General features: G+C 72.2%; 40 protein-coding genes and 2 pseudogenes (1 of these 42 only partly in view). 17 read left to right on the top strand and 25 right to left on the bottom strand.

Annotation, left to right across the window (positions count from 1 at the left end; translation table 11 throughout):
* Positions 1-49 precede the first annotated feature (49 nt).
* A complete protein-coding gene (locus AB0B50_RS01235) occupies positions 50-2,470 on the top strand; it encodes a penicillin acylase family protein (RefSeq protein WP_362323687.1) in 2,421 nt (806 codons plus the stop codon).
* A 137-nt stretch (positions 2,471-2,607) separates the two neighbouring features.
* Here the strand turns inward: AB0B50_RS01235 and AB0B50_RS01230 are convergent, their stop codons facing one another.
* Positions 2,608-4,179 carry an acyl-CoA synthetase gene (locus AB0B50_RS01230; protein ID WP_362323684.1) on the bottom strand — a complete coding sequence of 524 codons (1,572 nt, stop codon included), beginning with the start codon at positions 4,177-4,179 and terminating at the stop codon, positions 2,608-2,610.
* Positions 4,176-5,288, bottom strand: coding sequence for a nitronate monooxygenase family protein (locus AB0B50_RS01225; protein ID WP_362323681.1), 1,113 nt, complete (start codon positions 5,286-5,288; stop codon positions 4,176-4,178). Before AB0B50_RS01225 ends, AB0B50_RS01230 begins: the two co-directional genes overlap by 4 nt.
* Before the next feature lie 159 nt (positions 5,289-5,447).
* On the opposite strand from AB0B50_RS01225, the gene AB0B50_RS01220 reads away from it, so the two are divergent.
* Positions 5,448-6,674, top strand: coding sequence for an FAD-dependent oxidoreductase (locus tag AB0B50_RS01220; RefSeq protein WP_362323678.1), 1,227 nt, complete (start codon positions 5,448-5,450; stop codon positions 6,672-6,674).
* On the opposite strand, the gene AB0B50_RS01215 is transcribed toward AB0B50_RS01220, so the two are convergent.
* The 6 genes from AB0B50_RS01215 to AB0B50_RS01190 form a co-directional block, all read right to left on the bottom strand.
* The gene (locus AB0B50_RS01215) at positions 6,617-7,879 is read right to left on the bottom strand and encodes an MFS transporter (protein WP_362323675.1); all 1,263 of its coding nucleotides are present in this window, start codon (positions 7,877-7,879) and stop codon (positions 6,617-6,619) included. The two genes, AB0B50_RS01220 and AB0B50_RS01215, sit on opposite strands and share 58 nt — an antisense overlap.
* A complete protein-coding gene (locus AB0B50_RS01210) occupies positions 7,876-8,934 on the bottom strand; it encodes a MerR family transcriptional regulator (RefSeq protein WP_362323672.1) in 1,059 nt (352 codons plus the stop codon). Before AB0B50_RS01210 ends, AB0B50_RS01215 begins: the two co-directional genes overlap by 4 nt.
* A 75-nt stretch (positions 8,935-9,009) precedes the next feature.
* The gene (locus AB0B50_RS01205; protein ID WP_362323669.1) at positions 9,010-10,329 is read right to left on the bottom strand and encodes a hypothetical protein; all 1,320 of its coding nucleotides are present in this window, start codon (positions 10,327-10,329) and stop codon (positions 9,010-9,012) included.
* Between the two features lie 192 nt (positions 10,330-10,521).
* Positions 10,522-11,196, bottom strand: coding sequence for a TetR/AcrR family transcriptional regulator (locus AB0B50_RS01200; protein ID WP_362323667.1), 675 nt, complete (start codon positions 11,194-11,196; stop codon positions 10,522-10,524).
* A gap of 60 nt (positions 11,197-11,256) precedes the next feature.
* On the bottom strand, positions 11,257-12,807 hold the full coding sequence (locus tag AB0B50_RS01195) for an NAD(P)/FAD-dependent oxidoreductase (protein ID WP_362323664.1): 1,551 nt from the start codon (positions 12,805-12,807) through the stop codon (positions 11,257-11,259).
* Positions 12,808-12,841: 34 nt separating this feature from the next.
* A complete protein-coding gene (locus AB0B50_RS01190) occupies positions 12,842-13,465 on the bottom strand; it encodes an XRE family transcriptional regulator (RefSeq protein ID WP_362323661.1) in 624 nt (207 codons plus the stop codon).
* A 98-nt stretch (positions 13,466-13,563) separates the two neighbouring features.
* Here AB0B50_RS01190 and AB0B50_RS01185 point away from each other — a divergent pair.
* Positions 13,564-14,190 (top strand): annotated as a pseudogene (locus AB0B50_RS01185) (class I SAM-dependent methyltransferase).
* Between the two features lie 39 nt (positions 14,191-14,229).
* Positions 14,230-14,733 (top strand): DinB family protein, encoded by a 504-nt coding sequence (locus AB0B50_RS01180; RefSeq protein WP_362323658.1) that lies wholly within the window; start codon positions 14,230-14,232, stop codon positions 14,731-14,733.
* A gap of 44 nt (positions 14,734-14,777) precedes the next feature.
* Here AB0B50_RS01180 and AB0B50_RS01175 read toward each other — a convergent pair whose 3' ends face one another.
* Positions 14,778-17,024 carry a serine/threonine-protein kinase gene (locus AB0B50_RS01175; RefSeq protein WP_362323655.1) on the bottom strand — a complete coding sequence of 749 codons (2,247 nt, stop codon included), beginning with the start codon at positions 17,022-17,024 and terminating at the stop codon, positions 14,778-14,780.
* A complete protein-coding gene (locus AB0B50_RS01170; RefSeq protein WP_362323652.1) occupies positions 17,006-17,950 on the bottom strand; it encodes an oxygenase MpaB family protein in 945 nt (314 codons plus the stop codon). The genes AB0B50_RS01175 and AB0B50_RS01170 overlap by 19 nt, the downstream gene beginning before the upstream one ends.
* Before the next feature lie 284 nt (positions 17,951-18,234).
* On the opposite strand from AB0B50_RS01170, the gene AB0B50_RS01165 reads away from it, so the two are divergent.
* Entirely contained in the window at positions 18,235-20,634 is a 2,400-nt protein-coding gene (locus AB0B50_RS01165; protein WP_362323649.1) for an excinuclease ABC subunit UvrA, read from the top strand.
* Here AB0B50_RS01165 and AB0B50_RS01160 read toward each other — a convergent pair.
* Complete coding sequence (locus tag AB0B50_RS01160) at positions 20,597-21,517, bottom strand: EamA family transporter (protein ID WP_362323646.1); 921 nt, start codon at positions 21,515-21,517, stop codon at positions 20,597-20,599. The two genes, AB0B50_RS01165 and AB0B50_RS01160, sit on opposite strands and share 38 nt — an antisense overlap.
* Before the next feature lie 68 nt (positions 21,518-21,585).
* Between AB0B50_RS01160 and AB0B50_RS01155 the strand changes: the two genes are divergently transcribed.
* The 4 genes and pseudogenes from AB0B50_RS01155 to AB0B50_RS01140 form a co-directional block, all read left to right on the top strand.
* Positions 21,586-22,443 carry a LysR family transcriptional regulator gene (locus AB0B50_RS01155; protein ID WP_362323643.1) on the top strand — a complete coding sequence of 286 codons (858 nt, stop codon included), beginning with the start codon at positions 21,586-21,588 and terminating at the stop codon, positions 22,441-22,443.
* 249 nt (positions 22,444-22,692) lie between these two features.
* Positions 22,693-23,451 (top strand): flavodoxin family protein, encoded by a 759-nt coding sequence (locus AB0B50_RS01150; protein WP_362323640.1) that lies wholly within the window; start codon positions 22,693-22,695, stop codon positions 23,449-23,451.
* Between the two features lie 149 nt (positions 23,452-23,600).
* The gene (locus AB0B50_RS01145) at positions 23,601-24,467 is read left to right on the top strand and encodes an aldo/keto reductase (RefSeq protein WP_362323637.1); all 867 of its coding nucleotides are present in this window, start codon (positions 23,601-23,603) and stop codon (positions 24,465-24,467) included.
* Positions 24,468-24,471: 4 nt separating this feature from the next.
* Positions 24,472-24,597: pseudogene (locus tag AB0B50_RS01140) on the top strand (LLM class flavin-dependent oxidoreductase); the annotation flags it as partial.
* A 442-nt stretch (positions 24,598-25,039) separates the two neighbouring features.
* On the opposite strand, the gene AB0B50_RS01135 reads toward AB0B50_RS01140, so the two are convergent.
* The 9 genes from AB0B50_RS01135 to AB0B50_RS01095 are packed head-to-tail and all read right to left on the bottom strand — an operon-like array spanning position 25,040 to position 43,357.
* Complete coding sequence (locus AB0B50_RS01135) at positions 25,040-26,368, bottom strand: MFS transporter (protein WP_362323634.1); 1,329 nt, start codon at positions 26,366-26,368, stop codon at positions 25,040-25,042.
* Positions 26,365-29,442: a condensation domain-containing protein gene (locus AB0B50_RS01130; RefSeq protein WP_362323631.1), complete on the bottom strand. Its 3,078-nt coding sequence runs from the start codon at positions 29,440-29,442 to the stop codon at positions 26,365-26,367. The genes AB0B50_RS01135 and AB0B50_RS01130 overlap by 4 nt, the downstream gene beginning before the upstream one ends.
* Positions 29,439-30,596: a MupA/Atu3671 family FMN-dependent luciferase-like monooxygenase gene (locus AB0B50_RS01125; protein ID WP_362323628.1), complete on the bottom strand. Its 1,158-nt coding sequence runs from the start codon at positions 30,594-30,596 to the stop codon at positions 29,439-29,441. The genes AB0B50_RS01130 and AB0B50_RS01125 overlap by 4 nt, the downstream gene beginning before the upstream one ends.
* A complete protein-coding gene (locus AB0B50_RS01120; protein WP_362323625.1) occupies positions 30,593-33,682 on the bottom strand; it encodes a beta-ketoacyl synthase N-terminal-like domain-containing protein in 3,090 nt (1,029 codons plus the stop codon). Before AB0B50_RS01120 ends, AB0B50_RS01125 begins: the two co-directional genes overlap by 4 nt.
* Positions 33,683-33,693: 11 nt before the next feature.
* Entirely contained in the window at positions 33,694-37,191 is a 3,498-nt protein-coding gene (locus tag AB0B50_RS01115; protein WP_362323622.1) for an amino acid adenylation domain-containing protein, read from the bottom strand.
* Positions 37,188-40,409 (bottom strand): amino acid adenylation domain-containing protein, encoded by a 3,222-nt coding sequence (locus AB0B50_RS01110; protein ID WP_362323619.1) that lies wholly within the window; start codon positions 40,407-40,409, stop codon positions 37,188-37,190. The genes AB0B50_RS01115 and AB0B50_RS01110 overlap by 4 nt, the downstream gene beginning before the upstream one ends.
* Positions 40,406-41,557: a hypothetical protein gene (locus AB0B50_RS01105; protein ID WP_362323616.1), complete on the bottom strand. Its 1,152-nt coding sequence runs from the start codon at positions 41,555-41,557 to the stop codon at positions 40,406-40,408. The genes AB0B50_RS01110 and AB0B50_RS01105 overlap by 4 nt, the downstream gene beginning before the upstream one ends.
* Positions 41,554-42,249 (bottom strand): HAD-IA family hydrolase, encoded by a 696-nt coding sequence (locus AB0B50_RS01100; protein WP_362323613.1) that lies wholly within the window; start codon positions 42,247-42,249, stop codon positions 41,554-41,556. The genes AB0B50_RS01105 and AB0B50_RS01100 overlap by 4 nt, the downstream gene beginning before the upstream one ends.
* Positions 42,242-43,357: an ATP-grasp domain-containing protein gene (locus AB0B50_RS01095; protein ID WP_362323610.1), complete on the bottom strand. Its 1,116-nt coding sequence runs from the start codon at positions 43,355-43,357 to the stop codon at positions 42,242-42,244. The genes AB0B50_RS01100 and AB0B50_RS01095 overlap by 8 nt, the downstream gene beginning before the upstream one ends.
* Before the next feature lie 413 nt (positions 43,358-43,770).
* Between AB0B50_RS01095 and AB0B50_RS01090 the strand changes: the two genes are divergently transcribed.
* Genes AB0B50_RS01090 through AB0B50_RS01080 form a run of 3 tightly spaced genes read left to right on the top strand, consistent with a single transcriptional unit; the run spans position 43,771 to position 46,359 of the window.
* A complete protein-coding gene (locus AB0B50_RS01090) occupies positions 43,771-44,022 on the top strand; it encodes a phosphopantetheine-binding protein (protein ID WP_362323607.1) in 252 nt (83 codons plus the stop codon).
* A gap of 5 nt (positions 44,023-44,027) precedes the next feature.
* A complete protein-coding gene (locus tag AB0B50_RS01085; protein WP_362323604.1) occupies positions 44,028-44,756 on the top strand; it encodes an alpha/beta fold hydrolase in 729 nt (242 codons plus the stop codon).
* A 34-nt stretch (positions 44,757-44,790) separates the two neighbouring features.
* The gene (locus AB0B50_RS01080; RefSeq protein ID WP_362323601.1) at positions 44,791-46,359 is read left to right on the top strand and encodes an amino acid adenylation domain-containing protein; all 1,569 of its coding nucleotides are present in this window, start codon (positions 44,791-44,793) and stop codon (positions 46,357-46,359) included.
* Here AB0B50_RS01080 and AB0B50_RS01075 read toward each other — a convergent pair.
* The gene (locus AB0B50_RS01075; protein WP_362323598.1) at positions 46,356-47,534 is read right to left on the bottom strand and encodes an acyl-CoA dehydrogenase family protein; all 1,179 of its coding nucleotides are present in this window, start codon (positions 47,532-47,534) and stop codon (positions 46,356-46,358) included. The genes AB0B50_RS01080 and AB0B50_RS01075 overlap by 4 nt on opposite strands.
* A 295-nt stretch (positions 47,535-47,829) precedes the next feature.
* On the opposite strand from AB0B50_RS01075, the gene AB0B50_RS01070 reads away from it, so the two are divergent.
* Together AB0B50_RS01070 and AB0B50_RS01065 are read left to right on the top strand one after the other, a co-directional pair.
* The gene (locus tag AB0B50_RS01070; protein ID WP_362323595.1) at positions 47,830-48,822 is read left to right on the top strand and encodes a DJ-1/PfpI family protein; all 993 of its coding nucleotides are present in this window, start codon (positions 47,830-47,832) and stop codon (positions 48,820-48,822) included.
* A gap of 179 nt (positions 48,823-49,001) precedes the next feature.
* Positions 49,002-49,625: an isochorismatase family protein gene (locus AB0B50_RS01065; protein ID WP_362323592.1), complete on the top strand. Its 624-nt coding sequence runs from the start codon at positions 49,002-49,004 to the stop codon at positions 49,623-49,625.
* Between the two features lie 66 nt (positions 49,626-49,691).
* Here the strand turns inward: AB0B50_RS01065 and AB0B50_RS01060 are convergent, their stop codons facing one another.
* Positions 49,692-50,072 (bottom strand): ferredoxin, encoded by a 381-nt coding sequence (locus AB0B50_RS01060; protein ID WP_362323589.1) that lies wholly within the window; start codon positions 50,070-50,072, stop codon positions 49,692-49,694.
* A 186-nt stretch (positions 50,073-50,258) separates the two neighbouring features.
* Between AB0B50_RS01060 and AB0B50_RS01055 the strand changes: the two genes are divergently transcribed.
* Complete coding sequence (locus tag AB0B50_RS01055; RefSeq protein ID WP_362323587.1) at positions 50,259-50,948, top strand: YoaK family protein; 690 nt, start codon at positions 50,259-50,261, stop codon at positions 50,946-50,948.
* A gap of 335 nt (positions 50,949-51,283) precedes the next feature.
* Positions 51,284-52,252 carry a hypothetical protein gene (locus tag AB0B50_RS01050; RefSeq protein WP_362323584.1) on the top strand — a complete coding sequence of 323 codons (969 nt, stop codon included), beginning with the start codon at positions 51,284-51,286 and terminating at the stop codon, positions 52,250-52,252.
* Between the two features lie 98 nt (positions 52,253-52,350).
* Here AB0B50_RS01050 and AB0B50_RS01045 read toward each other — a convergent pair whose 3' ends face one another.
* Together AB0B50_RS01045 and AB0B50_RS01040 are read right to left on the bottom strand one after the other, a co-directional pair.
* Positions 52,351-54,924 (bottom strand): hypothetical protein, encoded by a 2,574-nt coding sequence (locus AB0B50_RS01045; RefSeq protein ID WP_362323581.1) that lies wholly within the window; start codon positions 54,922-54,924, stop codon positions 52,351-52,353.
* A 539-nt stretch (positions 54,925-55,463) separates the two neighbouring features.
* Entirely contained in the window at positions 55,464-56,027 is a 564-nt protein-coding gene (locus tag AB0B50_RS01040) for a hypothetical protein (RefSeq protein WP_362323578.1), read from the bottom strand.
* 215 nt (positions 56,028-56,242) lie between these two features.
* Between AB0B50_RS01040 and AB0B50_RS01035 the strand changes: the two genes are divergently transcribed.
* A complete protein-coding gene (locus AB0B50_RS01035) occupies positions 56,243-56,395 on the top strand; it encodes a hypothetical protein (protein ID WP_362323576.1) in 153 nt (50 codons plus the stop codon).
* An 86-nt stretch (positions 56,396-56,481) separates the two neighbouring features.
* Here the strand turns inward: AB0B50_RS01035 and AB0B50_RS01030 are convergent, their stop codons facing one another.
* Positions 56,482-57,671, bottom strand: the 3' portion of a protein-coding gene (locus tag AB0B50_RS01030; RefSeq protein ID WP_362323574.1) for a PepSY domain-containing protein. 298 nt of this gene lie beyond the right edge of the window; only the last 1,190 of its 1,488 coding nucleotides appear in the window; its start codon lies off the right edge, out of view; the stop codon is at positions 56,482-56,484.

The raw sequence follows: 57,671 nt of genomic DNA, 5'->3' as shown, positions 1-57,671 counted from the left end.
CGCTTGGTACGCTCAACCGCTCCTTCCCGAACTCCAGTTGGGAGGCACGATGCGCATCGGCACAAGACGCACGGCGGCCGTGGGAATCGCCCTGTTGACCGCGGTGGCCCTGCTCCCGTCGTCCGGCGCGGGCGCCGCGTCCAAGGACGCCCGCGAGGACGCCCGCCCCTCGGGCGGCGGCCTGCACGCCACCATCCGCTACACCGAGTACGGCATTCCGCACATCCTCGCCAAGGACTACGAGAACCTCGGCTTCGGCACCGGCTGGGCGCAGGCCGCCGACCAGGTGTGCACCCTCGCCGACGGATATGTGACCGTACGCGGCGAGCGTTCCCGCCACTTCGGGCCGACCGCCTCTCCCGGCTCCGCGCTGTCCTCGGCGTCCACGAACCTCAGCAGCGACCTGTACTTCCGCGGCGTGCGCGAGGCCCGCACCGTGGAGAAGCTCCTCGACCGGCCCGCCCCGGCAGGCCCGAGCCGCCGCTCCAAGGAGCTCATGCGGGGCTTCGCCGCGGGCTACAACGCCTGGCTGAAGCAGAACCGCGTCACCGACCCGGCCTGCGCCAAGGCCGACTGGGTCCGCCCGATCACCGCCCTCGACGTGGCCCGGCAGGGCTTCGCCGTGCAGGTGCTCGGCGGGCAGGGGCGCGGCATCGACGGCATCACGGCGGCCACGCCGCCGGGAGCCACCGGCAGCGACCGCACGCCCGATCCGCGGCGCACCGCGAGGGCCGCCCGCGAGATGTTCTCCACGCAGGACGCGGACATGGGCTCCAACGCCGTCGCGTTCAGTGGAAGCACCACCGCGAACGGCAAGGGGCTGCTGCTGGGCAACCCCCACTACCCCTGGCAGGGCGGCCGCCGCTTCTGGCAGTCGCAGCAGACCATTCCCGGTGAACTGAACGTCTCCGGCGGCTCGTTGCTCGGCACGAGCGTGGTCAACATCGGCTTCAACGGCGACGTGGCGTGGAGCCACACCGTCGCGACCGGCGTCCCCCTGAACCTGCACCAGCTCACCCTCGACCCGGCCGACCCGACGGCCTATCTCGTCGACGGCAAGGCGCACAGGATGACCAAGCGCACCGTCACGGTGCCGGTCAAGGACGGCCCGCCGGTGACCCGCACCCAGTGGTGGACCCGCTACGGGCCCGTCGTCACCGGCCTCGGCCCCCAGCTCCCGCTCCCCTGGTCGTCCACCACGGCCTACGCGCTGGGCGACCCCAACGCCGTGAACCTGCGCGGCGCCGACACCGACCTCGGCTTCGGCAAGGCCCGCTCCACCGCGGGCATCCTCAAGTCGCTGCGCGACACGCAGGGGCTGCCCTGGGTCAACACCGTCGCCGCCGACCGGCACGGCCACTCGCTGCTCAGCCAGTCGCAGGTGCTCCCTCGGATCACCGACGACCTCGCGGAGCGCTGCAGCACGGCGCTCGGCAAGGTCACCTACCCGGCCTCGGGTGTCGCGGTCCTCGACGGCTCGCGGGGCGACTGCGCGCTCGGCTCCGACAAGGACGCGGTGCAGCCCGGCATCTTCGGCCCGTCACGGATGCCGACCCTCAAGGACGCCCCGTACGCGGAGAACTCCAACGACAGTGCCTGGCTGACCAACGCCGACCGGCCCATCACCGGGTACGAGCGGATCTTCGGCACGATCGGCACGCAGCGCTCGATGCGCACGCGCGGCGGCATCGAGGACGTGGCGGCGATGGCCGACCGGGGCGAGCTGACGGTGAAGGACCTGCAGCGGCAGCAGTTCGCCAACCGCGTGCCCGCGGCGGACCTCGCCGCCGACGACACCGCGAAGGCCTGCGCGGCACTGCCGGGCGGGACGGCAACGGGCAGCGACGGCAAGGCCGTTGACGTGAGCAAGGCGTGCACCGTCCTGGCGCGCTGGGACCACGCGATGGACACCGACAGCCGCGGCGCGCTGCTCTTCGACCGCTTCTGGCGCAAGCTGACGGCGGCCGTGCCGAACGCGCAGCTGTGGAAGGTCCCGTTCTCGGCGGCCGACCCGGTGCGCACCCCGAACACCCTCAACACCGCGCTGCCCGGCTTCGGAACGGCACTGGCCGACGCGGTCACCGAGCTCACCTCGGCGGGCATCGCCCTGGACGCGCCGCTGGGCGAGAACCAGTACGTCGTACGGGGCGGCAAGCGCATCCCGGTCTCCGGCGGCACGGAGTCCCTCGGCGTCTGGAACAAGGTCGAGGCCACCTGGGACGCGAAGGCCGGCTACACCGAGGTCGTGCACGGCACGAGCCACGTCCAGGCGGTCGGCTGGACCGACGGGCGCTGCCCCGAGGCCCGCACGCTCATCGCGTACTCCCAGTCGTCGAACCCCAACTCGCCGCACTACAGCGACCAGACGAAGCTGTACGCGAAGGAGCGCTGGGTGAGGTCGCGTTTCTGCGAGAAGGACATCCTCGGTGATCCCGCGCTGAAGGTGGTGCGGGCGCGCGAGCGCCGCTGACACCGGAACGCACGAGGACCGCGAGGACCGCAGGACTGCAGGACTGCAGGACTGCGAGGGCCACGCAGGCCACGAAGGCCACGAGGACGAGGCCGGGCCCCACTACGGGGCCCGGCCTCGCGCCGTCTCGCAGGGCGTCACATCGCGCGCTCGCGCCCCTCCCAATACGGTTCGCGCAACCGCCGCTTGTACAGCTTGCCGTTGGGGTCGCGGGGCATCGTCTCGATGAAGTCGACGCTCTTGGGGCGCTTGTAGGCGGCGAGCCGACTCTCGCAGTGGGCGAGGATCTCGGCGGCGAGGGCGGCGTCGGCGATCCGTCCTTCGGCGACCTCGACGACGGCCTTGACCTCCTCGCCCCAGTCGTCGTGCGGGATCCCGAAGGCGGCGGCGTCGGCGACCGCGGGGTGGGTGAGCAGCGCCGACTCGATCTCGGCGGGGTAGATGTTGACCCCGCCGGAGATGATCATGTCGATCTTGCGGTCGCGCAGGAAGAGATAGCCGTCCTCGTCGAGCAGTCCGAGGTCACCGACGGTGAAGAAGTCGCCGATGCGGTTCTTCTTCGTCTTCGTCTCGTCCTTGTGGTACGAGAATCCGCCGGTGGACATCTTCATGTAGACGGTGCCGAGTCCGCCCGGCGGCAGGCGGTTGCCGTCGTCGTCGAAGACCGCCAATTCGCTGATGGGCCAAGCCTTTCCGACCGTTCCCGGCTTCTTCAGCCAGTCCTGTGCGGTGGCGAAGGCGCCGCCGCCCTCGCTGGCCGCGTAGTACTCCTCGACGCACTCGCCCCACCAGTCGATCATGGCGCGCTTCACATGGTCGGGGCAGGGCGCGGCGCCGTGGATGGCGTGCCGCATCGAGGACACGTCGTACGCGGCCCGCCTGGCCTCGGGCAGCGCGAGCAGGCGGTGGAACTGGGTCGGCACCATGTGCGTGTGGGTGCACTCGTGCGCGTCGATGAGGCGGAGCATCTCCTCGGGCGTCCACTTGTCCATCAGGACCAACGGGTGACCGATGTGCAGGGCGGCGCCCGCGAACTGGAGGACGGCCGTGTGGTAGAGCGGCGAGCAGACCAGGTGGACGTTGCCGTCGAAGGGCCTGATCCCGAAGATGCCGAGGAAGCCGCCGAGGTAGGACTCCTCGGGCAGCTTGCCGGAGAGGGGTCGGCGGATGCCGCGCGGGCGGCCCGTGGTGCCCGAGGTGTAGTTCATGACCCAGCCGAGGGTGCGGTCGGCGGGGGCGGACTCGGGCTGTCCGTCGAGGAGTTGGGCGTAGGGACGGAAGCCGCGGACATCTCCGACGGCGTACCGATGGCTCACCGGGAGGTCGGCCTCGTCGGCCGCCGCGACGGCCGCGTCCGCGAACCGCTCGTGCGCGATCAGGACCTTGGCGCCGGAGTCGGCGACGATCCAGGCGATCTCGGGGCCGACGAGGTGGTGGTTGACCGGGACGAGGTAGAACCCGGCCTGGGACGCGGCGAGATACGCGGTGAAGAACTCCACGCCGTTGGGCAGCACGACGGCGAAGGCGTCGCCTCGCTGGAGGCCCGCGGCCCGCAGCCCGTGCACCAACTGGTTGACGGCGCCGTGCAGTCGACCCGCCGTCCACTCCTCGCCGTCGGGCGCGACGAGGACGGTGCGGCCCGGGTCGGCCGCGGCCTGGGCCCAGAAGCCGTTGGGAGGTGTGCTCGCGGACGCGCTGGATGTGCTCACGACTGACTTCCCCTTCCCGCGATGCGGTTGACTCGGTCGACGGCCCGCTCGAAGCCGCGGGTCAGATCGTCGAAGACGGCCTGGACGCTGCGTTCGCTGTTCATCCGGCCGACGATCTGCCCGACGGGGGTGCCGAGCAGGTCCTGCACCTCGTACTTCTGGATGCGTGAGACGGCCTCGGCGACCAGGAGCCCCTGCAGCGGCATCGGCAGCGGTCCCGGACCCTGCGGGTCGTCCCACGCGTCGGTCCACTGCGTACGCAACTGGCGTGCGGGCTTGCCGGTCAGGGCGCGGGAGCGGACCGTGTCGCCGGACCCCGCGGCAAGGAGTTTCCGGGTGAGGGCGGGCGAGTGCAGATCGGCCTCCGTGGTGGTGAGCCACAGGGAGCCGAGCCAGACGCCCTGTGCGCCGAGCGCGAGCGCGGCCGCGATCTGCTCGCCGCTGCCGATGCCCCCGGCGGCGAGGACCGGCAGCGGCGCGACCGCCTCGACCGCCTCGGGGGTGAGCACCATGGAGGCGATCTCGCCGGTGTGACCGCCCGCCTCGTAGCCCTGCGCGACGACGATGTCGATGCCCGCGTCCGCGTGCTTGCGGGCGTGCCGGGCGCTGCCCGCGAGGGCGGCGACGAGGACGTCGTTGTCGTGGGCGCGCTGGATCACGTCGGCCGGGGGTGAACCGAGTGCGTTGGCAAGGAGTTTGATCGGGTAGTCGAAGGCGACGTCGAGCTGGTTGCGGGCGACCTGCTCCATCCAGCCGGTGATGCGCCAGCCGGACGCCTCGCCCTCGGCGAGTTCGGGCACGCCGTGCTTGGCGAGGGTGTCTCTGACGAACTGCCGGTGCCCCTCGGGGATCATCGCCTCGACGTCGGCCTCGCTCACTCCCTCGACCTTCTTGGCCGGCATGACGACGTCGAGGCCGTAGGGCCTGCCCTCGACGTGCTCCTGCATCCAGTCGAGGTCCCTGGCCAGTTCGTCGGGCGCCGTGTAGCGGACCGCGCCGAGCACCCCGAACCCGCCCGCCCTGCTGATGGCGGCGGCCACCGCGGGGAAGGGCGTGAAGCCGAAGATGGCGTGCTCGACGCCCAGTTTCTTGCTCAACTCCGTCTGCATGGGCGCAGGATGCCGCAGCGCCCTGTCCGAGGGAAGAGATTTTCTGATGCAGCGTCAGTTATTTGCCGTCTAACCGCACGGTCAGCAATCTGACCGGTCGGTTAGTGTGGCGCGAGTGATCCCGCACGGGGTGCGGTTCGACCGACGGAGGACACCGACATGGAACACACGACGTGCTGCGTGGTGGGCGGCGGACCGGCCGGCATGATGCTCGGCCTGCTCCTCGCGAGAGCGGGGATCGAGGTGACCGTCCTGGAGAAGCACGGCGACTTCCTGCGCGACTTCCGCGGCGACACGGTGCATCCGTCGACCCTGCGCCTGCTCGACGAACTGGGCCTCGGCGAACGCTTCGCGCGCCTGCCCGCCCGCAAACTGCGGGACATGCGCATGCACATCGAGGACACCGTCGTGGTCGCGGGCGACCTGCGGCACATCCCGGGCCGGCACAAGTACATCGCGATGGTGCCGCAGTGGGACTTCCTCGACCTCCTCGCGGGCGCGGCAGCCGAGGAGCCGTCGTTCACGCTGCGGCTGCGGACGGCCGCGACGGACGTACGCAGGGACGACGCGGGCCGGACAACCGGCGTCCGCTACAGGGACGAGACCGGCAGGCCCGGCGAACTCTCCGCGGACCTGACCGTGGCCTGCGACGGCAGGAACTCGGTTGTCCGCGCGGCGGCGGGCCTCACCCCCACCACGTTCGACGTGCCCATCGACGTCTGGCAGGTCCGCGTGCCCGCGCCCCGCGACGGGCTCAAGAGCGGCCGCGTCTTCATGAGTATCCGTGACGGCCAGATCGCCGCCACCATGGACCGCGGCGACTACTACCAGACCTCCTACCTCATCAAGAAGGGCACGGACGCCGAACTGCGGTCCCACGGCATCGACTGGTTCCGCGACCGGCTCGGCGCGCTGCTCGACTGGGACCGCACGGCGATGCGGGAGATCCGCTCCTGGGACGACGTGAAACTCCTGGAGGTCACCATGGACCGCCTGCCCCGCTGGTACACCGAAGGCCTCCTCTGCATCGGCGACGCCGCGCACACCATGTCGCCGGTCGGCGGCGTCGGCGTCAACCTCGCGGTGCAGGACGCGGTCGCGGCGGCCCGCGTCCTCGCGGCACCACTGCGCAGAGGCAGCGTCGACGTACGCGACCTGGAACGCGTCCAGAAGCGCCGCCACCTCCCGACAACGGTCACGCAGCGCCAGCAGCAGGGGGAACACGAAACGCTCCTGCGCCCGGCCCTGGAAGGAACCCTCAAGGCCGACCGCCTCCCCCTCCCCCTACGCATGCTCCGCACGGTCCCGGCGCTGCGGACGGTGACGGGCTACTTGGGCGGCGTGGGCATCCGCCCGGAACACGCACCGGAGTTCGCGCGACGCTGAGCTCCGACGCGGTTCGGTGGCGGCGAGCGCCAGCCCGTGACCGACGCCAGAACGGCGACCATCGGCACCAGCAGGAGCGCCGTCCTGCTCCCCTCGGTGGCGGCGACCTGCGTGAACACCACTGCGCCCAGGGCCGCGCCGGCCGTGTCGAGCCCCGACAGCCACGACATCGTCTCGGTGCCCCCGCCGGGAGGCGCCAGGTCTCCGGCGAGCGTTCGCACGGCGCCGAACGTGCAGCCGATCGCCAGCCCGGCCACCGGACAGACCAGGAGAACCACCGTCGGCGAGAACAGAGTGGCCATCGCCAGCGCACCCGCTCCCGCCACGAAGGCGCAGAGCAAGACGGACACCTTGGGCCCGCGGGACAGCAGGGCGGGGGCCGCTCCCAGGGCGAGGCTGCCAAGGACGCTGCCGATGGACAGTGCCGCCAGGTACAGGCCGGTGTACGCCGTCGCGCCGTACTCCTTGGCATGGATCGGCAAGAGGACGTCGACGGCGGCCACAGCCGTGACGAACAGGAGGTGGGTGGCCAACAGTCGGCGCAGGGGCGCGGAGGCCAGCGGGCCCAGCCGGTGCCCCGAGGAGGCGTGCCCCGAACCGGGCCGTGTCGAAGTCGATCCGCCGAGCAACGCGACCACCCCCGTGGTCAGCACGGCGATCACGGCGAGCGGGGCGGCGGCGGACAAGGACAGACTGAGCCAACTGGCAAGCACCGGGCCGGTGATGAGGGCGGTTCCGGTCATGGCCGAGTCCAGGGCCATCGCGGTGGCCAGTGTCCGGCTGTCCGTCAGGGGGAGCCAGACCATGCGCATCATGACCGCGACCGGAGGGGTGGTGGCCCCCAGCGCGGCGGCGAGGGCCAGGACCACCGGGATGGGTCCACCCTCGTACACCGCCATGACCAGCAGTGCGATGGACGCGAGGTGTCCCACGAGACAGCAGAGCAGGACGGTGCGCGGGACGTGCCGGTCGATGAGCCGCCCGCGCAGCGGTGCGGTCACGCCCTGGCCGAGCGCCAGGGCACTCACGGCCAGGCCTGCGGTGCCGTATGCGCCGTCGCGGCCGACCAGGAGCAGCAGGCTCAGGGCCAGCATACCGAACGGGAGTTTCGATGCCATGCCGAGCGCCGCGATGCGCCAGAAGCCGGGGAGCTCCATCAAGTCCCGGTAGCCCGCGAGTAGTCGGTGCCGTGCTGCTCCGCTCATGCCGCGCCAGGGGCGCGCAGGGCCCGTACTGCCCAGTCCAGGGACGGGGTCAGGCTCTGTGGGGGCGGCCAGCCGTTGATGGTTGCCAGGAGGCTCAGGTAGCGGTCTCTGCGGGGGTCGTTCATCGTGGTCAGGTGGGTAGCCAGGTGGTGGCGGAGTCGGGCGTCGTCGGGGCGGTCGACCATGCGGGCGTAGTGCGCGGCCAGTGCCGCGGCGATCGGGGCCGCCAGCGGAGAGGTGGGCTCCATGCCCTCGCTCAGGGCCGGTTCGGCCAGGGAGCGGACGGCATCGGCGAGGACGCAGGGCAGGCCCATGGTGTCGTCGGGGGCGCGGTCTGCCGCCAGTTGCCGGGCCATGCCGTGCAGGCTCGTGCGGAAGTCGGGGTCCGCGAGCAGTCCCGCCAGCTCCACCCATGCCTCGATCTGCTCCACGTCGGGATGGTCGGGCAGCTCCGGTGTCATCGAGCGGATCACCGCGGGGAAGGCCGGATGGGTGTCCAGGCCCGCGAAGACCGTGGCGAGGAAGTCGTCCGTCAGACGGCGGCGCTCGTCCTCGGAGAGTGCGGCCAGCCGGTGCAGGAGGTCCAACTCCTCAGGCGTGGAACCTCGCTCGGCCACCACGGTCAGGACCGCACGGCGCACGCGCAGGGCGTGGATCTGGACGTCCAGCGCCTCGGCGTGCGCCGCGGCCACGTCGGGGAGCGCGACCTCCCTGTCCACGACCCTGCGGATCGTGGGCAGGTCGAGGCCCAGTTCCCGCAGGGTCCGCACGAGGTCGAGGCGGGCGGCGGCCTCGTGGCCGTACCGCCGGTAGCCCGCCGGGCTGCGGTCCGTCGGGGCCACGATCCCGGAGTCCGAGTAGAACCGGATGGTCTTGACCGTAAGGCCGGTCCGGCGGGCCAGCTCGCCGATCGAGTAGAGGGGGCGACCTGAGAGGCGGTCTTCGTGGGGGGCGCCCTCGCGTATGTCTCTTTCGGGTATGTCTCTCCCGCGTACGTCTCTTTCGCGTACGTCTCTTTCGCGTACGTCTCTTTCGCGTGTTTCGCCTTCGCTCATGCGCTCCACTCTCACGTCTCCCCTTACTGGAGACTCAAGCCCTCCCCCGCAGAAGGCTCGAGCCCCCTCCGCGGGTCAGGCGAAACGGGAGCTGCGCACCGGGCCCGACGACGTCACTCGGTCGCGGTCGCCGCGGAGCCAGCAACCGCGCACGGCCGCGGCGAACTCGGCCAGCCGCTCGACCGGGTCGGCGGGTGTCTGACCGTCGCCCTGATCCGGCGTCGGGTCGGCCGCCAGGATCTCGGCGGCGAGCTCCGCCTCCGGACGGTCGTCGGCGGGGTCCTCCCGCACCTGGCCGTCCTCGCCGGCCCGCAACCGGGCCGCCCACGGCGCCACCGCCGACTGGTGCAGCAGGGCCACGCTGTCCGCGGTGATCGCTGGGGTCTCGGTCCATTGGCTCGCGTGCTCGTGCAGAACCTGTCCCGGCACACGCTCCACCAGCCGCCCGAGGACCTCACGCCCCTCGTCCGTCTCCGCGGCCTCGTTCAGGTCGTACGCGATCACGACCGTGTCCTCGCGTCCGGGCGCGAACGGCTCGGCGGGCACGCCCAGCACGTCCGCCGCCGCGAGGCCGAGGATCCGGCTGTCGCGGTCGGGCAGCAACGACACCGAACGGGGCCGCACCCCGGTGGCGTCGAGAACCGTCTTCAGCCGCAACAGGCCCTGCAGGCACTGGTCGTAGGAGTCCTGCAGCCACGCGTAACGCCCGTTCATGCCCGCGTCGAAGCCGAACGGGGACAGCGTGCCGAGCACGGTGCCGCCCAGCGCGAACTGCCAGCCCCGCAGGTCCGTCCCGTCCAGCGGGCTCACGCCCCCGGCGGCCTCGGCCCGCTCCAGCATGCGCCGCTGCCGGTCCCGCGCGGGGAGCCACTGCGCGTCCTGGGGGTCGGGCAGCAGCGCGTGCTGGCGGCGCGCCAGGGGCAAGTCGCCCGCCATGAGGGCGTTGAAGACCAGGAGGTAGCGGTCGGGCCAGTCCTCGAAGTCACTCTCGTGCCGCGCGAGCAGCTCGACGGCGTCGCCGTGGCGCTCTTCGTCCTCGTACGCCGACACAAGCTCACGCATCACACCGAGCGTCCCCGGGTTGTGCTCAAGAACCTCGCGCAGGGCGGGTACCGCGAGGAAGGAGAGGCCGCGCTCGATGCAGGCGTAGCCGAAGTCGTAGAGCGCACGGGCCTGTTCGGGGTGTGCGGACAGCGTGGTGGAGGCCTGCCGGAGATCGTCGAAGCCGATCGCCTCGGCCGCCCGTGCGACCACGCGGGCCACCTCGGCCGTCGGCTGGTTCTCCCCGCCGGCCCTGAGCTGCCGCACGGCACCGGGTATGTCCCCCGCGTCCAGGAACTCCCAGGCCTTCAGGAGTTCGGGGGACTTCGGCGGGCGGTTCTTGCGCGAAAACATGCTGAAGATCATCACCGATGGAGGCGGGGCCCTCAACTGGGTTCTTGTGCCTCGCAGCCGGGTTTCACAACGTCGGTCATCGCCGGGTTTCACACGGTCGGTCATCGCCGGGTCCTCGCGGTCGGTCATCGCCGGGTCCTCGCGGTCCTCGGCCGACCTTCTCGCGGTCCTCGGCCAGCCTCCTCGCGCCCCTCAGTTGGCCTTCTCACGCCTCTCACCAGGCGTGTCCCGCTTCTCGATCGCGTACAGCGTGAACCTCTCCAGCTCGTCCGCCGCCGCGTCCAGGTCCAGCTCAGGGTGGGCGAGCCACTGCCCGATCACCCCGTCGATCGCGCCGCCGACCGCGAGGGCGATCGTCGGCGGGTCGAACTCACGGAACCGCCCCGCCCGTTGACCGGCGGCGAGGAGATCGGCGAGGGCACTCCAGCGGCCTGCCGTGTCGTGGCCACCGGGGTTCTTCAGGCGCGTGCCCTCCGCGTCGTCGAGGAGCATCTCGGTGATCACGCGCACGTGACGGCGGTTGTCCCGCTGGTAGCCGACCATCGCGTGGACGTAGGCGACGACCGCCGCGCGCGGGTCGGCCTCGGCGGCCACCTTCTCGTTCACGTACGAGGTGAACTGCTCCAGGACGTGCGACAGCGTGGCCCGGGTCAGGTTGTCCTTGGAGGAGAAGTGGTAGAGGACCGCCGCCTTGGACAGGCCCGCCTGCTCGGCGATGGCCGCGAGGGACGTCGCCGGATAGCCCTTGGTGGCGATCATGTCGATCGTGCACTCGACGAGCTGGCTGCGGCGGGCCTGCTCGGTGAAGGTCGGCGTGCCGCTCCCCCGGCGGGAGGCACGGGGAGTTCCAGGAGCGCGGGAAGCCATCGTGGTGCCCCTCCTCTCGTGACGCGCGCCGGTGATCGACATCCGACCGTACACCAGCGGCTACGCCCCCAGAGCGGCCATGGCCGCGTTGTGCCCCGGGATGCCGCTGACCCCGCCGCCGCGCACGGCACCCGCCCCGCACAGCAGGACGTTCGCGTGCCGGGTCTCCACGCCCCAACGCCCGGTGTCCTCCTGCTCGTAGGGGAAGGCGAGGTCGCGGTGGAAGATGTTGCCGCCGGGCAGCCGCAGGTCCCGCTCCAGGTCGAGCGGGGTCTTCGCCTCGATGCAGGGGCGCCCCTCGGCGTCGAGGGCCAGGCAGTCGGTGATCGGCTCGGCGAGGTGCGCGTCGAGCTGGGCGAGGGTGGACTTCAGGAGTTCGGCGCGCGCGGCGTCGTTGTCCCGGGCGAACAGCCGCGCCGGGGTGTGCAGTCCGAAGAGGGTGAGCGTCTGGTAGCCGCGCTCGACGAGGTCGGGGGCGAGGATCGTCGGGTCGGTGAGCGAGTGGCAGTAGATCTCGGAGGGCGGTGCGGAGGGCAGCGACCCCGCGGCGGCCTGGGCGTACGCGGTCGCCAACTCCTCGTACCCCTCGGCGATGTGGAAGGTCCCGGCGAAGGCCTCGCGCGGGTCGACGGAGGTGTCCCGCAGCCTCGGCAACCGCTTGAGCAGCATGTTGACCTTCAGTTGGGCGCCTTCGGCGGGCGGGGGCGGCGCGTCGCCGAGGAGCGCGGCGAGGGCCTGCGGCGACGCGTTGACCAGGACGTGGTCCGCGGCGACGGTGTGCTCGCCGTCCCGCGACGTGTACGTCACCTCGGCGCGCCGCCCGTCGGTGGCGATCCGCGTGGCCTCGCATCCGGTGCGCAGGGTGGCGCCCGCCGCCCGCGCGGCCTCGGCGATGGCTCCGGTGAGGGCGCCCATGCCGCCGACGGGCACGTTCCAGTCGCCGGTGCCGCCGCCGATGACGTGGTAGAGGAAGCAGCGGTTCTGCCGCAGGGACGGGTCGTTGGCGTCGGCGAACGTGCCGATGAGGGCGTCGGTCAGGACGACGCCGCGCACCAGGTCGTCCTCGAAGCGCTCCTCGACGGCGGCGCCGATCGGCTCCTCGAAGAGGGCGCGCCAGGCGGTGTCGTCGTCGACCCGGGCGCGCAGTTCGGTGCGGGTGGGCAGGGGTTCGGTCAGGGTGGGGAAGACGCGGCGCGCGACCTGTCCCGTCATGGCGTAGAAGGCGCGCCAGGCTTCGTGGGCTCGGTGGTCGCCGGTGAGCCGGGCGAAGGCCTGCCGGGTGCGGGCCTCGCCGCCGCCGACGAGCAGGCCGGTGGGGCGGCCGTCGCGCTCGGTGGGGGTGTAGGAGGAGACGGTGCGGGTGCGCACCCTGAAGTCCAGGTCGAGATCCCGGACGATCTTCTTGGGGAGGAGGCTGACCAGGTACGAGTAGCGGGACAGCCGCGCGTCGACCCCGGGGAAGGGCCGGGAGGAGACGGCGGCGCCGCCGGTGCCGGGGAGCCGCTCGAGGAGCAGCACGGACCGTCCGGCGCGGCTGAGATAGGCGGCGGCGACAAGACCGTTGTGACCACCGCCGACGATGACGGCGTCGTACGCATCACGATCAGGCATGCCTCTTCCTAGCACGGATCAGGCATGCCGCTTCCTAGCGCGAGGGCCCGGAGTCGGGAGGCTTCGGGCTCGACGCCCGCTCGGGGTCGGTGCGCACGTGCGCGCGCAGCCCCTGCAGGCCGAACAGGATGAGCAGTTCGACCGCGCCGCCGTCGGCGCTGCCCAGCCAGTGCGGCAGGGACGTGTCGAACTCGGCCGCCTGACCGGGCGGCAGTACCAGGTCGCGGTCGCCGGTCACGAGCCGCAGGCGGCCGGCGAGCACGTACAGCCACTCGAAGCCCTCGTGGGTCTGCGGGGTCGGTTCGAGCGGCTTCGGCCGGGCAGGAATGAGCATCTTGAAGGCGTGCACACCGCCGGGCCGCCGGGACAGCGGCACGAAGGTCATGCCGTGCCGATGGACGGGCTTGAGGTGGATCCGGGGGTCGCCGGTGCGCGGGGCGCCGACGAGGTCGTCCAGCGGGACGTCGTAGATGCGGGCCAGCGGCAGCAGCAGCTCCAGGCTCGGGCGGCGCAGTCCGCTCTCAAGGCGGGACAGGGTGCTCTCCGAGACCCCGGTCGTCGCCGCCAGGTCGGCCAGGGTGATGCCGCGGTCCCGGCGCAGGGCGCGGAGCCGCGGGCCCACCGCGTCGAGTACGTCGTCGTCCGTCGTGGGGTCCATGAGGCCCATCTTGCAGTTACCGCAAGATTCCGTGCCAGGGGGTGGGGTGCCTGGCAAGACTCGGCGCCATCGACACACCATCGACGCAAGGAGTCTTGATGAGCAGCACCGACGCGGTCGCGTTCTGAGACGACGTCTACGCGGGACGCCCGGCAGCCGACAGCCCCCGGCCGAACGCCCGCCTCACCGAGACGGTGACCGGCCTCGCGCCCGGCGACGCGCTGGACCTCGGCTGCGGCGAAGGCGGCGACGCGCTGTGGCTCGCCGGACAGGGATGGCGGGTCACCGCCACCGACATCTCGGGCGTGGCGGTCGAGCGGCTCACCGGTCTTGCCCGCGCGCACGGCCTGGGCGAGCGGATCACCGCCGTGCGGCACGACCTGCACGCGTCCTTCCCGTCCGGCGGTTACGACCTGATCAGCGCCCACTACTTGCACACCCCCCGGGACCTCGACCGGTCGGCGGTCCTGCGCTCGGCCGCGCACGCGCTGCGTCCGGGCGGGCGGCTGCTGGTCGTCGACCACGGCTCGGCCGCGCCGTGGTCGTGGAACCAGGACCCCGGGACCCGCTGCCCGAGCCCGCAGGAGGTCGCCGCCGGCATCGGCCTCGACCCGGCGGCATGGACGGTCGAGCGGGCCGACACACCCCGCCGGACGGCAACGGGGCCGGACGGGAGCACCGCCGAGGTCACCGACCACGTCCTCCTCGTCCGCCGCACCGCCTGACACCGCAGCCGGCGTCCCGACGAAGGAAGGCGATCACCGATGCCCACGTCCACGAACCCTGCCCGCCGCCGCGACACCCCACCGCCCCGCACCGGAAGCAGCGAGATCGAGGTCCTGCGCGGCTTCCTCGACTACCTCAGGGACTCGATCGCCGCGAAGGTCGACGGCGCCCCCGAGCCGCGGGTCCGCACGGCCGCGGTGCCCTCGGGCACGAATCTGCTGGGCCTGCTCGGCCACCTGACCTGCGTCGAGCGGTCGATGTTCCTCGGCGACACCGTCACCGACTGGCAGGGGACGTTCCGGGCGGCGTCGACGGACGGCGTGGCCGATGTCGTGGCCCGCTACCGCGAGGCGGTCGAGCGCGCGAACGACGTCCTCGACGGGTGCGCCGACCTCGGCGCACCGGTCCCTCGACCGCGTCCCGGGCGCCGCCCCGCGCCCAGCGTCCGCTGGGCGCTGACCCACATGATCGAGGAGACGGGGCGGCACGCGGGCCACGCGGACATCCTCCGCGAACTGATCGACGGCTCGGCCGGCCGCTGAACCGGCTCCCCCGGAGCCGCTGAACCACCGGATCCCGCAGTGCTTCAGTGCCCCCCGGTCGCCCGCCGCTGCCGCAGCGCCGCGACCCGGCGGTACAGCTCGACCGCCTCCGTGCCGCGGCCCAGCTGTTCCAGGCAGTGCGCTTCGTCGTTGCGGCTGGCCAGGGCGTCGGGGTGGTCGGCGCCGAGGACCTGTTCGCGGGCCGCGGCGACCCTGCGGTACTCGGTGAGGGCGTCGGCCCAGCGGCCGAGCCAGCCGAGGCCGACGGCGACCTCGCGGCGGCTGACCAGCGTGTCGGGGTGGTCGGGGCCGAGCACGCGCTCGCGGATGGCGCACACGTCCCGCGCCTCCGCGAGGGCCTCCTCCCAGCGGCCCTGCCGCCCGAGGTTCACGCCGAGGCCGTGCCGGGCGCGCAGCGTCTCGGGATCGCCGGGGCCGTTCACGCGGGTGCGGTCGTCGATCAGGTCGCGGTACAGCTCCAGGGCCTCCCCGCTGCGGCCGAGCCTGCCGAGGCTGATGCCGACCTCGTAGCGCGCCGCGAGGGTGTCGGGGTGGTCGGCGCCCAGCGCCCGCACCCGGGCATCGGCGACTTCGCGGTAGGTCTGCAGGGCCTCGGGCCAGCGACCCAACTGCCCGAGCGCGTAAGCGACTTCGTACCGCGTGACGAGTGTGTCGGGGTGCATGGCGCCGAGGACACGCGCGCGGGCCGCCGCCACCTCCTCCGCCAGCCGGTAGGAGTCCTCCAGACGGCCGAGGCGGCTCAGGTTGTAGGCGAGGTTGTGGCGGCAGCGCAGCGTGTCCGGGTGGTCGGGGCCTGCGGTGCGCTCACGCACGGCGAGCACCGAGGTGTACGTCTGGTGGGCCTCGAAGTGCCGCCCGAGCTGGCCGAGCACGTACGCCATCTCCTGGCGGGCGGCCAGCGTCTCGGGGTGCTCGGGGCCGAGCGTGCGCTCGCGGCCCTGGGCGACGCGGCCGTACTCGCGCAGGGCGTCGGCGGCGCGGCCCGTGCGGCTGAGCGTGAAGCCGACCTCGTACCGGCTGGCGAGCGTGTCGGGGTGGTCGGGGCCAAGGGCGTGCTCGCGCTCGGCGGCGACCGCGCGGTGCACCTCGCCCGCCTCGGCCCACCGCCCGAGCCGCCCCAGGCTCAGCCCCGCGTTGTGCCTGCTGGTCAGGGTGGCGACCACTTCCGGTGGCGGGGTCGGCCGGTCCGCCCGGCGGGGCGCGGCGGCGCGGCGCGCGTCGGCGCGCGGGATCCACTCGCCGGTCAGGCCCGCCGCGGCGTCCGGCGGCGTCGCGCGGAGCACGGAGGCGCCGCTGGCCTTGTGTCCGGTGGTCATGCCGCGGGTCCAGGAGGGCAGACGCGGTTCGTGGGACGGCAGTGGCTCGGGGCCGCGCAGGGGGCGCACGGGCGGTGTGGCGACGGTCGGCACGTACGTGGACGAGGTGCGGCCCATGGCGATGCGGCGGCCCAACTCCCGTGCGTCGTGCGGCCGGTCGCCGGGTTCCTTGGCGAGCAGGTCGAGGACGATCCGGTCGAAGTACGCGGGCAGTTCACCGCGGTGCCTGCGCGGCGGCTCCGGCGGGGTGTCGCGGTGCCCGACGAGGACGGCCCAGGCGTCCTCCAGGTCGAACGGCGGGGCGCCGGTGGCGATTTCGTAGAGCACGCACCCGAAGGAGTACAGGTCGCTGCGCTGGTCGACGGGGTCGCCGCTGATCTGCTCGGGCGACATGTAGTGCGGGGTGCCCATCGCGATGCCCGTGCCGGTCAGGCGGGAGGTGAAGCCGATGTCGGCGCCGAGCCGGGCTATGCCGAAGTCGCAGATCTTCACCGTCCCGTCGGCCAGGCGCATGATGTTCGCGGGCTTCAAGTCCCGGTGCACGATGCCCTGTTCATGGGTGTAGGCGAGGGCGGCGGCGACCTGGTCGGCGATCTCGACGACGTCGGCGACGGACAGGGGGTGCTGCTTGTTGTCCTCCAGGAGCTGGCTGAGATTGCGCCCTTCGAGGAGCTCCATCACCAGGTACAGGACGCCCTCGTACTCGCCGAAGTCGTGGACGACGGTGACGCCGCGGTGCTGGAGGGCCGCGGCGACGCGCGCCTCGCGCCGGAAGCGTTCGCGCAGCACGCGTGTGAAGGACTGGTCGTGCTGGGGCCCCATCGGCTTGAGGCACTTGACGGCGACCTGGCGGCCGAGCGACTCGTCACGCGCCCGCCACACCTCGCCCATACCGCCGCGCCCGATCAGATCCAGGAGTCGGTAGCGGCTCTGGATCAGCCTGGTGTCCGCCATCTCGTGCTGTCGCCCCCGTTGTTTCGCTGCGCCCTCCCCGGCCCGTCCAGTATGGCGTCCCGTCTGTCGAGTTTGTACGGTGCCGGGCGGCTGCCCGGGCCGAGGCGGGCCATGGCGCGCAGGATGTGCTTGGGCGGAAGTTGCCAGCGCACACGTGCGGGGATGCGGCGCAGGACGGTGCCGGTGAGGACCAGGCGGCGCGTGACGGTGGCGGGCGGCGGGGCGGCCCTGCCGTACAGCTCGTGGGCGTACGGCGGCAGGGAGGCGTACGCGAGATCGGCCGCACGCCGCCACAGCAGGGCGCGCGCCGGGACGAGCAGGGGGTGCGTCGGGGGACGTCGCAGGAAGTCGTCGACGGCACGGGCGTCGGCCCCCGCGGCGAGCTCGGGCCGCACCTTCTCGAAGTACGCGGCGAGTTCGGCGGTCGACGCGGGGACGTCGACGGGGTCGAGGCCGACCAGGCGGGCGCTCCGGCGGTGCTCGGCGACGTACCGGTCGGCCAGGGCCTCGGTGAAAGGGAGTCCCGAGCGGCGGGCGATGTGCAGGTACGAATCTATTTCCGCGCAATGCACCCACAGGAGCAGCTCGGGTTCGTCCACGCCGTAGCGCTCGCCGGTCTGCGGGTCGGTGGCCTCGAGCATCGTATGGATCTTGCGTACGCGGGCGCCCGCCTTCTCGGCGGCCTCGGTGGTGCCGTACGTCGTGGTGCCGACGAAGTTGGCCGTACGCATCAGACGGCCCCAGGCGTCCTTGCGGAAATCGGAATTCTCCATGACGCCGCGGACCGCGCGGGGGTGCAGGGCCTGGAGGTAGAGGGCGCGGATCCCGGCCACCCACATCATGGGGTCGGAGTGGGCCTGCCAGGTCACCGATGCGGGTCCGAAGAGACCGGGGTCGGCCTCGGGCGCGGGCGCGTGCTCGGGCATGGTGCGACCACCTCCTGACGTCCTGAGGGCCAAGTGTGACCAGGTTTCCCCGCGGGCACCAGGCACTGTCGCGGCCCTTCGGCGGGCGATCGAGCAGGGTGTCGAGCAGGGCCCGGTCCGGATTCGATCAGGATTCGAGAAGCGCTCGCACCCGGGTCGCCTCTAGCGTGACTGCACGGTCGTTCTCCGGCCGGAGATACTGATCGAGGCCGGTCGGATCGAGCCAGGCGACACCGACGGAGCCCGCGCGAGCGGCCCGTCCGACAGATGGAGACGCGATAAGCATGGCCAAAAAGACGCACGCGCAGTCGCCTGCGCCGCACGCCGCCGACAGCCACGACCTGATCCGCGTGCACGGCGCCCGCGAGAACAACCTCAAGGACGTCAGCATCGAGATCCCCAAGCGCCGTCTGACGGTGTTCACGGGCGTCTCGGGGTCCGGCAAGAGCTCCCTGGTGTTCGACACGATCGCCGCGGAGTCCAAGCGGCTGATCAACGAGACGTACAGCACCTTCGTGCAGGGCTTCATGCCGAACATGGCACGTCCCGAGGTCGACGTGCTCGACGGCCTGACGACCGCGATCACCGTCGACCAGCAGCGGATGGGCGGCGACCCCCGCTCCACGGTCGGCACCGCCACCGACGCCAACGCGATGCTGCGGATCCTGTTCAGCCGGATCGGCAAGCCCTACATCGGCCCGCCCAGCGCGTACTCCTTCAACACCGCCACGGTCCGGGCGAGCGGCGGCATCACCGTCGAGCGCGGCGCCGCGAAGACGAAGACCGTCAAGGCGACCTTCAATCGCGTGGGCGGCATGTGCACGCGCTGCGAGGGCCGCGGCAACGTCTCCGACATCGACCTCACCGAGCTCTACGACGACTCCAAGTCGATCTCCGAGGGCGCCTTCACGATCCCCGGCTGGAAGTCGGACAACGTGTGGACCGTCGGGCTCTACGCCGAGTCGGGCTTCCTGGACCCGAACAAGCCGATCCGCAGGTTCACGAAGAAGGAGATGCAGGACTTCCTCTACCGCGAACCGACCAAGGTGAAGGTCAACGGCGTCAACCTCACCTACGAAGGCCTGATCCCCAAGATCCAGAAGTCGTTCCTGTCCAAGGACAAGGAGGCGATGCAGCCGCACATCCGGGCCTTCGTGGAGCGGGCGGTCACCTTCACCACCTGTCCCGAGTGCGACGGCACCCGGCTGAGCGAGGGCGCGCGGTCCTCGAAGATCAAGCGGAAGAGCATCGCCGACGCCTGCTCGATGGAGATCAGGGACCTGGCGGAGTGGGTCCGCGGCATCGAGGATCCTTCGGTGGCGCCGCTGCTCACCGCGCTCCAGCAGACCCTCGACTCGTTCGTGGAGATCGGGCTCGGCTATCTCTCGCTGAACCGGGCCTCCGGCACGCTGTCCGGCGGTGAGGCGCAGCGCGTCAAGATGATCCGCCACCTCGGCTCCTCGCTCACCGACGTCACGTACGTCTTCGACGAGCCCACGTCGGGCCTGCACCCGCACGACATCCAGCGCATGAACGACCTGCTCCTCCAGCTGCGGGACAAGGGCAACACGGTGCTCGTCGTGGAGCACAAGCCCGAGGTCATCGCCATCGCCGACCACGTCGTCGACCTCGGCCCCGGCGCCGGTACGGCGGGCGGCACCGTCTGCTTCGAAGGCACCGTCGAGGGGCTCCAGGCAAGCGACTCGGTCACCGGGCGCCACCTGGACGACCGGGCCGCCGTCAAGGACGAGGTGCGCGAGCCCACCGGCGCCCTGGAGATCCGCGGCGCCACGGCCAACAACCTGCGCGACGTCGACGTCGACATCCCGCTCGGCGTGCTCACCGTCATCACGGGCGTCGCGGGCTCCGGCAAGAGCTCGCTCGTGCACGGCTCGATGCCCAAGCAGGCCGGGGCCGAGGGCGTCGTCTCCATCGACCAGAGCCCGATCCGCGGCTCGCGGCGCAGCAACCCCGCGACGTACACCGGGCTGCTCGACCCGATCCGCAAGGCGTTCGCGAAGGCCAACGGCGTCAAGCCCGCGCTGTTCAGCGCCAACTCCGAGGGCGCCTGCCCCACCTGCAACGGCGCCGGCGTCATCTACAGCGACCTGGTGATCATGGCCGGCGAGGCCACCACCTGCGAGGACTGCGAGGGCAAGCGGTTCGACGCATCCGTACTCGAGTACCACCTCGGCGGCCGCGACATCAGCGAGGTGCTCGCGATGTCGGTGACCGAGGCCGAGGAGTTCTTCGGCGGCGGCGAGGCGCAGACGCCGGCCGCCCACAAGATCCTCCAGCGGCTCGTCGACGTCGGGCTCGGCTACCTCACCATCGGCCAGCCGCTGACCACGCTCTCCGGCGGCGAGCGGCAGCGGCTCAAGCTGGCCACCCACATGGCGGAGAAGGGCGGCGTCTACATCCTCGACGAGCCCACCACCGGCCTCCACCTCGCCGATGTCGAGCAGCTGCTCGGCCTGCTCGACCGGCTCGTGGACTCCGGCAAGTCCGTCATCGTCGTCGAGCACCACCAGGCGGTCATGGCGCACGCCGACTGGATCATCGACCTCGGTCCCGGCGCGGGACACGACGGCGGCAAGATCGTCTTCGAGGGCACGCCCGCCGACCTGGTCGCCGCCCGCTCCACCCTCACGGGCGAGCACCTCGCCGCGTACGTCGGGGCCTGACCCCCTCGCCGACGGCGGGCCGGCCCGTGGCCGTACCCGCCGCGACGGCGTTGGCGGTGACGACGACGGTGATGGCGAGCCATGACGCCGCGTCGAGCCGCTGGTCGAGGACCACCAGGCCGACCAGTGCGGCGAACACCGGATTGACGCTCATGAAGATCCCGAAGTGCGCGGCGGGGATCTTCCGCAGCGCCAGCAGATCGGCGAGGAACGGCACGGCGGAGGACAGCACTCCGGCGGCGAACGCGCACAACAGGGCGTCGGCGGTGGGCCGTTGCGCACACAGCACGGCGATGCCCACGGGAACGTAGAGAAGCCCGGAGACGGCCGCCGCCGCTGCCGAGCCCTGTACGCCGGGCAGCCGCTCGCCCACGGTGCGGTTCAGCAGGATGTAGCAGGCCCAGCAGAGGGCGGCGAGCAGCGCGAGACCGATGCCGAGGTAGTCGGTGCTCGGTCCCGGGCGGGTCAGGACGACCACCGCCCCGGCGGCGGCGAGCGCGCAGAGCAGGTCGGTGCGGCGGCGCGAACCGGCCAGGGCCACGGTGAGCGGGCCGAGGAACTCCAGCGTGACGGCGAGTCCGAGCCCGATCCGGTCGATCGCCGTGTACAGGGACAGGTTCATCGTCGCGAACACCACGGCGAGGGCGAGGACCGGCCGCCACTGCGCCCCGGTGAACGTCCGAAGGCGCGGCCTGCCCGCGCCCGTCAGGACGAGCGCGGCCACCCACTGGCGCACCGCCACCACCCCCACGGGGCCAAGGACGGGGAAGGCGAGCGCGGCCACGGACGCCCCGACCTGATTGGACAGGCCGCTGCCCAGCATCAGCGCCGTCCCCGAACGGCGGCCCGAACTCACCGGCTCCACACGCATGTCGACTGCCATGGCACGAGACTCCGCGCCCCGGCCGCATGCGCAAAATGCATCCGACGCCCCACCTATACGCTCAGCGCATGGATGGACGAGCGGAGCTGGAACTCCGACACCTGCGCTGCCTGATCGCGATCGTCGAGTACGGCAGTTTCACCGACGCCGCGATCGAACTGGGCGTCTCCCAGGCCTCGGTCTCCCGCACGCTGCTCGCCCTCGAACAGGCCCTCGGCACACGGCTCCTGCACCGCACCAGCCGCACGGTCACGCCCACCACCGCCGGTGTCCAGGTGCTCGCCCGCGCCCGGCGCGTCCTCGCGGAGGCGGAGGCGCTGGTGCGGGAGGCCGCCGTCGGCCACACCCGGCTGCGCCTCGGCCACGCGTGGTCCGCGCTCGGCCGGCACACCGCCGAGTTCCAGCGCCGCTGGCACGACCTCCACCCCGACGTCGAGCTCCATCTGATCCGCCACAACACCCCCACCGGCGGGCTCGCCGAGGGGCGGTGCGACCTGGCCGTCGTACGCGGCGCGATCGACACGCGCCACTACGCCCACGCCCTCGTCGGCCACGAGCGGCGCTGCATAGCGCTGGCCGCGGACGACCCGTGGGCGCGGCGGCGCAGTGTCCCGCTGGCGGAGGTCCGCGAGCGCACCGTCGTGGTGGACCGGCGCACCGGGACCACCACCGTGGAGCTGTGGCCCGAGGGGGCGCGCCCCGTGGTGGAGCACACCCACGACGTCGACGACTGGCTCGCCTCCATCGCCACGGGCCGCTGCGTCGGCGTCACTCCACAGGCCACCGCGACCCAGTACCGCCGCGTCGGCATCGTCTACCGCCCGCTGCGCGACGCGCCGCCGGTCCCCGTCCGTCTCGTCTGGCACCGCGAGGATCCCCATCCGGCGACGGACGCGGCGGTGGCGCTCGCGCGCGGCTTGTGGTGAGTGAACTCCCGGACGTTCAGGCGGCGTTCCCGTCGACCCCGGTGAAGACCAGGAGGAGCTCCGCGGTGCGCGCCGGTTCCTCCAGGCCGGGTGTGTGTCCGGTACCGGTCGGGGCCGCTTCGACCATGCGGCCCCATCGCCTGGTCGCGGGTGAGGCCCCGGCCCACATCGCCGACTCGGCGGTATCCCGCGGTGCCTGACGCGCGCAGGCTGGTGGTGACGTACTCCCACCCCCGTGAGGCGGCACCCATGTCCGAGACCACGAACACGACACAGCCCACGAACACGACGCACTCCACGACCGCGTACCGCTACGACGAGCTCAGCGCGCTCTACATCAACTGCACCCTCAAGCGGTCCCCGGAGACGAGCAACACCGAGGGCCTGATCGACAAGAGCCGTCTCGTCATGGAGAAGAACGGCGTGACGACCGAGCTGATCCGGGCGGTCGACCACGACATCGCGACGGGCGTCTGGCCCGACATGACCGAGCACGGCTGGCCGTCCGACGCCTGGCCCGCCCTGTACGAGAAGGTCATGTCCGCCGACATCCTCGTGCTGTGCGGGCCGATCTGGCTCGGCGACAACAGCTCGGTCATGAAGCAGGTCGTCGAGCGGCTCTACGCCTGTTCCAGCATCCTCAACAGCCAAGGCCAGTACGCCTATTACGGCCGCGTGGGCGGCTGCCTGATCACCGGCAACGAGGACGGCGTCAAGCACTGCGCGATGAACGTCCTCTACAGCCTCCAGCACCTCGGCTACACCATCCCGCCGCAGGCCGACGCCGGCTGGATCGGCGAGGCGGGCCCCGGCCCCTCCTATCTGGACCCCGGCTCCGGCGGCCCCGAGAACGACTTCACCAACCGCAATACGTCCTTCATGACCTGGAACCTGATGCACCTGGCCGCGCTCCTCAAACAAGCGGGCGGCATCCCGGCCCACGGCAACCAGCGCTCCGCGTGGGACGCCGGCTGCCGGGACGACTTCCCCAATCCGGAGCACCGCTGAGAGGCCATCGGAACCGTGACGGGACCTCAACCACCAGCCCCACCAACATCACCAAACACACCCCACGGGACCGAACACTCAGCCAGAGTGGTGGGAGCAATCCGGCCACCACCGGGGACCGCAACCCCGACAGGAGAGGTGTTACGACTGTGAGCTCCGCCCCGATAAGCGCCGCAGCCTCCGGGATATTCACTCTCGGCGGGGATCTTCCCGTCCACCGTCTCGGCTACGGCGCGATGCAGCTCACCGGCCCCGGCGTCTGGGGCGCCCCGAAGGACCCGGCCGAGGCCGTGCGCGTGCTGCGCCACGCCGTCGAGCTCGGCGTCAACTTCATTGACACTGCCGACTCTTACGGGCCGTTCGTCAGTGAGGACCTGATCCGCCGAGCCCTGCACCCGTACGCCGACGACCTGATCATCGCGACCAAGGGCGGCCTGACGCGTCCCGGCCCCGACGACTGGCGCCCGCTCGGCCGTCCCGACTATCTGCGACAGCAGGCCGAGCTGAGCCTGCGCCACCTCGGCGTCGAGCGGATCGACCTCTACCAGCTCCACCGCATCGACCCGGCTGTGCCCCTGGCCGAGTCGCTCGGGGAGCTCTCCCTCCTTCAGCAAGAAGGCAAGATCCGGCACATCGGGCTGTCCGAAGTCTCCGTGGAAGAGCTGGAGCAGGCGCGGGAGATCGCACCCATCGTCTCGGTGCAGAACCGCTACAACCTCGCGGACCGCGAGTCCGAAGCCGTGCTCGACCGTGCCGAGCAGCTCGGCATCGGGTTCATCCCGTGGTTCCCCATGGCCACCGGTGAGCTGGCACGGCCGGGCGGTCCGCTCAGCGCGCTCGCGGAAACCCACGGCGCGACGCCCGCGCAGCTCGCGCTTGCCTGGCTGCTTCGGCGCTCGCCCGTCATGCTGCCGATTCCGGGGACGTCGAGCGTCGCGCACCTGGAGGAGAACGTCGGCGCGGCCGGTGTGAAGATCAGCGACGCGGACTTCTCGACATTGGCCGATGCCGCGTGACCCGTTCTACAACCCCGTCCTTCTCGCACGTGACGCGGCGCGCACGGACCAATTGGTCGACGGACGCATGGAACTCGGGCTCGGCGCAGGCTATGTGAAGTCCGAGTTCGACGCCGCGGAGATACCCTTCACCGACATCATCGCCTTCACCGGAGGCTGGGCCAACAGCACCGGTGATGAACTCCAGCTGGCCTCAGCCGCACAGACGGAAGAACGAGTCGCCCACGTACACGGCCTCCTCGGTGACCGCGCCGACGCCGTGGAGTTCAATCTCCTGGTGCAGCAGGTCATTCCGCCCGACGCCGAGCACAGCGCCCAACTTCGCACCGGGGAGGCTGTGATCGAAAGAGGAGTTCCCATCGGCATCGGTGCCGGAATGACCCCGGAGAAGCGGTTGTCCGGCAGCGGCGGACGAGCTGACGGCCTGGCGCGCCTCTCCGTCGGTGGTGCCGGGCGGAACCGGGGGATGCGGCCTCACCCCCGGCGACCAGCCGAGAACCGTCCTGCCCGGCTCACTCTGCCCATCGAGTAAGCCATCCACCCGCTGGTCGGCCCGGGAATGTCGTGCGGCCCTACGTCGCCGACGACGGCGCCTCGTCGTGGGCGCCCTTGTCGTGGGCGTCCTCGTCGTGGACGTCCTTGGTGTCCTCGCGGGCGAGCCCCCGCAGCGCCCGGTTCGTCAGGGCGTACGCGATGAGCAGGACGTACAGGCCACCGAACACGGCCAGCGTGGTGCGCAGGCCGATTTGTTCCGTGAGCCAGCCGTTGAGGAAGATGCCGATCGGTGCGGCCGCGAAGGCCATGGCCATGACGGCGCCCCAGATGCGGCCCAACATCCTCTCCGGTGTGGCCCGTTCGACGACTCCGGTGACGAGCGGGTTGATCGGGCCGCTGGCGAGTCCGATCGCGAACGTCACCAGGAGCATCGGCCACAGACCCGGTTCCAGCACCATCACCAGGCGGGCGACGCAGATCAACGCGAAGCAGCCCACGAAGGTCGCCCAGCGGTTGCGCAGGAGCCGACGACTGGCCGGGGCGTATCCGAAGGAACCCACCACGGCGCCGATTCCGTTGGCAGCCAGCAGCCAGCCGACCAGATCGGCGTTGTCCAGGACCTCCCGGCTGTAGACGGGCAGCAGTACCGGCGTGAGCGCGTCGTCGAGGAAGTTGGTGCACACGACCACACTGATGATGGCGGCGAGAATGGGGGTCCGCAGGATGTACCGCGCGCCCTCGCTCACCTCCCGCACCAGTCCGGGCCGGGCGCCCTTGCCCGGTTCCTGCTCCTGCTCCGCGTCGGCAGCGGCGGCGGGGCGGGATTTGGGGACCGCGATCGCGATGAACAGGCCGGACAGCAGGAAGGTCAGGGCGTCGAAGTAGAGGACCGCGGCAGGGCCGGTGATGCCCGCGAGCACGCCGGCCGCCGGTGGGCCGACCACGAACGCGACCCGTTGTGCCGAGTGGAACAGCGAATTGGCCGTCTCCGAACGGACCTTGGCCTGTGCGGTCACGCGGGGAAGCAGGGCGAGTCGCGCCGCGGCACCCGGCGCGTCGGCCAGCGTCCGCAGGAAGAGCAGCGTCATCAGGGCGGGCAGCGCGAGCCCGACCGTGCTGTGCAGAAGCGGTACCGCGGCCATGAAGACGCCGGCCAGCACATCGGCCCACACACTGGTGCGCCGCGCCCCGACCCGGTCGGCGATCACTCCGCCCGCGAGCCCGGCGATGATCATCGGCAGCGCCCCGGCGAAGCCCGCGGCCCCCGCCTCGGCGGCGCTGCCGGATATGTCGAGGACGTAGAGCGGGACCGCGACGAGCGTCATCGTGTTCCCGATCCAGGACAGGTAGTTGGCCGCGACCAGAGCGATCAGGGGCCGCTTGGTGAGGGTGTCCGTCGCGGTCATCGGGGGCCTTCCGTGTCGCGCGCGCGGGTCAGGTCCGCGAGCATCGTGTTCACTTCCGCGAGGCTCATGCCGACCGTCGCCGCTCCGCCCTTGTCCGGTCGGCGCACGATCCGCTCGAAGTGTGTGGCCGTGTCCTCGGCCACGGAACGCACCGCGTCCTCGTCGACGGCCCGGGGATCGTACTTCCAGGTGAACGCCCCGTGCTCGCCGTCGTGTTCGAAGACGACGGCGACCAGGTGATAGCGATCGGCCTCCTCGTTGCCCGCGGGGCCGAGTTGGCCGGTCACGGAGAACAGGGTGCCGTCGTCCCGGCCCGTATCGGCGTTCAGGAGTGCGCCGACGTAGTTGAAGGAGAGTTCGGCGCGCGGCAGGTCCGCCATGGTCGCGCGGATGTCGGGGTCCTCGGACCAGCGGGCGGCGAGATAGCCGACGCCGGCGTCGGGGACGGCGTCCAGCAGACGGGCGACCTGCGCGGCCGGGTCGTCGCCCGGGGCGGCCGAGGGCATGCGCAGGGGGTGGGCGCAGGCGTGGAATCCGACCGCGCGCAGCGGGTCCCAGTCCCGCGCCGTCGACAGGTCGCGTCCCGGGCCGATCAGATCGAGGACCACGTCGCCGCCGTCGAACCAGGGCCGCGCTCCGAGCCCGAGCGCGGTCAGGGCCTGGACGGACCAGTCCGCCGCCGTGTCGGTCGGGGGCAGGCCGACGGTGACGCGGTGTGTCGTCTCACCGCCGAGCAGGTTGGGGCCACCGGTGCGGCAGCCGAGGGACGGGCGGTCCTTCACCTGCCTTTCCCAGTGGGCGAGTTGATCGCGTACGTCGAGGGAGCGCAGCGCGGCCGCGTAGGCCGAGGGGTGGTGTGCCTCGGCGGCGGGTCGCATGCCGCCGTAGGACTGCTCCAGGTCCTGGACGAGGATCTGCCAGGACATGCCGTCCACGACGAGGTGATGGGCGGTCAGCACGATGCGGTCGGGGGTGCCGGGGAGCAGGGAGGCCGCGAACAGCGGGCCGTCCGCGCAGTCGAACGCCTCCCGGTGCGCGGCCGCCGCCGCGTCCGGCCCCGTGCCTACGTCCTCGACGCGCCACAGCCAGCCGCCGGACGTGTGCCTGCGCGGGCGTTCGCCGTCGTGACGGAAGGCCGAGCGCAGGCCCGGGTGCGCGGCCACCACGCGCTTGACGGCGATCTTCAGCCACTCCGGGTCGAGGGGGCGTCCCGCGGTCAGCACGACGCTGTGCGTCCACAGTTCGGGGCGCGGCAGGCCGCCCTCCAGCAGGTCTTCCTGCTGCGGGCTGACCGCGCCCCGGTCGGACGTGGCGACCTGGGGCGTGTTCTCACCGGACGCGCGCCGTGCCAGGGCCGACTGTCCGCGGACGGTCGGGGCCAGGAACACCTGCCGGGGCCCGAGTTCGAAGCCGGCCGCGCGCAGGGCGTGGGCGAGCTGGATCGCCTTGAGGGACGTACCGCCGCACCGGAAGAAGTTCACGTCGGGGTCCGTGGCGTGGTCCGCTTCGGTGCCGAGCACGTCGCGCCAGACGGCGGCGATCCGGGCCATGTCCGCCGGGTCCTGCTCCGCCACGTCGGCGGACTGAGCGGCGTCGCCGACGGCGTCCGGACCGGTGTCGGTCCCCGTCCCCGCCGTGGCACGGACGGTCAGCGGGGCGTCGGGGTGCTCGCAGAAGACCCGGACCAGGTCGAGCAGACGGTTCACGAGGCGGCCCACGGTGGCGTCCGTGAACAGGTCCGTGCGGTATTCGATCCGCCCGTACAGTCGCTCACCGGCCCGCCACCAGCCCACCGTGAGGTCCATCGGGGACACGCCGTCCTCGACCTCGATGCCGACCACTTCGGCGTCGGGCAGCCGGACCACCGTCTCCTCGAAGTCGAGGACGAGGTGCATGGTCTGCAGCAAGGGGTACCGGTCGAGACTGCGCTCGGGCTGCGCCGCCTCGACGATCTCGCTGAACGGGACCTCGCGGTGATCGGCGACGGCGGCGGACGCCGACCGCACGGCCGCCAGGATCTGCGTCGGGGTCGGCTGGTGCGGAAGGCGGGCTCGTACGGGGACGTTGGTGAGCAGGAAGCCGATCAGATCGTGGGTCTCGGGGCGGCCGCGGGTGGCGCTCGGCAGGCCCACCACGATGTCGTGCTCGCCGGTCTCCTCGTGCAACAGCGCGACATAGGCGGCGAGCAGGGCCTCCGAAAGCGTCACCCGCCACTGCCGGCAGGCCGCGAGGAACCGTTCGCTCACGTCCTCGCCGAGCAGGAAGTAGTGGTGCTTGCCCGCGTGCCCGGCGCCGGCGGGGGCCTGGTCGTAGGGCAGCGGCAGATGTCCGGGCACGCCCTCCAGATACGTGCGCCAGAAGGCGCGCTCGCGCTCCTGGTGGGCGCCGGTGAAGACGGCTCGCTGCCATGCGGCGAAATCCCCGAACTGTACGGGGAGTTCGGGCAGATCCGCGGCCCGGCCCTCGCAGGCGGCCCGGTAGTGGGCGAGCAGTTCGCGATTGAGGCGCACGAAGGACCACTGGTCCGTGATCGAGTGGTGCATCGTCTCGACCACGTGGTAGTCGTCGTCGGCGACCCGGACGGCGATGACCCGAAGGAGTCCGCCCGCGGCCGGATCGAAGGGGCGGCGCACCTCGGCGCGGAGGGTCTCGTCGAGCCGCTCCGGCTCCGCCCGCACGTCGATGACGGTCAGCGGCACCTCGAAGTCCTCACGGACCCGCAGCCGAGGTGCGCCGTCGTGTACTTCGACGTGGGAGCGCAGCAGTTCGTGGCGGCGTACGAGCGCCTCGACCGCCCGGTGGAAGGCCTCCTCGTCGAAGGCGCCCTTGAACCGCATCCCCGTGCTGATGTTGTAGGTGTGGCGGCCGGGGTCGAGTTGGTCGAGGATCCAGATGCGCTCCTGGTCCAGGCCCAGTGGGGTCAGGGCGCGTTCGGATGCGGGGCGGCGGACGAGGGCAGGGCCCGAGTCCGGTCGGTCGGCACGCTCCTTCATCTTCCGCTGCAGCGCGGCGCGTTGGTCCGGGGAGAGCCGGGCGAGACGGTCGGCGACCCTGCGGGATGCGGGCACGGTCATGCGCTCCTGTCTTCGAGGGGGTCGGCCGGGGCGGGCAGCAGACCGGCGAGAGCGGGCAGCCCGTCGAGTACGTCGGCGGCGGGCAGGCCGAAGTCGATGAGACAACCGACCTCGTCGGCGCCCGCGTCCGCGAGCGTGGCCAGCACCGAACGGGCCTTGGCGGGCGTGCCGAGCAGCGAGGGCCCCGCGAGATAGTCCTGGAACGCGGCCTCCAGGAGCACCTGTTCGTCGCCCTGGGGCGCCCCGCCGTCCCTGGTCTGGTCGCGGTAGGACGACAGATATTCGTGCAGTGCGGGCCGCAGCCTGTCCTCCAGGTCCGGTGCGTCACTGACGTACGCGTGGGCCATGACCACCACATCGCCGTCGCCGTCGTGCCCGGCGGCGCGCCAGGCCGCCCGGTAGCGGGCGATGTTGTCCCGCAGTTGTCCGAGGGTCTGACCGAGGAGCGCCGTCATGATGCCGTACCCGGCGGTGCCCGCCGCCACGAAGGTCTCGGGGTTGCCCGCCGCGGTGATCCACACCGGCAACTCGGCCTGCACCGGCCTCGGGTTGGTCACCACGTCGGCCCACGTGCCTGCGGTACTGGCGAAGGAGACGGGCTCGCCCGACCACAGCGCGCGCACCTGCTCGACCGTGTCCATCAGGGTCTTCTTGCGCTCGTCGTAGAGCCTGCGGGCAAGGACGAAGTCGTCGGGGTGCCAGCCGCTCGCGAACGACACCCCCACGCGCCCGCCCGACAGGTTGTCCACCAGGGCCCACTCCTCGGCGATGCGCACGGGGTGGTGCAGCGGCGCGGCCACGCTGCCGGCACGCAGGCCGAGCCGCCGGGTGCGGCCGGCCACGGCTCCGGCGATCACCGACGGGTTGGGGTGCGAGCCGCCGAAGTCCACGAAGTGCCGCTCGGGGAACCAGGCCGCGCAGAAGCCGTGCTCGTCGGCGAACTCGCAGGCCCGAAGGAGCATGTCGTAGTACGCGCCAGGGGCGAGGGCGCGGGCCTGGGGGAAGAAGTACAGGCTGAGCCGCACGGGTGGGCTCACGGGCGGCTCGGCCGGTGCTCCACCGGCGGTGTCCCGGCTGCGCTCGCGCAGCTTGCGCCGCAGCAGGTCGCGCTGGGCAGCCGTGAGGTGGCCGAGCCGTTCGTTGACGTCGCTCACGCGGTCCGCTCTCCTTCGTCGTCGCCGGGCTCGGCTCCTTCCGTCTCCAACTCCGCGAGGAGGGCGAGGAGTTCGCCGTCGTCGCGCTGGTCGAGAAGCTCCCGTATCCGGGCCGTGAAGTCACCGAAGGTGGAGTGCTCGTACAGATCGGCCAGGCGTACGTCGATCAGGAACTGGTCACCGATGACGGTGATGAGTTGGGCGGCCTGCAGGGAGGTGCCGCCCAGTTCGAAGAAGTTGTCGTCGGCGGTGATCGCGGGGCCGCCGAACGACTCCTGCCACAGCGCGGCGAGGTCCGCGGCACTCTGGTCGCCGGCCTCGCCACCCTCCTCGAGCGGTGTATCGGCAAGGGGTGTGTCGGCGTCGTCCACCGCGGTCGGCGACGGCTGCGCGGTGTCGGCAGGCGCGGTGTGCGGCGAAGCGGGTGTGTCGCCCTTCGGGGTGCCGCCGGCCCAGTGGTGGGTGTCGGAGAACACGTAGCCGGGGATGCGCGCGGCGGTCACCGGGGGCTCGACGGGGTCGGCCACGGGGCAGCCCGCCGTCCAGGCCACGCCGAGCGCCGCGAGATGCGCGTACGCCTCGTCGCGCCGGGGGGCGGAGAGGAGCGCCGCGATGAGCGGACGGCGCTCCGACTCCCGCAGGCCCCGGCGCAGCTGGGAGGCGAAACCGTGTCCGGGCCCTGCCTCCACGACGACGTCGGGGCGGTCGGCGAGCAACGTCTCCAGCGCCTCGGCGAAGCGCACGGCACTGCCCAACTGCCGCCCCCAGTAGGCCGGGTCGGTCGCCTCCTGCGGGCGCAACGCCTCTCCGGACAGGTTCGACAGGACCGTGCTGCGCGGCGCGTGCAGCGGTACGTCGCGAAGAAACGCGGTGAAGCCCTCGGCCGCGCGGGCCATCGACCGGGAGTGGAAGGCGTGTGCGGTGGGGAGCCTGCGGTGCCCGACGCCACGCTCGGCGCAGCGCCGCTCTACCTCGGCCACCTGCTCGACGTCGCCGCCGAGCACCACGTTGTCGGCGGCGTTCACCGCGCAGACGTCCACGGGCAGCCCGTCGGCGAGTTCGCGTGCCGTGCGCTCGTCGGTGCGTACCGAGGTCATCGCGCCCGGCGCGGCCTGCCCCATCAGACGTCCTCGCTCGATGACGGCGGCCGCTCCGTCGGCCTCGGTGAAGACCCCGGCCCACGTGGCCGCGACGAGTTCGCCGACGCTGTGGCCGAGCAGCACGTCGGGGGCGGCACCCTGACGTTCCAGGAGGCGCAGCAGCGCCAGCTCCACCGCGAACAGGAGCGGCTGGACGATGTCGGTGCGCAGCCACCGCGGGTCGTCCTCCGGCCAGTCCCAACAGCCTTCGAGGTCCGGGCCGCCCTTCTCCCGGACCAGGGCGTTCAACTGGTCCCAGTCACGGGCGAATTGGGGATCGCTCACACGCAGTTGGCGCCCCACTGCGGTCAGAGGGATGCCCTGACCCGGCAGCAGGGCCGCGACGGCGGGCCGCGACGTGGCGCCGCGGTCCGCCGTCGCCTTGGCCAAGGCGTCCGCGAGTTCGTTCCGGACGGCGTGTTCGTCGCCGGCGCCGATCACATGGGCCCAGCGGTAGGGCAGCTGTCGGCGGCCGTGCCACAGGGTGCCGAGAACCTCGGACACCGGCGCCCCGCCCTCGCGCACCGCCGCGGCCAGCGAGGCCGCCGTGCGACCGAGTGCCTCGGGGGTGGCGGCGGACAGGACGGCGAGGCCGGGCGCGGACAGTCCTTCGCCCTCGCCGTGCGTCTCCCCCTTGCCGTGCGCCGCTCCCTCCCGCGTATCCCCCTCGCCGTGCGCCGCACCCTCCCGCGCGTCGTCGGCGTGACGGATCACGGAGGGTTCGGCCAGCACCACATGGGCGTTGGTGCCGCCGAGGCCGAAGGAGCTGACGGCCGCGTACCTGGGCCGGTCGGCGGGCCAGGCCTCCGCCTGCCGGGGCAGACGGAAGCGCGCCGCGCCCAGCGGCACATCGGGCCCGTCCCCGTCCTGCGCCGGTGTGGGCGCGATGGTGCCCGACTCCACGGACAGGACCGTCTTGATCAGACCGAGGACGCCCGCCGCCGTGTCCGTGTGACCGATGTTGGCCTTCACCGCGCCCAGGGCGCAGGGCAGTTCGCCTTGTCCGTAGACCTCGGCCAGCGCGGAGAGCTCGACCTGGTCTCCGAGTTCGGTGCCGGTGCCGTGGGTCTCGACGTAACCGATCTCGTGCGGCTTGAGACCGGCGACGTCCAGTGCCTCGCCGAGGGCGACCGCCTGGCCGCGCGGGCTCGGCGCGACCATGCTCATCCGATCGGCACCGTCGTTGTTGAGCGCGCTGCCGAGGAGTACGGCACGCGTGCGCGGGCTCGCGTCCTCGGCGCGGCGCAGCACCACGACACCCGCGCCGCTCGCCGGGACCGTGCCTTTGCTGCCCTCGGTGAACGGACGGCAGTGGCCGTCCGGCGAGAGCACGTCGCCCTCGCGGTACACATAGCCCTCTCCGACCGGGAGTTGAACGGTCACTCCGCCCGCGACGGCGATGTCGCACTCATAGGTGAGCAGGCTGCGCATCGCGACATGCACGGCGACCAGCGAGGTGGAGCAGGCGGTCTGCACGGTCAGGGCCGGCCCCGTGAAGCCGAGCCGGAAGGCCACGGAGGTCGCCAGGAAGTCCTTGTCGTTGCCGAGCGCGATCTGCTGGCGGCCCGCCGCGCGGCTCAGTGTCGGGTCGGTTTCGACATGGCGGTGGCGGTAGCCGCTGTCACCGCCGCCGAGGAACACACCGACGCGGCCCGGGTCGCGCCCGGTGTCGAGCCCGGCGTCCTCCAGCGCCTGCCAGACCAGCTCGGTGACGATGCGCTGCTGCGGGTCGGTCACCGCTGCCTGCGTGGGCGTGAGCCCGAACAGTTCGGCGTCGAACTCCGCGGTCCGCTCGATGCCGCCCACGCCCAGGGTGCCGTCCGCGAGGCGGCCCGGCAGGGCGACGCGGCCGTGCACCAGGTTGTCCCAGAACGCGTCGGGGCCGGTGGCCCCCGGCGCACGCAGGGCAAGGCCCACCACTGCTACGGCGCTGTCCGGTACGTGCATGTGCTTGTGCCTCACTTCTTGGTACGGGACTCGGTACGGGACGGGGTGGATGCCTCGGTCGCGGCGGTCGGCGGACCGCCACCGGGTGCGCGGCGTGCTCTCCAGGCGCCGAGGGCCCGCGAGCGGTTCTGGCCTCGGCCGGTGCCGGACGGCTCGCCCGTCGTGGCGCCCGATGGGATGGCCGACGTCGTGTCCTTGGTCGTACGCGGCTCGGGGACCGGCGCCTTCCCGGGGCGTGCCATGTGCTCAGCGAGGGAACGGAGCGTGGTGTGGCGGAACAGGTCCCCGATGGTGAGCCCGGGATGGTCGGGGCGCAGTGCGGCGAGGACACGCAGCACACCGGCCGAGGTGCCGCCGAGGTCGAAGAACGTGGTGTCGTGGTCGGTGGGCGCGACCGGCCGACCGAGGACACGCTCCCACACCAGCCTGACCTGTTGGTGCGCGGACCCGACCGGCGCTTCGGGCTGCCGCGCCGCGGTGGTCTGCGCTGCGGTGGCCCGCACCGCGGTGGCCCGAGCCGCTCCGGTCGGCTGCGGGGCGGCGGCCCAGCGGGCGAGGGTGCCGCGGTCGAGCTTGCCGTTGGGCAGTTGGGGCAGGGCGGCGACTCGGCACCACACGGACGGCACCATCGCCTGCGGAAGCCAGGACTCGGCGTGTCCGCGCAACGCCGGGAGCCGGTCGGCGGCGACGGGGCGCGGCGGACCGTCGTGCGGGGGCTCGACGCCCTGTGCCGAGGCGCTCCGTTCCGAGGCGCCGTGTGCCGAAGCGCCCTGTGCCGAAGCGCCCTGTGCCGAAGCGCCCTGTGCCGAGGCGCCCTGTGCCGAAGCGTCCACGACGAAGGCGACCAAGTGGGTCGAGGTCGCGTCAGGCGCGACCGCGACCGCTGCGACGTCCGGAGCCGAGCGCAACGCCGCCTCGACTTCCTCCAGTTCGACGCGCTGGCCCAGAATCTTGCACTGGCTGTCGCGTCGGCCCAGGAAGCGCAGGCCGTCCGGTCCGTGGAGGACGACCAGGTCCCCGGTGTCGTATCCACGCCGACCGCCGGTTCCCGGGAGCGCGGCGAAGCGTTCCTCGGTGAGGTCGGGGCGGCGCCAGTACCCCTCGGCGACTCCCGCGCCGGTGATCACGAGGCGTCCCGGGCACCCCGGCGGCAGCAGCCTGCCGAGCGAGTCGACGACATGGCAGGACTCGCCCGGCAGAGGCAGCCCGATACCGACGCGCGCGCCGCGCCCGACCGGCCACACGGTGGACCAGACGGTGGTCTCGGTCGGTCCGTAGCAGTTCAGTACGGGGCCGGGCACCAGGGCGGCCAGGTCGTCCGCGAGATCGGACGGCAGCGGCTCACCGCCCACCAACAGGGCGCCGAGGCGGGACAGCACCGCCCGCCCTTCGCCGTCGTCGGCCAGCATGCGGGCGACCGTCGGCGTGCACTGGTACAACGCGCCCTCGGGGACCGGCTCTCGGGACACCTGCCGGTGCCGGGTGAGCAGCACCGTGCGTCCGCGCGTCAGGGGCCAGAAGAGTTCGAGTGCGCTGATGTCGAAGGACAGGCTGGTGCCCGCCACCGAGACGGGGGCGTCAGGGAGCACCTCGTCCAGCGCGTCGCACAGGGCCACGAGTTGGCCGTGGCCGACCACGACGCCCTTGGGCCTGCCGGTCGATCCCGAGGTGTGGATGAGATAGGCGCGGCCCTGGGCGTCCACCGGCGCGTCCCTCGCCTCCAGGTCGTACGAGGCGTACGTCGCGTCCGACGCTTCCGGCGCGCCCCACCGGCGGCGCAGTGCGTCGATCTCCACCAGGGCCGGGGCGGGGTCGCTCGCGAAGTCGGCCGCGAGGTCCGCCACGACGGGTATGTCGCGGTCGGCGACCACGGCCGCGAGCGAGGAGTCCTCGGTGACGTAACGGAGGCGCTCGGCCGGGTAGTCGGGGTCGAGCGGCACGTAGAGCGCACCGGTCCGCCACACGCCGAGCAGCGCGGCGAGCAGATCCGTGTCACGCCCCAGGCAGATGCCCACCCGGTCTCCGGGCCGCACACCGTGCCGGGCGAGGTCCGCTGCCACCACGGCGGATCGGCGTGCCAACTCCGCGTAGGTCAGGGTGTGTTCGCCCGCCGTGACGGCCACCGCGTCGGGTGTCGTGCGGGCGTGCCGCAGGATGCGCGCGGGCACGGAATCGGCTGCCGCGGCGGCCACGGCCCGGTCGTCGCTCTCGTCGGCCATGGGCAATGTGCCGTCCAGCACTGCCAGTTCATGGCGTTCGGCGTCGTCGAGCAGATCGAGCGCGGCCTGCGGCTCGGCCTTGCCTGCGGCCAACCGGCCCAGGAGTCGGACCACGTGGTCGACGGTGTGCTGTGCGCGCACGGGCGGCAGGCCACCGGCGCGGTAGCTCAGTTCGACGCGCATCCCGCCGTCCGGGCCGTGGCACAGCGCGAGACACGCGTCGTACTCCACCTCCTGCGCGACCGTCTCCCCCACGCGCCAGCGCAGGCCCGCCGCGTTCCGCTCGGGCACCGGCGCGGTCTCGGTGACCAGGATCTGCGCCAGTGGTTTGCGTCCCGTCCGACGGGCTACACCGGCGCTGTCGAGGATGTCCTCGAAGGGCATGTCGCGGTGGTCAAGGGCGTCGAGGAGGGCGTCCACGGTGCGCTCGACGACCATCTCGGTGTCCGCGCCCGCGAGGTCGACGCGGACCGGGACGGTGTTCTGCAGACAGTCGACGCGTTGCGCGCCGCCGGCGTCCCGCCCGCTGACCGGCACCGCGAAGACCACGTCGGTACGGTCCAGGTACCAGGACGTCACCAGGGCCACCGCGCTCAGGAACTGGGCGAAGGGACTGGCCCCGGTGTGCCGGGCGCGTTCGCGCAGCGCGGCCGACACGTCGTCGGCGAGTGCGCGCTCACGGGTCTCGCGTCGGCGGCCCACCGCCTCCGTCGACCAGGGCAGTTCGGTCGACTGCGGGGCTCCCGCGAGCTGCCCGGCCCAGTAGGTCCGCAGCCGGTCCCGCTCGGTGGCAGCGAGCGACGGGGGCTGCGCCGGATCGGGGCCCGCCGCGGCTGTCGCGTCGGCCTCGTACGCCGCCACGAGCGCCGCGAACAGGATCGCCGTCGAGTCGTCGTCGAAGACCGCGTGGTGCACGGAGATCAGGCAGTGGGTACGCCGCGCGCCCAGCAGGACGCGTATCGCGCACAGCGGGCCCGCTCCGTGGGTGAAGGGCACGGCGAGCGCCGCGCGTTCCGTGTCGAGCGCCGCGTCGGGGTCGGCGTGTTCCGTGACGCTCAGCGGGACGTCGTCCACGGGGTGCGGGCGCTGGACGAGGCCGTCGTCGCCGAGGTGCAGCGAGGTGCGCAGCGCGGGATGCTCGGCGAGGACGGTGCGCAGGGCGCGGCGCAGCCGATCCGGGTCGGCGGGTCCTTCGACGGCGATGTGTTTGACCAGGGTGCGGGCGGCTCCGCCGTCCTGCGCGTCGAGGAGGTAGAAGCGCGACTGCCCGGGAGAGGCCGGCCGGTTCATCGTGTGTCCTCCGGGGCGGTACGTGAGTCGATCAGCGTGGCCAAGGCGGACGGAGTGGCATGCCGGACCATCTCGCGGAGCGTCACGGCGGGCAGCCCCGCGTCGCGCAGCTCCGCCTTGAGGCGCAGCGCGAGCAGGGAAGTCCCACCGAGGGCAAAGAAGTTGTCGCCCGCGCCCACGGGTACGTCGAGGACGCGTTGCCAGACGGCGATGACGCGGCCGAGCACGGTGGCGCCACCGGCGCTACCGGCATCCTCGATGCCGTCGATGCTCTGCGCTCCTGCCCCCGTCGGCACAGCGGTGTCCCCTGCCATCGCCGCAGGAGCCGGCAGAGCCGCGCTGTCGAGCTTGCCGTTCGCGGTGACGGGAAGCGCGGGCAGGAACGTCACCGTCTGCGGAACCATGTGCTCGGGCAGCCTCGTGGCCGCCCGCTCCAGGAGTCCGTCCGGCTCCGCTCCGGGTGCCGTGACGACGTACGCGTCCAGGCGCGCCTCGGGCGTGCCGGCCTGTCCGACGACGACGGCGGCCGACGCCACCGCGGGGTCTTCCAGGAGCACGGAGCGCACCTCGCCGAGTTCGATGCGGAAGCCGCGGATCTTGACCTGGGCGTCGATGCGGCCCAGGTGCTCCAGGGTTCCGTCGGGCCGGTAGCGGCCGAGGTCCCCGGAGCGGTAGAGACGGCCGGTGGGCCCCGCCGGATGGTCGCTCGCGCGGAAGCGTTCGGCGGTGAGTTCGGGCAGGTTCAGATAGCCGAGGGCGACACCGGCGCCACCGACGTGGATCTCGCCGGGAACACCGGGGGCGACCAGGCGCCCACGCGGGTCGAGGACGTACAGCTCCCAGCCGGGCAGCGGGCGTCCGACGCTTCGCCCGCCGACCAGGGCGTCGTCGCGGTCGAGGGCGTGGGTGGTGCAGTGCACGGTGGTCTCGGTGATCCCGTACATGTTCTCCACCCGGGCCTTGGGGCAGCGGTCGAACCACGGCAGCAGGGTCTGCGGGTCGAGCGGCTCGCCGCCGAAGACCAGCAGGCGCACGGCGAGGTCGGGCCGGGGTTCGAGCCCGGTGGCGTCGTGCCCGGTGACGTCGTGTCCCGCGTCGTCGGTCATGGCCTCGGTGGCGAGGAGCAGGGAGAAGGCGGTCGGCGTCTGGCTGAGGACGGTCACCTCCTCGTCCAGGAGCAGACGGTGGAACTCCTCGGGGTTGCGGGACACCTCGTAGGGGACGACCACGAGGCGGCCGCCGGTGAGCAGGCAGCCCCAGATCTCCCAGACTGAGAAGTCGAACGCGTAGGAGTGGAAGTAGGACCAGACGTCGCCGGGGCCGAGGCCGAAGTCGTCCTGTGTCGCGGACAGCAGGGCGAGGACGTTTCGGTGGGCGACCAGGACGCCCTTGGGCCGCCCGGTGGAGCCGGAGGTGTAGATGACGTAGGCCGGGTCGTCCGGGCCGACGCGCGGCAGCGGTGTGCCGGAGGCGGCGGGCACGGCGTGTGCGGGAACCCAGTGGTGCGGCGGCTCGGCACCGGCGGGCGGGAGGTCCGTGTCACCGACGACGACGCGGATGTCGGCGTCCCCCACCATGTGGGCCAGGCGCGCCTCGGGGTAGCGGGGGTCGAGCGGTACGTAGCAGGCTCCGGCCTTCAACACGGCCGTCAGCGCCACCACTTGGGACGCCGATCGCTCCATGCGCACGCCGACCCGGTCGCCGGGAACGACCCCGCGCTCGACGAGTACGCGCGCCAACAGCTCGGAGCGTTCGTCGAGTTCGGCGTAGCTCAGTGCCGTGTCGGCGTCCACGACGGCGATCCGGTGCGGGGCCTGTGCGGCCCGCCGGCGCAGCACCTCGGGCACGGTGAGCCCGTCGACGACGAGGTCGCCGCCGCGCGCCGTGGCCAGCACCCGCGTGCGGTCTTCGGCCGCGAGGGTGCCCACCGTGTGCAGGATTGCCTGCGGGTTCCGGGTGATGTCCCTCAGTACGGAAAGGAGTTGGCGCACGAAGAGCTGTGCGGCGGCCGCGGAGAAGTGCCGCTTGCGGTAGTGCAGCAGGCCCTTGGCCTCGTCGGTCGCCTCCAGGTCCAGATAGCAGAGCATCAGGAACTTGGACACGCCCAGGTCCGGATAGGGGTGTGCAACGGCGGTGAGCTCGGGCAGGCGCAGCGTGGGCGGGTGCCAGCTCTGTGCGACAGCCAGGCCCAGGGCGGCCGAACCGGGGCCTTCGCCGGTCGGAAGCATGTCGGACAGTGCGAGGTCGGCGTCCCGGTAGGCGGCGAAGGCGGCGCGCTGTGTGGCCCGCAGATAGGCGGTGACGTCGAGGTCCTCGTCGAGGCGCACGCCCACCGGCACCGTGGTGCTGAAGTAGCCGACGGTGTCGCGCTCGCGGGCGGGCCTGCGGCTGACGAAGGCGCCCACCAAGGCCGCGTCGCCGGTGCCGTTGCGGGCCCACACCAGGCCGGCGGCGGCCGTGAGGAGCGAATGCCGGGTGACTCCCGCCGCCTTGGCCAGCGCGGTCGTCTCCTGCCAGAGCGGGGCGTCGACGGTGAACTCGATCTGTCCGCCGTCGACTTCACCGGCCGCGCTGTCGCCGTCGCCCCAGGCCGGCTCGCCGACCGGGGCGAGCGCGGCCAGGTCGGCACGTCGCCGCGCGGCACGCTCGCTTCCGGCACGCGCGTCCCGCGCCGCCTGTTCGGCCCACGCGGAGTAGTCGCCGCCGGTCTCGGGCGCCTGACCCGTCAGCACTTCGCGGGCGATCGAGTCCATCGCGTGGTCGTCCACGATCAGGTGGCTCGCCACCAGGACGAGATCGGCGGTGCCGTCGGCCCGGCGAAGGAGTGTGCCCCGTACGAGGGGGCCGTGCTCCGTGTCGAGCGGGCGCAGCGCCTCCGCGCGGATCAGCCGGGCGATGTCGTCGGAGTCCGCCGACGCGGGGATGTCCTCGGTACGCCACACGGGTTCCGCTCGCGCGGGGGCGAGCGACAGGCCCTCCGCGTCCTCGACGAGTCGGGTACTCAGCGCCGGATGCCGGTGGAACAGGGCGCGGAACCGCTCGCCGAGGAGCTCGGCGTCCCAGACGCCGTCCAGGTGGTAGGCGCAGACCACCACGTGCAGTTCGGGGCGCTCCGCCAGCGAGTCGGCCAGATGGACGGCAGCCTGGTTGGGCGCCGCGCGCCAGGAGGCGGCCTGGTCTCGGCCCGGGGGCGTCGCGGGGTGTCCGTCCGGGGTCATCGCAGGGCCTCGGCTCGTTCGCAGGACCGGTCCCGGAAGTGGGCGTACCGCTCGGCGATCTCCCGGGCCCGGTCCTCCGCCTCGCCCAGGGGCATCCGCTCGCAGGCGTAACCCAGTGCGTCGGTGAGCACGCCCATGGCGGCGGGCTCGAAGACGACGGTGCCGTCCGGGCGTATCTCGGTGATGCCGTCCGCCCGTTGGCCGGACAGGTTGATGGCGACGGCCTCGTCCTCGGTCATGCCGTCCGGGAGGAGCAGGCGGAAGCGTCCCGACTCGATCGCCACCGGGTAGCCGCCCACCCTGCCGTCGGGGCCGGGCGCATGCACGTGGGCGTCACGGCCGTCGACGAGGGGTTCGAGGACGCTGAGCGCCGACGCGGCGGTCATCGTCTGGCCGGCCAGGCCGCCGGTGCGTCGGTAGTCGGCGGGCAGCCAGCGCAGCAGCTCGGGTACATCGGCCTTGGCGGTGACGTCCTCGCCCGCGTAGTGCACGGAGAGGCCCATGCGGGCCGGTCCGCTGTCGCCGTGCCGGGACAGGCGGTGCGAGACGTAGTGGTGGGCCACCAGACGTACGTCGATGTCGGCGACGTCCAGGCCCAGTTGACGGGCGGCGGCGGTGCGCAGCGCGGGCACGTTGTTGGCGACGTTGCCGATGCCGATGTGCGGGGCGAGGCCCGCGGCGGCGAGCACGGGGTGCACGGCGTCGGGGAACGCCGCGTTGACGACGGTGGCGTCGCTGCCCGCGGCGCGCACGGCCCGCATCGCGTGCAGGACGGGGACCAGGTGCATGGGCAGCCAGGGCCCGAAGTTGGCGGCGTAGAGCCGTTTGAAGGCGTCTTCGGGGAGGGTGGAGATCTGCCACCACGACTGGTAGCTCACCGCCAGGAACAGCACGTCGGGCCGGAAGGCGGCGATCTCCTGCGCGGTGCGGTCGGTGTCGGTGAGATCGGTGAGCGCATGGCTGACCTGTGCGCCGTGGCCGCGCTGCAGGGCGCAGAAGCCGGCCGAGTTGGCCGCGCGCAGTGTCGTCTCGGGGTCCCTGCCGAGCAGCCGCACATGGCGGCCGCGGTCGCCCTGGGCCAGCTCGTGGAAGACACGGCGCCCCAGGTCTCCGGCACCGAGGACCATGATCCTGCGTATGTCGTTCACGCTGCTCCTTCAACCCTGCGGAGTTCGTCGGGGGTTCGTGTGGGCCGGTGGGCGCGGACCGCCTCCGGTACGGCGTCCATGCGGGTCAGGACCCGCACGCCCGCGCGGTGGGGGCCTTGAGCCGGGTCCGCCGCGTACTGCACCACGGTCATCTCCGCCGCCAGGGCGGCGTCCACCCCCACGACGCTGTCCTCGACGACCACGCACCACTCGGGGGCGGTGCCGCAGCTTTCGGCGGCCCGGAGGAAGAGTCGGGGGTCGGGCTTCCACGCGTCGACGTCGTACGCGGAGAACAGCCGCTCGCCGAAGTAGGGGCGGATGCCCGCGGCGTCGAGCCGGCCTGCGATGAGTTCGCGCGGGCTGTTGGAGGCGACACACATCGGGATGCCCGCGTCGGCGAGGCCCGCCAGTGCGGTGCGTACGCCGTCGATGGGGTCGAGGCGGTCGCCGATCAGCTCCTCGCAGGCGGCCCTGGCCAATGGGATGGCGTCCGGAGGCGGTTCGACCCCGGCGAGCTCGGCCATCAGGTCGATGCACTCCTGCATCTTCTTGCCGGAGAACAGCTCGTCGGCCCGCTCCGCGGTGAGGGTGAGGCCCATCAGGGCGCCGACCGCGGCGAGCCCGCCGTTCTCGGCGTGCTGGGTGTCGACCAGGACGCCATCGAGGTCGAAGATCACCAAGGGTTCACTCATAGTCGATCCAGTCCACGTCCTCGATCGCCGCGACGGTCTCGGCGAGTTCACCGTGGTCACGGGTGACCCCGACGAGGGCCGCGACGTTGGCGCCGGCACCGAGGCGCCAGTCGACGCTCGCGCCTTCCTCGACCAGGACGGCGACGCGGTCCACCCGTGGGACCGCGCGCAGGGCCCCCACGTCGCGGATCTTCTTGACCCGCTCGGCCCCCATGGGCGGCACCAGCAGATAGTGGAACGCGACGGGGCCTTCGGTGATCAATTCCGTGGTGTGGTACTCGAGTCCGAGGGCGGCGCGCACCGCCGTGTCCGCGGGGTCGGTGGCGCCGGAGCGGACGGCGAGGTCGTCGACCCAGGCACCGAGCCTGCCGTTGACCTCGATCACCCGCGGCCCGTCCGCGGTGAGTTTGATCTCCACGTCGGCGACGCCGTGGATGCCCAGGGCGCCTACGGCACGACAGGCGAGTTCGCGCACCTGCCGCACCTCGTCGTCGGGCACCACCGACAGCCCGCCGTAGCCGCCGCGTTCCCTGAAGGGTTCGGCGAGGGCGAACTTGCTGGTGACGAAGACGGGGCGGACATCGTCGCCGTCTGCCACGCAGTCGACGGCGATGTAGTCGCCCCAGGGCGCGTCGGTGGATCGCCCGACGAGGAGTTCCTCCAGCATCACGGCCTGTTCGGCGGGGCGGCCGGGGGCGCCGGTCAGCGCCGCCCTGATCACGGCCCGGCATTCGTCGGCGTCGGTGACGGCGACCGTGTTGCGGCTGGACGCGCCGATGACCGGTTTCACGATCGCGGGCAGGCCCACATGGGCGATCGCGGTGTCGATCTCGTCGGTCGAGGTGACGGTGCGGAACCCGACCGTGTCGAGGCCGACCGCCTCGAAACGCTCGCGCTGTCGGTCCTTGTGGGTGATCGCGTCGAGGTCGGCCGGCGCGTGGTAGCGCAGCCCGAGCTCCGCCGCGAGACGCACGGTGTCCGCGATTCTGAATTCGCTGAAGGTGATGATCCCCGTCGGCTTCGTACGGCGTAGCTCTTCGACGAGTTGACGCTCCGACAACCCGGCCGAATTCACCACCAAGCCCAACTTCTCGAGCAGCGGGATCATTTTCTGGGCATGCGGTGTGGCTGCCGGCACGAACACCAGGCCGCACCCGGCCTTCCGGGCGGCTTCAGCCAGTCGTAGCGGGGCGAGACTTCCAATGTCGTACAGCACGAGAAGTACGGGATCGGTACGCAAACGCTGGGCCTTCCATGCCGGTGACCGCCAGTTCGGAACCCGGCCGATCTTGCCGAACCGATGTGCGTCGCACAAGATCCTTCCTTCAACCGGCGTTCGCCCACAGCGGTTTGACGTACGCATTCACGACCGGCCCTTTGCCCGGGGGCGCATTCAGAGGCTCCACCCAAGCGTGTGACATGTATCACATTGAGGTGGTGATCACGCCTAACTAACGTGAGCCCGGGCCGAGTTCCGCCGGCACCCCGAAACCCTGCTGCGCGTTTCAGGAAAGGTGCACGATGACGTCCGATATTCCCTCTGAAGAGGTCGTTCCGGATCAGGTTCTCCAGCTCTGGAACGAGACCCTTGGCGCCGGCGCCGATCCGGCCATCGGTTTCCTCGAAAACGGCGGTGATTCCTTCAAGGCGGTCACCCTGTCGACCCAACTCTTCGAATCGACCGGCAAAGACATCGGATTCCTCGACATCCTCGAGACGTCGGATCTCGACGCCCTGCGCACCCTGCTCGACGACGCCGCCGCCCCGGCCTGATCTCGATGGCGCAGGGCTCGAACGTCCCGCGGGGCACGCGTGCCCTCAAGGTGCTCTGCCTGCCGTACGCGGGTGCGGGTGCCGGCGTCTACCGACCCTGGCAGCACGACCCCGGTCCCGCGCTGTCACCGATCCCGATCCAACTACCGGGCCGTGAGGAGGAGTTCTCCCTTCCCCACCACCACAGCATGGCGGCCGCGGTCGCCGACGTGGTGCGGCGGGTACGGGCCGCGGCCGACGGCGAGCCCTTCGTCCTCTTCGGCCACAGCCTCGGCGCGGTCCTCGCACACGAGGCCGCCCGGCAGCTGCTCGCGTCCGGCGGCCCCATACCCCGCCACCTCGTGGTCAGCGGATCGGTCAGCCCGCGTCGCCGCCGTCCCCCGCGCCCTTTCCCCACCGACCCCGACGCGTTCACCGTGGCCCGGCTGCGCGAGCTGACCGGTGCCCCGCTGGAGACCCTGGAGCACCCGGAGCTCCGTGACCTCCTGCTGCCCGCGCTGCTCGCCGATCTGGCCCTGCTCGACGACTACCGTCCCCCGCAGGACCCGGCGCCGCTGCCGCTTCCCATCACGGCGATCCGGGGCAGTTCCGACGCCACCGTCCCCGTCCTCGACTGGCAGGACTGGGAGGCGTACACCTCGGCGGCGTTCCGCGGTCTCCAACTGCCCGGCGGGCACATGTACCTGACCGACTCCTGGCCGTCCGTGCGGCAGACCCTCGAACGCCTCGCGTGACACCCACCCCAACACCCCGACGGGAACCGCAACCATGCCGCCAGCCGTCCCCTCCACCCTCTTCGGGCTGTTCGCCGCGTCCGCCGCACGCCACCCGGACCGCATCGCCCTCGAAGTCGGCGACCGAACCCTGACGTACGCCGAGTTGGATCGGGAGTCCACCCGGCTGGCCGCCGACCTCGTACGCACCCTCGGCCGGCGGCCCACCAGGGTGGGTCTGCTCGCCGCACGCAGCCTTCCCGCCTACGTCGGATATCTCGCGGCGCTGCGCCTGGGCGCCGCCGCCGTCCCCCTCAACCCGGCCTTCCCGCCGCCCCGTACGCAGACCATCGCCCGGGACGCCGCGCTCGACATCGTGGTGCGTGACACGGCGGGATGGCGCGCCGCCGAGGATCCGACCGACGTGCTCGGCATTCCCCTGGTGCTCCCCGCAGACGCCGCGCACACCGATGCCGTCGAACCGGCCGTCCTCGACGCCCATCACGACGACGCCCATCCCGATCCGCAGGGCATCGCGTACATCCTCTACACGTCCGGTTCGACCGGCCGCCCCCGTGGCGTGCCCATCCGGCACGCCAACATCGTGCCGTTCATCTCCTGGGCGATCGACGACTGCGGCTTCACCTGTGAGGACCGCACCTCACAGAACGTCGAGCTCTCCTTCGACGTGGCCGTGTACGAGCTGTTCGTCACCTGGGGGTCGGGCGGCGCCCTGGTCGTGCCACAACCCAACGACGTCCTGCGGCCGTCCCGCTTCGTACCGGCCAAGAAGATCACGCACTGGTTCTGCGTTCCCTCCGTCGGCACCATCGCGGCCCGCACCGGGAGCCTGGAGCCGGACTCGCTGCCCGGCCTCACCAAGGTCATGTTCGGTGGCGAGCGCCTCACCACCGAACAGGCCGAGCAGTGGGCCGCGGCCGCCCCACAGGCCGAGCTGCGCAACATGTACGGCCCCACCGAGGTCAGCGTGGTGTGCGTGCAGGGCCGGGTCGGCAACAAGGGCGAAGTGGCGACGCCCGGTTCCAACAACACGATGCCCATCGGCGACGTACTCCCCCATCTGGACCATGTCGTGCTCGGCGACGACGGGCACCCCGCGGCCACCGGCGAGCTGTGCGTCCGCGGGCCCCAGCGGTTCGCCGGATACCTCGACCCCGCCCACGACGCCGACCGCTTCGTCCGCTGGGCTCCCGGCGAGGCCGCGCGCGTACTCGACGGCGAGGCTCCCGGACCCGACGACTACTACCGCACCGGCGACATCGTCGGACCGGCGCAGGGCGGCCTGGTGTTCCTCGGCCGCATCGACGACCAGGTGAAGATCCGCGGCCATCGCATCGAGGTCGGCGAGATCGAGGCCCGGCTGACCCGTCATCCGGACATCCGGGAGGCGGTCGTGGTCGCCGATCCGGGCGACGGCGACGCCACCCTGGTGGCCCACTACACCGGCACGCCCACTCGGGCCGCGGACCTGACGACGTTCCTGCGCGAGCGGCTGCCCGTGTACATGGTGCCGAGCCGCTTCGAGCACCGCGACGCGTTCCCCCTCAACACCAACGGCAAGATCGACCGCAAGGCCCTGGCCGCGCAGCGGAGCCGAGGCTAACGCCGCACGCGGGGCATCCCCAGGCCGATCCAGGAGATGATCTCGCGCTGGATCTCGTTGTTGCCGCCGCCGAAGGTGAAGATGACGGCCGAGCGGTAGCCGCGTTCCAGTTCGCCGTGGAGGACCGTGCCCGCCGAGCCCTCCTTGAGGGCGCCCGCCGCGCCGACCACCTCCATGAGCCAGGCGTACGCGTCGCGGCGCGCCTCGGAGCCGTAGACCTTGACGGCGGAGGCGTCCTGCGGGGTGAGGGTGCCCTCCTGGACGGCGTTCACCATCTGCCAGTTGAGGAGCTTCATCGCGTCGAGCCTGGTGTGGGTCCTCGCCAGGCGCTGGCGGACCCAGGCCAGGTCGATGACGCGGCGGCCGTCGGCGAGCTTGGTGTCCATGGCCCAGCGCTGGACGTCGTGCAGGGCGCGGATCGCCATGGTGCCGTGGGCGGCGAGGGTGACGCGCTCGTGGTTGAGCTGGTTGGTGATCAGGCGCCAGCCCTTGTTCTCCTCGCCGACGCGGCGGGAGACGGGGACGCGGATGTTCTCGTAGTAACTGGCCGTGGTGTCGTGCGAGGCAAGGGTGTTGATGAGGGTGCAGGAGTAGCCGGGGTCGCTCGTCGGTACGAGGAGCATGGTGATGCCCTTGTGGGGCGGCGCGTCGGGGTCGGTGCGGACGGCGAGCCAGACCCAGTCGGCGGTGTCGCCGTTGGTCGTCCAGATCTTCTGTCCGTCGACGACGTACTCGTCGCCGTCCCTGACGGCCCTGGTCTTCAGGGCTGCGAGGTCGGTGCCCGCGTCGGGTTCGCTGTAGCCGATGGCGAAGTCGAGCTCTCCGGAGAGGATCCTCGGCAGGAAGTACGCCTTCTGCTCCTCCGTGCCGAACTGCATGATCGTCGGCCCGACGGTGTTGAGGGCCATGAGCGGCAGCGGCACACCGGCCTGGGCGGCCTCGTCGAAGAAGATGAACTGTTCCATGGGGGTGAGCCCGCGCCCGCCGTACTCCTTCGGCCACCCGACCCCGAGCCAGCCGTCCGTCCCCAGGCGGCGGATGGTCTCGCGGTAGAACCGCTTCTGGGACGCGGGGTCGGCGTACCGCGCGTAGGCGTTGTCGGGCACCAGCTCGGCGAAGTACGCACGGAGCTCGGTGCGCAACTGCTGCTGCTCAGGCGTGTATTCGAGGTGCACGGCCCCTCCAGGCGCTCTACTGGTGGCTCACGGTTCGGCTCTGGCCCACTGCTCGGCTCGCTGATCGGCCCACTGCTCGGCTCGCTCGGTCCCGGATCCGACGGCGCACACAGTAGAACGCGTTTCAGAAATAGGGAATGGCGGCGACGCGGTCGGCGACCGGCCGACCGCCCGCGGGCCTCGGCCGTGACTCCGGCGGCCCGGCCCGCTGAACTGCGGATTCGGACGGGCGCGTGTCCGAATGTGACAGGGAATCGTCATTGCGGCCATGGGGCGGGGCGATGAGGATGGGGTCATGCCCCTTCCGCACAGGGTCGTCATCGCGGTCTTCCCCGATGTCGACCTCCTCGACGTCACCGGCCCCGCCGAGGTCTTCGCGCTCGCCAACCGCGAGACCGCGGGCCGCGCCGGCTACCGGGTCCGACTCGCCGGGCCCGCCGCCGGAGCGGTCCGCACGTCGGCGGGCGTGCGGATCCTCGCCGATCTCTCCTTCGACGAGGTCGGCGAGGACGTGGACACGCTGCTGGTGCCGGGTGCGGTCGACATGGCCGATGACGGGCCCGTGGCCCGTGTCGACCCGGACGTCGTGGCGTGGGTGAAGGACACCGCGCCGCACGCCCGGCGGGTGGCGTCGGTGTGCGTAGGCGCGCACCTGCTGGCCGCGGCGGGACTGCTCGACGGGAAGACGGCGACCACCCACTGGTCGACCGCGGCACAGCTCGCGGCCGACCATCCGGACGTCACGGTCGACCCTGACCCCATCTTCGTCCGCACCGATCGGGGGCGGCTGTGGACGGGGGCGGGGATCAGCGCCTGCCTGGACCTGGCCCTCGCGCTGGTCGCCGAGGACCAGGGCGAGCAGACCGCGCTCGCGGTGGCCCGGCAGCTGGTGCTGTACCTCAAACGGCAGGGCGGGCAGAGCCAGTTCTCCGTACCGCTCGGCCGGTCGGCCACCACACGTCGTGACATCGACGAGCTGCGGCTGTGGATCGCCGACCACCTCGACGACGACCTGTCCGCGGGCGCCCTGGCCGCGCGGATGTGTCTGAGCGAGCGGCACTTCGCCCGGGTCTTCACCCAGGAGACGGGCACCAGCCCCGCCGCGTACGTGGAGGCCGCCCGCATCGAGGTCGCCCGGCGGCTCCTGGAGACCACCGACGATCCGCTCGACCGGATCGCGGCCGCCGCCGGGCTCGGCTCGGTCGAGACGCTGCACCGGGCGTTCCGGCGGCAGCTGGCCACCACGCCGGTGGCCTATCGCCGTCGCTTCCGCACGCGTTCCGCCTGATCCCGGTTCGGTTCCCCGCACTTCACTTCCCGGCAGGCCCGCCGGGCAGCGGGCTTCGCCATGCCTGTTCCAGTACCCGTTCCCGTTCCCGTTCCAGTACCCGCTCCGGTTCCCGTCCCCGTACCGGTCCGTTCCAGTACCGGTTTCCGTTCCCTGAACGACATGAAGAGAGGCACCTCATGAGCAGCACCAACCCGTCCAAGGCCCTGCGCGACGTGTTCGGCCTGGACAACCGTCCGCCGCGGCTCGCCGAGTCCGCCCTCGTCCTGGTCGACTTCCAGAACACCTACCGCACCGGCGTGATGGCACTGGAGGGCGCCGACGAGGCGCTCGCGGCCGCCGCCCGTCTGCTGGAGCGCGCCCGTGCCGCGGGCATCCCGGTCGTCCACGTCATCAACGACAGCGGCGAGAACACCCCGTACGACATCCGCGCCCACATCGGTTCGATCAGCGACGAGGTCGCTCCGCGGGACGGCGAGCCGGTCGTCGTCAAGGGGCTGCCCGACTCCTTCCAGGCCACCGACCTGGAGAAGACCCTGACCGGCCTCGGCTTCGCCCCGGGCTGTGACAAGGACCTCGTCCTGGCCGGGTTCATGACGCACATGTGCGTCCAGTTCACCGCCCAGGGCGCCGTCAACCACGGCTACCGGCCCACGGTCGTCGCCGAGGCCACCGCCACTCGTTCCCTCACCGCTCCGAACGGCGCGGTCGTGCCCGCCGCCGCCCTGCAGGCCGCCGCGCTGACCACCATCACCGACCGGTTCGGCCCGGTCGTCCCCACCGTCGACGGCCTTCCGGCCTGAGCCGCCTGAGCCGCCTGAAGAATGTGAGCCGCCGCTCGGCGTCCGGCTCCCGGCCTCGGCCCCGCGTCAGCCCATCGTCGTCAGGAACTCGTCGCACGCCTTCGCGCAGCGGCGGCAGGCCTCGGCGCACTGGACCGACGCGGGGCCGAGGTCGCAGAGCGACGCGCACTGCAGGCAGACGGCCCGGCACCACTCGACCTGCATACGGACGCGCTGTTCGTCCTGGTCGCTCTGCTCGGCCAGGACACGGGACGTCGCGTCGCACACGTCCGCGCAGGCGCTGTTGAGGCGGGGGCCGTCACCCGGCTCCGCTGGGCCCTGCCGCATGGCGCATTCGCGTACGCAGTCGTCACAGGCCTGCGCGCAGGCGAAGCGGTCCTCCAGATAGCGGACGAGATCGTGGTGGCCGAGCTCCTCGGGCGCGGACGGGGTTGTCGTCGATGTCACGGGGCCTCTCCCTTCGCTCCCGCACGGGTAGCCGCACCTCTGGTGACCCAAACATGGCCCAACCGCCCCGGAGGAGGAAAGGCGCCCCGCGGCACTCCACGTGCCCTTCGATTTGTCGGTGCGAATGCTCCATCGGGCCGCCCCGCCACGCCCGTCGGGCCCGGCGCCGCGCGGTAGAACGACGGGATGACGACTCATCACGGAAGCCGTTCCGTACCGACCGCGGAGATCGGCGACCGCCATCCGCTGTCCCTGGTCCTCGTCACCCTGACCGCCGTCAGCGGCCTCGTCGACGCCATCTGCTATCTCGGCCTCGGCCGCGTCTTCACCGCGAACATGACGGGAAACGTCGTCGTCATCGGCTTCGCCCTGGCCGGTGCACCGGGGTTCTCCGTCACGGGGTCGCTGGTGTCCCTCTCGGCCTTCCTCGTCGGCGCCGTGGCCGCGGGCCGACTCGCGCTCGCCTTCCGCGGTCGACACCGCGTCCCGTGGGTCCGCACCGCGGTCTGGGGCGAGGCGCTGCTGCTCGCGATCGCCACCGTCGTCGCGTTCGCAAGTGACGGAACGCCGCCGTATCCGGTGATCGTCCTCGTCGCCCTCGCGATGGGACTGCGCAACGGCACCGTCGGCAGGCTGGCCGTCCCGGACATGACCACGACGGTCCTCACGCGCACCCTCGCGGCGCTCGCCGCCGAGTCACGTCTCGCGGGCGGCACCGACCTGCGGGCCGTCCGCCGGGTCGTCGCCGTCGCCGCGATGCTCGCGGGCGCGGTCCTCGGCGCCTGGCTCGTGCTCCACCACGGCATCGGCTGGCCGCTGCTCCTGAGTACGTCGATCGTCGCGGCGACGGCGCTCGCGTACCGCGAAGCCGACTGACCCCGGGGGCTGACCGCCCCGGAGGGGCGACCGATCCGGAGGGGCGACCGACCCCCCGGAGGGGCCAACCGACCCGGAGGGCCAACCGCCCCGGAGGGTCCGACTTCCCCTGTCACTCCGCTCACACGACACTCTCGCGATTGACTCAACTCCCGGAAGTTATCCCGTTTTAGACAATGTCTCGGTTTGGTCTCGGTCCCGTCCGCGCTGAACAAGCCCGCGCCCCGCCCCCGTACTCACGCTCCGAGAAGCCGAGTTACGCGGCGCCGGACACACGGCGCCGGATCAGCAGCCACGGCAACGCCACCACGCATCACGATCCCAGGGAGACCCCGATGACCAGCACGGCCAGCACGACCGGCAAGTACCGCAGGAACACCGCCCTGTTCGCGTCCTTCGCTGCCGCGGGCGCCCTGCTGCTCTCCGCCTGCGGCGGCGGTGACGACGGCAACTCCGGCGCGCAGTCCCCCGGTTCAGTCTCCTCGTCGGCGTCATCGGACTCCATGGAGCTCTCCCTCAAGTCCGGCACCGCCCAGCAGAACAGCGCCCCCAAGATGACGGGCGACTGGGCCAACGCCCCCGGCAAGCCCGCGGCGAAGCCGGTGCAGCGCAAGTGGGTTCAGCTCTCGGCAAGCCGGGCGGGCGCCCTCGACCCGGTCGTCGTCAACGGCTCCGGCTTCACCCTGTACCGCTTCGACAAGGACACCGCGTCGCCCTCCAAGTCGAACTGCAACGACGCCTGCGCCACCACGTGGCCTCCCGTGCTCGTGAACCCGGGCGGCAAGATCTTCGTCGACGGCGTGGACCCGTCCCAGGTCGGCGTCATCACCCGCGACGACGGCACCCACCAGGTGACCGTCGGCGGCTGGCCGGTCTACCGCTTCAGCAAGGACACGAAGCCGGGCCAGACCAACGGCCAGGGCGTGGGCGGCACTTGGTTCGGCGTCCAGCCCGACGGACAGAAGTCCGGGGTGCCCGCCGGCCAGGAGGACCAGGACGGAACCGGGTCCGACCAGGCACAGGACGAGCCCGCCTCCGACGAGGCGGCGCGGGCCCCGGCCACCAGCGCGATCCTCTTCGACGACGCCAACTTCTCGGACAGCGGTCCGGCGCAGGGCGTCGCGGGCAAGGGCTGCCAGAACGTGGCGCGGCCCAAGGTGACGTCGTCGATCTCGCTCAGCGGCTCGGCGAAGATCTGGTCCGGCCGCGGCTGCACCGGCGAGTCGAAGACCGTCAACGGCGACGTCGCCGACCTGGCCACCATCGGCTTCAACAACAAGATCAGCTCGGTGAAGTTCGGCTGACGGTCGGCCGGATACCTCCGGCAGCAGTCACCCATAGACCGGTGCCCACCCCGATCCGTCCCCCGGGGGTGGGCACCACTCCCGCGCGCCGCCGCGCCTCAGCCCTCCGCGCGGCGGCGCGCCAGCGGCTTGAGCTGGATCATCGCGACGGACGGAGGCACGGAGCCCGGCCCGCCGCCGTCGCCGCCCTCGCCCTCGCCCTCGCCCACACCTACGCCCTCGCCCTCGCCCACACCTACGCCCTCGCCCTCGCCGCCGTACTCCGTCCTCTCCAGCTCCGCGGAGAACGCCAAGCGGTAGTCGACCCGCCGCTTCACCGTCTTGTCCGCGGTGAGCGTGAACTCCACACTGGTGCGCCCCATCGCAGGGACCCGGACGCGCCGCGCCCCCTCCGCCCGCGCCGACCACCCCTCGGCCGGGTCGGCGGCGACGGTGACGGTCCGCTCCGAAGCGGTGAAGTTGTAGACGTCCAGGGCCATCCGGGTGCGGGACCCGAGCCGGTAGCCGAGCGGCGGCGGGGCGTCGCCGTTGTCCTTGCCGGGTGCGGCGTTGCGGGCGGAGTAGCGCTGGCTGAGGACGATGTGTTCGGCATCGGAGCGCTCACGCCGCCGCCGACCTGGTGGTTCCGTACGCGTACGCACGATCTCCTCGCCGCCCGCCGCGACCACGTACACGGGGTCGCGCGAGACCGCCACCTCCACCGCACCCGAGACCACGGCGACCGCACCGCCGCCCGCCCCTACGCGCCTTCCCATGATGTCGCGCACACCCAAACACTCACCCTGCACGGGCAGTTGGACGCGACCGGGCTCCGGCGCCCACACGACCGTGACGGTCACCGAACGCCCCGCCCCGTCGCGCTCCCCCGTGGCGAAGACGTGCCCGACCGCCTCCGACGGCAGCCCCTCCAACGAGCTCACGAAGTGCGCCTCGCCGAGCAGCGACGCCAGCGCCGCGCACGCGCTGTAGGCGGGCCAGGGCTGGAATTCGCGGCTGAGCAGCCCGAAGTACACGCCCTCGTCATGGATGGGCGGACCCCCGAACCAGAACTGCCGGTCGTTCCCCGCGGCAAGGCCTTCCACCATGGAGCGCACCAAGTACCGCGCCTGCACGACCTGTTGGGCGGCATCCAGATCGCTCCCGGGAAGCGCGTCGAGGAAGGCCCCGCTCTCGGTCATCCACAGCGGTACGCCGCTCCCGTACCGGCGTGCGAGGTCGTGCTGCTCGTCGGCGGCGCCCGGGAACGCCGGCTCGTCCTGCTCCGCGGGGTCCGGATAGCCGTGGAAGGCCCAGACATCGGCGTACCGCACGACGTCGTTCTCCAGCATCAGCCGCTGGAAGTGGCCCGCCTCGGCGATGCCCGGCAGCACGGCGAGCGGCGGGTGGGGCGCGTCCGCGATGCCGAGGGCGGCCGCCTTGACGTAGGCGGCGTGCGCGTCACCGGTGCCACGGGTGACGTCGACGTCCGGTTCGTTGGACAGCTGCAGCGCTTCGGGCGTGGCCAACTCGTCGCGCCCGACGGCCAGATGGCGTGCGTAGCGGTAGGCGTCCCGCAGATCCGCGGGGAGCGGCAGCGAGGCGTCGGTCATCGCCCACTCGGGGGCGGCCGAGACGACTTCCAGCGAGGTCAGGCCGTGTCGGCGCAGGGCGCGGGTGATGCGGTCGTAGTGCTCGGTGGCGTAGGCGCCGCGCGCCGGCTCGGCCGTGGGCCAGGCGTTGCCGTCCCGCACGCAGCCCACGCCCATGTCCTTCATCCCGGCGGCGAAGGCGTCCAGGCGCGAGGGCGGAACCAGCGAGAAGACGAAGGCGTTGACGCCGAACCGGTTGGCGGGCCCGCTCACCGCGCCCCGTTCGGGCAGACAGGCGAAGTGCCGGGTCAGACCGGCTCCGCTGCCTGCCCCTTCGGCGAGGTCGGCCTCCACGCGGTAGTTACCGGGCGGGAGTTGGGGGAGCGTCACCGACGCGAGCCGCCGTCCGACGGGGACGGTCACGGCGCCGTCGGCCACGCGTTCCCCGAAGTAGTCGATGACCGCGTACCGCACGCGGCGCGCGGCAGCACGGTCGTCCGGTCCGGCGACACGGAAGCTCAGGCAGGCCGGCTCGCCGTGCCGGTACGTACCCATGCCGGTCCGTGGATCACCGAGGTACGCATCGCGCAGCACGGTGCCCTCCACGCGCGTCAGCGTGAAGCAGTCGAGGGCCAGGGCATACGCGAGGGCGTCGCCGACGGCCACCTTCTCCTCCACCCGGAAAGTCAACTCCTGCCCACCCGCGTGCAGTTCGACGTCACCCAGCGCGAGGACACTCAGATCACCCCACGCCGCCTCGGACTCGTACCAGTGCGGCTGGGACCGTCCGACCTCCCTCGGCGGCCCGCCGTCGACGGCGATCTCGATGTACGAGGCGACCGCCTCGGTGTGCGGGAGTTCGACGGGGGCGGTGGCAACCGCGGCCAGTTCGTACGTCCCGGCCGCGGGCGCCTCGATCGCGTACGTCGCGAACCAGCCCTCGTCCGGCGGCTCTTCGGTGGACAGGAGCGACAGGTACTTTCCCCGCGCCGCCCGGCGGTCGGCGGCGACGGGGATGTTCGTCCGCGCCGCCGACTCGGCCTGCACCGCGATCACCGCGCCACCGCGGCCCGCATTCCTGGTCGTACGCCGATCAGAGCCCATGCCTCACAGCACACATGGGCCTGCCGGAGTCGGTCGTCCTGCGCGAGGGCGGCCCGCCCCGGAATCCTCGTCGGGGTCGGGTCTCGCCCCCAGGACGGAGACGACCCTGACGTCACCCCTGAGGACGAGGAACGCAACGTACGCGTGCCGCGCGCCACTTGGGCCAGCCAATCCGGGAAGGTTCCGGGCGCGAGGGGCGGGCAATGACATGGGCGGTCTTCCGGAACAGCGCACCCTCTCCGCCCTCCAGGCCACGGTCACCGGCATCGCGGTCACCCTCCTCGCCGCCGTCGCGACGCTCGTCAGCGACACGTGCCGGCTCAGTCCGCACAAGGGATGCACCCGGCCACCGGGCCGACAAAGGCCTGGTGCGGACCGTGAAGTGGATCGTGTGGTCCGACACGGCCGGAGAGCTCCGACTGCCGGAGCGAAGGGAGCCCCGCCGCGACGGGGGAGACACGGCGGGGCTCACCCATCGAGTGCCCGATCTGCGGCCGGTCACACCCATGGGTTCGCACCTCTTTGCGAGCGGTCGGCGGTCAGCGGGTGTCCCACCACCGGGATGCCTGGTCATCGGGCTCTTCCGGGCTCGCGAAGTGGAAGGGGATCCGGAACATCCCGGCCAACTCCTCACCGACCCCCCGCGCCTCGACGGCCTCCGGCCAGGGCGGCGCCTGTCCGTTGAAGATCCGCAGGTCGGATCCATGGCGAAGCGTGGCGAGTCGAAGATCCCGAGGCACCGCTCCGCCGCCGGCCGGAGGAAAGACGGCGACGACATCCACCATCCACCCCTGGGTGTCCCCGTCCCACAGCGCCTCGATCACCACAGGCCGCCCCGCCTCGGCCCGAATCGCAGCCGCCATGTCGGCCACGGTGGGCGGAGAGAGGCGCGTGACGCGATCGGCGAGCACCGCGTAACGGGCGGCCACGAGGTCCTGGCACGCGCGCAAGCCACCGGGACGCGGCACTCCGGCGAGGGCGCCGCCCTCGCCGAACGCCTCCCAGACCTCCTTCATGGCCCCCACCATGCGGTCCGCCGTCACCAACTCGTCCACACGCTCTCGCACGGCTTGCGGCAGGGCATCCCATATCCGTGTGTCCATCGCGCCATTAGATCCCGGAACGTCGGCGCGCCAGGCCATGAGGCAAGCGGCAGGTACCCCTACGCCGCCCCCCTCCGCCTCAACTCCGCACCCCTGCACCCGAGTTCACCCCATCGAGGGACAGATAAATGCATATCTTGGTGTATTCTCACCGTTGGCGAAATGTGCCCGGCATTCTGAACTTCGCGACTTCTCCTCATGCGAAGGGTGCCCCCATGGCCACGAATCCCCCCACGTCACCTGCGCAGCCGTTCCTCGAACTCCGGCTGGGAGGACTGCACTTGATCGTCCAGCGCATCCCCACCTGGCTGGTCACGCTGGTGACCACAGCGAGCGGTACGGGAATCGCCTGGTGGACCAGCCGCTAGGGAGTTCCGTCCCGCCATGGCCACCGCGCTCGGCGGATCAGAGCCGAGGCCGCGCGGCTCGCCGCGGACAAGCCCCCGGCCTGACCTCACGCGTACGTACGCCTCCCCCGCCGGTACGCGATCTCCCCCAGCACGATGTCCACCGCCAGGAAGGCAACCAGCGGGATGCCCAGCAGCGGCACGAAGTAGCCGAGTACGGCGATCGCCGCCATCAAGGGGACCAGAACATGAGCCGGGACGTCCCGCCACGCGCCGCGCGGCATCGGGCGGCCGAAGCGCGAACCGCGGCCTCGCTGCCACCACATCCGGTAGCCCCAGACGATCAGCAGGATCAGACAGACGGCCAGCGCGGCCAGCGCGATCTGGTTGGCCAGGCCGAAGAGGGTGCCGGTGTGCGCGTCGATGCCCCAGCGCGTCAGCTTGGCGAGGACGGGGTAGTCGTCGAACCGCAGGACGTCCGTGACCTCGCCGTTCGCCGGGTTCACCGCGACCGAGTCCTGCTTCTCCGGCCAGCTGCGCCCGATCTGCTTGACGACGTACGCGGAGGACGCGTCGGCGGGCGGCACGATCTCCACCGGGTTCGAAAGGCCCTTCTCCCGGGCGGACCCCAGAACGGCGTCCAGGCCGACATCCTTCTTGTCCTGGCCGGTCGCCCCTGTGGTCCCCGAGGCCGGGCCCGCCCCCGCGCCGTGCCCCGCGTGCTCCCCACCCGAGTCCGCCGCCGGCGCCCCTCCGGGCGTCACGCTCGCCGACACCGCGGGCGTGGTCTGGCCGACCGCCTCCCGCAGGTCGCCGATGCTCTCCCCCGCGTACGCCGACCAGGTCAGACCCGTCGCCGACAGGACGAACAGGCCGAGTGCCGCCCAGACGCCGACCGTGCCGTGCAGCGACAGCGTGCGGCGGCGGCCCTTGGTGCCCCGCAGCTTCCGCCGCGCCCTGCGCCGCCCGAACCACAGGACGAGGCCGCCGCCCGCGATCACCCACAGCCAGCTGGCGGCGAGTTCGCTGTAGAGGCGGCCCGGCTCGCCGAGGTGCAGATCGCGGTGGAGTTCGTCGATCCAGGTCCGCAGCGGCAGGGCGCCGCCCGACCCGTACTGCTCCAGCGCGCCGCGCACCTCGCCCGTGTACGGGTTCACGAAGACGGCAAGCGTCCGGTCGGCGTCGACTCCGGGCACCCCGGACAGCAGGACACGCGTGGTGTCGCCGTCCTCCGGGGACGGGCGGACCGCACTGACCTTCCCCTCGGGGTGCGCCTCGCGGGCCGCGGCCACCTGGC

It is taken from the genome of Streptomyces sp. NPDC041068 (assembly GCF_040647455.1).
GTDB lineage: Bacteria > Actinomycetota > Actinomycetes > Streptomycetales > Streptomycetaceae > Streptomyces.
This window is presented reverse-complemented; position numbering and strand designations above follow the sequence as displayed.

What these genes read in the sequence shown, in the direction of transcription:
- AB0B50_RS01235 (WP_362323687.1), top strand. Translation starts at nt 50, where the DNA reads ATGCGCATCGGCACAAGACGCACGGCGGCCGTGGGAATCGCCCTGTTG.
- AB0B50_RS01225 (WP_362323681.1), bottom strand. Translation starts at nt 5,288, where the DNA reads ATGCAGACGGAGTTGAGCAAGAAACTGGGCGTCGAGCACGCCATCTTC.
- AB0B50_RS01220 (WP_362323678.1), top strand. Translation starts at nt 5,448, where the DNA reads ATGGAACACACGACGTGCTGCGTGGTGGGCGGCGGACCGGCCGGCATG.
- AB0B50_RS01215 (WP_362323675.1), bottom strand. Translation starts at nt 7,879, where the DNA reads ATGAGCGGAGCAGCACGGCACCGACTACTCGCGGGCTACCGGGACTTG.
- AB0B50_RS01210 (WP_362323672.1), bottom strand. Translation starts at nt 8,934, where the DNA reads ATGAGCGAAGGCGAAACACGCGAAAGAGACGTACGCGAAAGAGACGTA.
- AB0B50_RS01205 (WP_362323669.1), bottom strand. Translation starts at nt 10,329, where the DNA reads ATGTTTTCGCGCAAGAACCGCCCGCCGAAGTCCCCCGAACTCCTGAAG.
- AB0B50_RS01200 (WP_362323667.1), bottom strand. Translation starts at nt 11,196, where the DNA reads ATGGCTTCCCGCGCTCCTGGAACTCCCCGTGCCTCCCGCCGGGGGAGC.
- AB0B50_RS01195 (WP_362323664.1), bottom strand. Translation starts at nt 12,807, where the DNA reads ATGCCTGATCGTGATGCGTACGACGCCGTCATCGTCGGCGGTGGTCAC.
- AB0B50_RS01190 (WP_362323661.1), bottom strand. Translation starts at nt 13,465, where the DNA reads ATGGACCCCACGACGGACGACGACGTACTCGACGCGGTGGGCCCGCGG.
- AB0B50_RS01180 (WP_362323658.1), top strand. Translation starts at nt 14,230, where the DNA reads ATGCCCACGTCCACGAACCCTGCCCGCCGCCGCGACACCCCACCGCCC.
- AB0B50_RS01175 (WP_362323655.1), bottom strand. Translation starts at nt 17,024, where the DNA reads ATGGCGGACACCAGGCTGATCCAGAGCCGCTACCGACTCCTGGATCTG.
- AB0B50_RS01170 (WP_362323652.1), bottom strand. Translation starts at nt 17,950, where the DNA reads ATGCCCGAGCACGCGCCCGCGCCCGAGGCCGACCCCGGTCTCTTCGGA.
- AB0B50_RS01165 (WP_362323649.1), top strand. Translation starts at nt 18,235, where the DNA reads ATGGCCAAAAAGACGCACGCGCAGTCGCCTGCGCCGCACGCCGCCGAC.
- AB0B50_RS01160 (WP_362323646.1), bottom strand. Translation starts at nt 21,517, where the DNA reads ATGGCAGTCGACATGCGTGTGGAGCCGGTGAGTTCGGGCCGCCGTTCG.
- AB0B50_RS01155 (WP_362323643.1), top strand. Translation starts at nt 21,586, where the DNA reads ATGGATGGACGAGCGGAGCTGGAACTCCGACACCTGCGCTGCCTGATC.
- AB0B50_RS01150 (WP_362323640.1), top strand. Translation starts at nt 22,693, where the DNA reads ATGTCCGAGACCACGAACACGACACAGCCCACGAACACGACGCACTCC.
- AB0B50_RS01135 (WP_362323634.1), bottom strand. Translation starts at nt 26,368, where the DNA reads ATGACCGCGACGGACACCCTCACCAAGCGGCCCCTGATCGCTCTGGTC.
- AB0B50_RS01130 (WP_362323631.1), bottom strand. Translation starts at nt 29,442, where the DNA reads ATGACCGTGCCCGCATCCCGCAGGGTCGCCGACCGTCTCGCCCGGCTC.
- AB0B50_RS01120 (WP_362323625.1), bottom strand. Translation starts at nt 33,682, where the DNA reads ATGCACGTACCGGACAGCGCCGTAGCAGTGGTGGGCCTTGCCCTGCGT.
- AB0B50_RS01115 (WP_362323622.1), bottom strand. Translation starts at nt 37,191, where the DNA reads ATGAACCGGCCGGCCTCTCCCGGGCAGTCGCGCTTCTACCTCCTCGAC.
- AB0B50_RS01110 (WP_362323619.1), bottom strand. Translation starts at nt 40,409, where the DNA reads ATGACCCCGGACGGACACCCCGCGACGCCCCCGGGCCGAGACCAGGCC.
- AB0B50_RS01100 (WP_362323613.1), bottom strand. Translation starts at nt 42,249, where the DNA reads ATGAGTGAACCCTTGGTGATCTTCGACCTCGATGGCGTCCTGGTCGAC.
- AB0B50_RS01095 (WP_362323610.1), bottom strand. Translation starts at nt 43,357, where the DNA reads ATGATCCCGCTGCTCGAGAAGTTGGGCTTGGTGGTGAATTCGGCCGGG.
- AB0B50_RS01090 (WP_362323607.1), top strand. Translation starts at nt 43,771, where the DNA reads ATGACGTCCGATATTCCCTCTGAAGAGGTCGTTCCGGATCAGGTTCTC.
- AB0B50_RS01085 (WP_362323604.1), top strand. Translation starts at nt 44,028, where the DNA reads ATGGCGCAGGGCTCGAACGTCCCGCGGGGCACGCGTGCCCTCAAGGTG.
- AB0B50_RS01080 (WP_362323601.1), top strand. Translation starts at nt 44,791, where the DNA reads ATGCCGCCAGCCGTCCCCTCCACCCTCTTCGGGCTGTTCGCCGCGTCC.
- AB0B50_RS01070 (WP_362323595.1), top strand. Translation starts at nt 47,830, where the DNA reads ATGCCCCTTCCGCACAGGGTCGTCATCGCGGTCTTCCCCGATGTCGAC.
- AB0B50_RS01065 (WP_362323592.1), top strand. Translation starts at nt 49,002, where the DNA reads ATGAGCAGCACCAACCCGTCCAAGGCCCTGCGCGACGTGTTCGGCCTG.
- AB0B50_RS01055 (WP_362323587.1), top strand. Translation starts at nt 50,259, where the DNA reads ATGACGACTCATCACGGAAGCCGTTCCGTACCGACCGCGGAGATCGGC.
- AB0B50_RS01050 (WP_362323584.1), top strand. Translation starts at nt 51,284, where the DNA reads ATGACCAGCACGGCCAGCACGACCGGCAAGTACCGCAGGAACACCGCC.
- AB0B50_RS01045 (WP_362323581.1), bottom strand. Translation starts at nt 54,924, where the DNA reads ATGGGCTCTGATCGGCGTACGACCAGGAATGCGGGCCGCGGTGGCGCG.
- AB0B50_RS01040 (WP_362323578.1), bottom strand. Translation starts at nt 56,027, where the DNA reads ATGGACACACGGATATGGGATGCCCTGCCGCAAGCCGTGCGAGAGCGT.
- AB0B50_RS01035 (WP_362323576.1), top strand. Translation starts at nt 56,243, where the DNA reads ATGGCCACGAATCCCCCCACGTCACCTGCGCAGCCGTTCCTCGAACTC.